50 protein-coding genes (1 of these 50 only partly in view) are annotated in these 57,671 nt (G+C 59.0%); 31 read left to right on the top strand and 19 right to left on the bottom strand.

Annotation, left to right across the window (positions count from 1 at the left end):
* Positions 1-153: 153 nt before the first annotated feature.
* The 5 genes from BLT77_RS13830 to acsA are packed head-to-tail and all read right to left on the bottom strand — an operon-like array spanning position 154 to position 5,333.
* A complete protein-coding gene (locus tag BLT77_RS13830; protein ID WP_090366353.1) occupies positions 154-411 on the bottom strand; it encodes an acyl carrier protein in 258 nt (85 codons plus the stop codon).
* Positions 408-1,610 (bottom strand): dihydrolipoamide acetyltransferase family protein, encoded by a 1,203-nt coding sequence (locus tag BLT77_RS13825; protein WP_245709953.1) that lies wholly within the window; start codon positions 1,608-1,610, stop codon positions 408-410. Before BLT77_RS13825 ends, BLT77_RS13830 begins: the two co-directional genes overlap by 4 nt.
* A complete protein-coding gene (locus BLT77_RS13820; RefSeq protein WP_090366351.1) occupies positions 1,607-2,590 on the bottom strand; it encodes an alpha-ketoacid dehydrogenase subunit beta in 984 nt (327 codons plus the stop codon). Before BLT77_RS13820 ends, BLT77_RS13825 begins: the two co-directional genes overlap by 4 nt.
* Positions 2,591-2,592: 2 nt before the next feature.
* Positions 2,593-3,591 carry a pyruvate dehydrogenase (acetyl-transferring) E1 component subunit alpha gene (gene pdhA, locus BLT77_RS13815; protein ID WP_090366348.1) on the bottom strand — a complete coding sequence of 333 codons (999 nt, stop codon included), beginning with the start codon at positions 3,589-3,591 and terminating at the stop codon, positions 2,593-2,595.
* The gene (gene acsA, locus BLT77_RS13810) at positions 3,588-5,333 is read right to left on the bottom strand and encodes an acetate--CoA ligase (RefSeq protein WP_090366345.1); all 1,746 of its coding nucleotides are present in this window, start codon (positions 5,331-5,333) and stop codon (positions 3,588-3,590) included. Before acsA ends, pdhA begins: the two co-directional genes overlap by 4 nt.
* Positions 5,334-5,791: 458 nt before the next feature.
* On the opposite strand from acsA, the gene BLT77_RS13805 reads away from it, so the two are divergent.
* The gene (locus BLT77_RS13805) at positions 5,792-8,512 is read left to right on the top strand and encodes a cation-translocating P-type ATPase (protein ID WP_090366342.1); all 2,721 of its coding nucleotides are present in this window, start codon (positions 5,792-5,794) and stop codon (positions 8,510-8,512) included.
* A 54-nt stretch (positions 8,513-8,566) separates the two neighbouring features.
* Here BLT77_RS13805 and ubiG (BLT77_RS13800) read toward each other — a convergent pair whose 3' ends face one another.
* Together ubiG (BLT77_RS13800) and BLT77_RS13795 are read right to left on the bottom strand one after the other, a co-directional pair.
* Entirely contained in the window at positions 8,567-9,334 is a 768-nt protein-coding gene (ubiG, locus tag BLT77_RS13800) for a bifunctional 2-polyprenyl-6-hydroxyphenol methylase/3-demethylubiquinol 3-O-methyltransferase UbiG (RefSeq protein WP_090366339.1), read from the bottom strand.
* Between the two features lie 96 nt (positions 9,335-9,430).
* Positions 9,431-9,697: an acyl-CoA-binding protein gene (locus tag BLT77_RS13795; RefSeq protein WP_090366336.1), complete on the bottom strand. Its 267-nt coding sequence runs from the start codon at positions 9,695-9,697 to the stop codon at positions 9,431-9,433.
* 228 nt (positions 9,698-9,925) lie between these two features.
* Between BLT77_RS13795 and BLT77_RS13790 the strand changes: the two genes are divergently transcribed.
* From BLT77_RS13790 to BLT77_RS13765, 6 genes are all read left to right on the top strand, one after another.
* A complete protein-coding gene (locus BLT77_RS13790) occupies positions 9,926-11,131 on the top strand; it encodes an OmpP1/FadL family transporter (protein WP_090366334.1) in 1,206 nt (401 codons plus the stop codon).
* A gap of 145 nt (positions 11,132-11,276) precedes the next feature.
* Positions 11,277-11,786, top strand: coding sequence for a hypothetical protein (locus tag BLT77_RS13785; RefSeq protein ID WP_090366332.1), 510 nt, complete (start codon positions 11,277-11,279; stop codon positions 11,784-11,786).
* Between the two features lie 73 nt (positions 11,787-11,859).
* Positions 11,860-13,161, top strand: coding sequence for an alkaline phosphatase (locus tag BLT77_RS13780; RefSeq protein ID WP_090366329.1), 1,302 nt, complete (start codon positions 11,860-11,862; stop codon positions 13,159-13,161).
* Positions 13,162-13,455: 294 nt separating this feature from the next.
* Entirely contained in the window at positions 13,456-15,423 is a 1,968-nt protein-coding gene (locus BLT77_RS13775; protein WP_245709952.1) for an alkyl/aryl-sulfatase, read from the top strand.
* Between the two features lie 292 nt (positions 15,424-15,715).
* Positions 15,716-16,141 carry a hypothetical protein gene (locus BLT77_RS13770; protein WP_090366326.1) on the top strand — a complete coding sequence of 142 codons (426 nt, stop codon included), beginning with the start codon at positions 15,716-15,718 and terminating at the stop codon, positions 16,139-16,141.
* Between the two features lie 331 nt (positions 16,142-16,472).
* Entirely contained in the window at positions 16,473-17,291 is an 819-nt protein-coding gene (locus BLT77_RS13765) for an MBL fold metallo-hydrolase (RefSeq protein ID WP_090366323.1), read from the top strand.
* Between the two features lie 3 nt (positions 17,292-17,294).
* Here the strand turns inward: BLT77_RS13765 and nrdG are convergent, their stop codons facing one another.
* The 3 genes from nrdG to pepF all read right to left on the bottom strand — a co-directional run bounded on the left by nrdG (position 17,295) and on the right by pepF (position 22,321).
* Positions 17,295-17,795 (bottom strand): anaerobic ribonucleoside-triphosphate reductase-activating protein, encoded by a 501-nt coding sequence (gene nrdG / locus BLT77_RS13760; RefSeq protein ID WP_090366321.1) that lies wholly within the window; start codon positions 17,793-17,795, stop codon positions 17,295-17,297.
* A gap of 55 nt (positions 17,796-17,850) precedes the next feature.
* Complete coding sequence (nrdD, locus tag BLT77_RS13755; protein WP_090366318.1) at positions 17,851-19,968, bottom strand: anaerobic ribonucleoside-triphosphate reductase; 2,118 nt, start codon at positions 19,966-19,968, stop codon at positions 17,851-17,853.
* A gap of 496 nt (positions 19,969-20,464) precedes the next feature.
* A complete protein-coding gene (gene pepF, locus BLT77_RS13750; RefSeq protein WP_090366315.1) occupies positions 20,465-22,321 on the bottom strand; it encodes an oligoendopeptidase F in 1,857 nt (618 codons plus the stop codon).
* A gap of 122 nt (positions 22,322-22,443) precedes the next feature.
* Here pepF and BLT77_RS13745 point away from each other — a divergent pair, with 122 nt between their 5' ends.
* The 6 genes from BLT77_RS13745 to BLT77_RS13720 all read left to right on the top strand — a co-directional run bounded on the left by BLT77_RS13745 (position 22,444) and on the right by BLT77_RS13720 (position 27,794).
* Complete coding sequence (locus tag BLT77_RS13745) at positions 22,444-23,673, top strand: integrase arm-type DNA-binding domain-containing protein (protein WP_090366313.1); 1,230 nt, start codon at positions 22,444-22,446, stop codon at positions 23,671-23,673.
* A gap of 539 nt (positions 23,674-24,212) precedes the next feature.
* On the top strand, positions 24,213-24,488 hold the full coding sequence (locus tag BLT77_RS13740) for a polyhydroxyalkanoic acid system family protein (protein ID WP_176819316.1): 276 nt from the start codon (positions 24,213-24,215) through the stop codon (positions 24,486-24,488).
* Between the two features lie 109 nt (positions 24,489-24,597).
* A complete protein-coding gene (locus BLT77_RS13735; protein WP_090366307.1) occupies positions 24,598-25,074 on the top strand; it encodes a phasin family protein in 477 nt (158 codons plus the stop codon).
* Positions 25,075-25,098: 24 nt separating this feature from the next.
* Complete coding sequence (locus tag BLT77_RS13730) at positions 25,099-25,449, top strand: phasin family protein (RefSeq protein WP_051252613.1); 351 nt, start codon at positions 25,099-25,101, stop codon at positions 25,447-25,449.
* A gap of 23 nt (positions 25,450-25,472) precedes the next feature.
* Positions 25,473-26,876: a wax ester/triacylglycerol synthase domain-containing protein gene (locus BLT77_RS13725; protein WP_090366304.1), complete on the top strand. Its 1,404-nt coding sequence runs from the start codon at positions 25,473-25,475 to the stop codon at positions 26,874-26,876.
* Between the two features lie 9 nt (positions 26,877-26,885).
* Positions 26,886-27,794, top strand: coding sequence for an alpha/beta hydrolase (locus BLT77_RS13720; protein WP_090366300.1), 909 nt, complete (start codon positions 26,886-26,888; stop codon positions 27,792-27,794).
* On the opposite strand, the gene BLT77_RS13715 is transcribed toward BLT77_RS13720, so the two are convergent.
* Genes BLT77_RS13715 through BLT77_RS13705 form a run of 3 tightly spaced genes read right to left on the bottom strand, consistent with a single transcriptional unit; the run spans position 27,769 to position 30,858 of the window.
* Positions 27,769-28,371, bottom strand: a complete 603-nt coding sequence (locus BLT77_RS13715) for a TetR/AcrR family transcriptional regulator (RefSeq protein ID WP_090366297.1) — start codon at positions 28,369-28,371, stop codon at positions 27,769-27,771. The two genes, BLT77_RS13720 and BLT77_RS13715, sit on opposite strands and share 26 nt — an antisense overlap.
* A 1-nt stretch (position 28,372) precedes the next feature.
* Positions 28,373-28,870 (bottom strand): DUF2505 domain-containing protein, encoded by a 498-nt coding sequence (locus tag BLT77_RS13710; RefSeq protein ID WP_090366295.1) that lies wholly within the window; start codon positions 28,868-28,870, stop codon positions 28,373-28,375.
* Between the two features lie 8 nt (positions 28,871-28,878).
* Entirely contained in the window at positions 28,879-30,858 is a 1,980-nt protein-coding gene (locus BLT77_RS13705; RefSeq protein WP_090366293.1) for an SDR family oxidoreductase, read from the bottom strand.
* Between the two features lie 278 nt (positions 30,859-31,136).
* On the opposite strand from BLT77_RS13705, the gene folD reads away from it, so the two are divergent.
* The 4 genes from folD (at position 31,137) to BLT77_RS13685 (ending at position 34,191) form a co-directional block, all read left to right on the top strand.
* Positions 31,137-32,018, top strand: a complete 882-nt coding sequence (folD, locus tag BLT77_RS13700) for a bifunctional methylenetetrahydrofolate dehydrogenase/methenyltetrahydrofolate cyclohydrolase FolD (protein WP_090366291.1) — start codon at positions 31,137-31,139, stop codon at positions 32,016-32,018.
* 73 nt (positions 32,019-32,091) lie between these two features.
* Positions 32,092-32,400 (top strand): hypothetical protein, encoded by a 309-nt coding sequence (locus BLT77_RS13695; RefSeq protein WP_090366289.1) that lies wholly within the window; start codon positions 32,092-32,094, stop codon positions 32,398-32,400.
* Between the two features lie 40 nt (positions 32,401-32,440).
* Positions 32,441-33,298 (top strand): patatin-like phospholipase family protein, encoded by an 858-nt coding sequence (locus BLT77_RS13690; RefSeq protein ID WP_245709951.1) that lies wholly within the window; start codon positions 32,441-32,443, stop codon positions 33,296-33,298.
* A complete protein-coding gene (locus BLT77_RS13685) occupies positions 33,295-34,191 on the top strand; it encodes a fructosamine kinase family protein (protein WP_090366285.1) in 897 nt (298 codons plus the stop codon). Before BLT77_RS13690 ends, BLT77_RS13685 begins: the two co-directional genes overlap by 4 nt.
* Positions 34,192-34,245: 54 nt before the next feature.
* Here the strand turns inward: BLT77_RS13685 and BLT77_RS13680 are convergent, their stop codons facing one another.
* Positions 34,246-34,749 (bottom strand): hypothetical protein, encoded by a 504-nt coding sequence (locus BLT77_RS13680; protein ID WP_090366283.1) that lies wholly within the window; start codon positions 34,747-34,749, stop codon positions 34,246-34,248.
* Positions 34,750-35,048: 299 nt separating this feature from the next.
* Here BLT77_RS13680 and BLT77_RS13675 point away from each other — a divergent pair, with 299 nt between their 5' ends.
* Positions 35,049-35,321, top strand: coding sequence for a hypothetical protein (locus BLT77_RS13675; protein ID WP_090366280.1), 273 nt, complete (start codon positions 35,049-35,051; stop codon positions 35,319-35,321).
* On the opposite strand, the gene yfaE is transcribed toward BLT77_RS13675, so the two are convergent.
* From yfaE to ubiG (BLT77_RS13650), 5 genes are all read right to left on the bottom strand, one after another.
* Positions 35,308-35,562 carry a class I ribonucleotide reductase maintenance protein YfaE gene (gene yfaE / locus BLT77_RS13670; protein ID WP_425431737.1) on the bottom strand — a complete coding sequence of 85 codons (255 nt, stop codon included), beginning with the start codon at positions 35,560-35,562 and terminating at the stop codon, positions 35,308-35,310. The two genes, BLT77_RS13675 and yfaE, sit on opposite strands and share 14 nt — an antisense overlap.
* A gap of 12 nt (positions 35,563-35,574) precedes the next feature.
* Positions 35,575-36,711, bottom strand: coding sequence for a class Ia ribonucleoside-diphosphate reductase subunit beta (nrdB, locus tag BLT77_RS13665; RefSeq protein WP_090366277.1), 1,137 nt, complete (start codon positions 36,709-36,711; stop codon positions 35,575-35,577).
* Positions 36,712-36,760: 49 nt separating this feature from the next.
* A complete protein-coding gene (nrdA, locus tag BLT77_RS13660; protein WP_090366275.1) occupies positions 36,761-39,037 on the bottom strand; it encodes a class 1a ribonucleoside-diphosphate reductase subunit alpha in 2,277 nt (758 codons plus the stop codon).
* Positions 39,038-39,400: 363 nt separating this feature from the next.
* Positions 39,401-40,081: an HAD family hydrolase gene (locus tag BLT77_RS13655; protein WP_090366273.1), complete on the bottom strand. Its 681-nt coding sequence runs from the start codon at positions 40,079-40,081 to the stop codon at positions 39,401-39,403.
* Positions 40,047-40,784 (bottom strand): bifunctional 2-polyprenyl-6-hydroxyphenol methylase/3-demethylubiquinol 3-O-methyltransferase UbiG, encoded by a 738-nt coding sequence (gene ubiG / locus BLT77_RS13650; RefSeq protein ID WP_090366269.1) that lies wholly within the window; start codon positions 40,782-40,784, stop codon positions 40,047-40,049. The genes BLT77_RS13655 and ubiG (BLT77_RS13650) overlap by 35 nt, the downstream gene beginning before the upstream one ends.
* A gap of 357 nt (positions 40,785-41,141) precedes the next feature.
* On the opposite strand from ubiG (BLT77_RS13650), the gene gyrA reads away from it, so the two are divergent.
* The 13 genes from gyrA to BLT77_RS13585 form a co-directional block, all read left to right on the top strand.
* The gene (gene gyrA / locus BLT77_RS13645; protein WP_090366267.1) at positions 41,142-43,790 is read left to right on the top strand and encodes a DNA gyrase subunit A; all 2,649 of its coding nucleotides are present in this window, start codon (positions 41,142-41,144) and stop codon (positions 43,788-43,790) included.
* A gap of 175 nt (positions 43,791-43,965) precedes the next feature.
* On the top strand, positions 43,966-45,030 hold the full coding sequence (gene serC, locus BLT77_RS13640; protein WP_090366264.1) for a 3-phosphoserine/phosphohydroxythreonine transaminase: 1,065 nt from the start codon (positions 43,966-43,968) through the stop codon (positions 45,028-45,030).
* 38 nt (positions 45,031-45,068) lie between these two features.
* Positions 45,069-46,145, top strand: coding sequence for a histidinol-phosphate transaminase (hisC, locus tag BLT77_RS13635; RefSeq protein ID WP_218126937.1), 1,077 nt, complete (start codon positions 45,069-45,071; stop codon positions 46,143-46,145).
* A gap of 61 nt (positions 46,146-46,206) precedes the next feature.
* A complete protein-coding gene (gene aroA, locus BLT77_RS13630; RefSeq protein WP_090366259.1) occupies positions 46,207-47,487 on the top strand; it encodes a 3-phosphoshikimate 1-carboxyvinyltransferase in 1,281 nt (426 codons plus the stop codon).
* A gap of 273 nt (positions 47,488-47,760) precedes the next feature.
* Entirely contained in the window at positions 47,761-48,444 is a 684-nt protein-coding gene (gene cmk, locus BLT77_RS13625) for a (d)CMP kinase (RefSeq protein ID WP_028112738.1), read from the top strand.
* A gap of 120 nt (positions 48,445-48,564) precedes the next feature.
* Complete coding sequence (gene rpsA, locus BLT77_RS13620) at positions 48,565-50,232, top strand: 30S ribosomal protein S1 (protein ID WP_035415754.1); 1,668 nt, start codon at positions 48,565-48,567, stop codon at positions 50,230-50,232.
* A 66-nt stretch (positions 50,233-50,298) separates the two neighbouring features.
* Positions 50,299-50,586, top strand: a complete 288-nt coding sequence (gene ihfB, locus BLT77_RS13615; RefSeq protein ID WP_028112740.1) for an integration host factor subunit beta — start codon at positions 50,299-50,301, stop codon at positions 50,584-50,586.
* A 140-nt stretch (positions 50,587-50,726) separates the two neighbouring features.
* Positions 50,727-51,014: a LapA family protein gene (locus tag BLT77_RS13610; protein ID WP_090366256.1), complete on the top strand. Its 288-nt coding sequence runs from the start codon at positions 50,727-50,729 to the stop codon at positions 51,012-51,014.
* The gene (gene lapB / locus BLT77_RS13605) at positions 51,007-52,164 is read left to right on the top strand and encodes a lipopolysaccharide assembly protein LapB (RefSeq protein WP_090366254.1); all 1,158 of its coding nucleotides are present in this window, start codon (positions 51,007-51,009) and stop codon (positions 52,162-52,164) included. The genes BLT77_RS13610 and lapB overlap by 8 nt, the downstream gene beginning before the upstream one ends.
* Before the next feature lie 532 nt (positions 52,165-52,696).
* Positions 52,697-53,395, top strand: a complete 699-nt coding sequence (gene pyrF / locus BLT77_RS13600) for an orotidine-5'-phosphate decarboxylase (protein ID WP_090366252.1) — start codon at positions 52,697-52,699, stop codon at positions 53,393-53,395.
* Positions 53,396-53,781: 386 nt separating this feature from the next.
* Entirely contained in the window at positions 53,782-54,636 is an 855-nt protein-coding gene (locus BLT77_RS13595; RefSeq protein ID WP_090366249.1) for a beta-keto acid cleavage family enzyme, read from the top strand.
* Positions 54,637-54,951: 315 nt separating this feature from the next.
* Entirely contained in the window at positions 54,952-56,514 is a 1,563-nt protein-coding gene (locus BLT77_RS13590; RefSeq protein WP_090366247.1) for a long-chain-fatty-acid--CoA ligase, read from the top strand.
* 327 nt (positions 56,515-56,841) lie between these two features.
* On the top strand, positions 56,842-57,671 hold the start of the coding sequence (locus tag BLT77_RS13585; protein ID WP_245709950.1) for an AMP-dependent synthetase/ligase. Its footprint extends 982 nt past the window's final position; the window shows 830 of its 1,812 coding nt (coding positions 1-830); the start codon lies at positions 56,842-56,844; the stop codon falls past the right edge of the window.

Here is a 57,671-nt window from a genome sequence, read left to right as displayed (position 1 = left end):
TTCTCTGATTCCCTTCGCCAGCCACTCTGGCGGTTGGTGCCATCTTCCTCTTTGCAGTTCTGTATCCTGCCTTTGTTCCGTTACGGCCTTTGTTCTTTTACACCCTTTGTCCCAGCCGGTTCGGCCCTGAGGCCAGAGCCAGTGAAACGGCAGTTAACCGCCGTTTTGCGCCAGTTTGGCATCCAGATAGCGCTGTAATTTGTCGAAGGTATCGACCAAGGGATAGTCCCGCTCCGGAATGCTGACGCCGGAACGGTTCTTCAACAGGGTCAGGAAGGTCAGGAAGTCCATCGAGTCCATGTCGCACTCCTCCCTGATGTCCTCTAGGGGATCGATCGCTTCCCGCTCTATCTCAGGCGCAATCTCCTGAATTGCTTCGATGATCAGGGTCTGAATCTGTTCCCGGTTCATAGTGACTCCGGCTGTTGCAGTTGTTGGGACAGGGCATGCAGAAATTTGGCTCCGAGGATGCCGTCGCTGACTCTGTGATCGGCGCTCAGGGTCGCGGTGAGCACGTCGGATGCCTTCACCCTTGCTTCCTGCACGACCGGAATGCTCCTGGGCCTGCCGAAACCAATAATCGCCACCTGGGGCGGGTAGATAACGCCGAACACCGCATCACTGCCGCGCTCGCCCATGCTGGTCACCGTGATCGTGGCCTCGGTCAGTTCCGAGCTGCGCAGGTGGCCGCTGCGGCTGCGTTCGGCCTGATCCCGCAACAGCGCCATGATCTCATCCAGGGGTAACTGGTCGACGCCCTGGATCGAGGGTACCACCAGGCCGCCCTGACGCAGGCTGATGGCATTGCCAATGTTGACCTCAGGCCTGGGTTGAAACGCCTGATCCAGGTAGTAGCCATTAAGCTGGGGATAGCGGATCAGCGTCATCGCGACCGCTTTCAGCAACAACGCCAGCAGCAGTATCCGCTGCTCCGGTTCCCTCGATGCGTTACTGTCTTTCAGCCACTGCAGGCTGTGGCCGATGTCGATGTCGAGACTCAGGTAGTAATGGGGGATCTCGCGTTTGGAACGCGCCATGGCCGCGGCAATGGCGGCCCGCATGGGCGGTGGTTCCTTGGCTGCGGGTGCCGGTTGCGATGGCCGTTCGCTGCCGGAGCCGGGCAAGCCGATGGCGCCGACAATGTCCCGCCGTAGCAGCGCTCCGCCGGGACCGCTGCCTGTGAGGGTGGCGAGATCCAGCTTATGTTCCATCGCCAGCCGACGCACCAGCGGTGAGGCCTTAACGCCGGGGCGGCTCGCGCAGGGGGCCGCAGTAAGCGGTGTATCCTGCCGGGCTTGTCGCGGAGGTGTCGGGGCCTCGGGTACAGGCGGCTCGGGGGCTTGTGGCTGAGATGCGCCGGCTTCGGTGTGCAGCCTGGCCAATACGGTTCCCACCGGCAGGGTGACCACCGGCTGCTGCAGCAGTTCGGTGATGCGCCCGGAGTGGTACACCTCCATGTCGATGGCACCTTTTTGGGTCTCGATGACCGCGATGATGTCACCCTTGTGCACCGACTCGCCGCTGTCCACCAGCCACTCCACCAGGGTTCCCTCGGTCATGTCCGCCCCAAGGGAGGGCATGATGATGTCGATTATCCGGTTTGCCATCATTGACCTTCCATGATCGTCCGGGCCGCCTCGATGATCTGCTCGATCTGGGGCAGGCACGCCTGTTCGAGGTGGCTGGGGTAGGGGATGGGCACCTCGGCGGAGCAGATCCGTTTTACCGGGGCATCCAGCTGCCAGAATCCCTCCTCCATGATGATGGCGCTGATCTCGGCGGCGAGGCTGCCGGTGTACCAGCCCTCATCGATGATGATGGCGCGATGGGTTTTGGCCACGCTCTGTAATATCGTGGCCTTGTCCAGCGGCCGCAGGCAACGCAGGTCGATGACTTCGGCCTCGATCCCTTCGGACGACAACTGTTCGGCCGCAGTCAGGGCCTTGTTCAGGCAACCCCCATAGGTGATCAGGCTGACATCGTTTCCGGCCCGGCGCACCAAAGCCTGCTCAAACGGGGCTTCGGGCAGCGGCAACACCTCTGCGGTTTCGTTGAGCAGCATCACATGTTCGAACAGCAGCACCGGGTCCGGATCGGCCAGCGCCTGGGCCAGCATGTGCCTGGCATCGGTATGGGTGGCCGGGCTCAGAACCTTCAAACCCGGGACGTGGGCATAGAGGTTTTCCCAGCTGTGGGAGTGCTGCGCGGCCAGTTGTCGGCCCGCGCCGCAAGCCATTCGAATCACGATGGGAACATGGAACTGACCGCCGGACATGTGCCTCAGGGTGGAGGCGTTATTGACGATCTGATCCATGGCTAACAGACTGAAGTTGACGGTCATCACTTCGACGATGGGGCGCAGGCCGCCGAGGGCGGCGCCGATGCCGACCCCGACGAAGCCCGATTCACACAGGGGAGTGTCGATGATCCTGTCGGGGCCGTAACGATCCAGCAGCCCCTTGCTGACGGCAAAGCAGCCGCCATAGTGGCCGACATCCTCGCCCATCAGGAACACCCGGTCATCGCTCTGCAACGCCTCTTCGATGCCCGCCCTCAGGGCTTCCCGGTAGGTCAATTTCTGCTTGGTCATGACTAAGTTCCTTGTGACTTCACGCCGGTGGGGCCATACACGTCCTTGTAGAGGTCGGAAACGGGCTCCCATTCACCGGCTTCGGCAAAGCGGATGGCGGTCTCTATCTCCACGCGGATCTCGGCTTCAATGTCGTCCAGCTCAGAATCCTGGAAATGGTTGTTGTCCCTCAGCCACTTGATCAGCCGCATCACCGGGCCCTTCTGTTCCCAGCGGGCGACCTCCTCCTTATCGCGGTACAGCTGGCCATCGAAACTGGAGTGGCCGCGGAACCGGTAGGTTTGGCACTCCATGAAATAGGGTTGGTTATGCTCACGAATGTGTTCGATGGCGGTTTGTGCGGCGGTTTCGACATCGACCACGTTCATGCCGTCGACCTGGACCGCCTCCATGCCGTAGCTTGCGGCTTTTTTGGCGATGTTCATCTCTGATTCCGACAAACTCAGTGCCGTCCCCATGGCGTAGCGGTTGTTTTCACAGATGAACAGCACCGGCAGTTGCCACAGTACCGCCAGGTTCATGCTTTCATGAAACTCGCCCTCGGCCACGGCACCCTCGCCGAAAAAGCAGACGGTCACTGCTTCACTGTTTTGCTTTTTGTTGGCCATCGCCAGGCCGTTTGCCATCGGCAGTCCCCCGGCCACAATGGCGTTGCCACCGTAAAAGTTTCGCTCCCGGTGGAACAGGTGCATCGACCCGCCGCGGCCGCGACTGCAGCCGTTGGTGCGGCCATACATCTCGGCCAGGACACTGCCCATGGACAGGCCCCGGGCCAGGGCGTGGCCGTGTTCACGGTAGGTAGACACAATTTGGTCCTGCGGCAGCAGCGTCGACATCACGCCGACGGCAATGGCCTCCTCGCCAATATAGAGGTGTAGGAAACCCCGAATCTTCTCCTGCCCATAGAGCTCGGCGCACTTCTCTTCGAAGCGGCGTATGCGCAACATCCGCTTGAGTTGCTGGATCAGGTGGTCCCGGTTGATGTGCAGTTTGTTGGTCATTGCTCGTCGCTCTCCAAGGTTGAGGTGTCGCCCTCGGGCAGCCCCAGCTCCCGGTTCTTTAACAGGCGCCGCATGATCTTGCCGCTGCGGGTTTTTGGCAGGGCGTTCCGGAACTCGATCTCCTTGGGGGCGACCGCGGCTCCCAGCCGTTTACGGCCATGTCCCAGCAGCAGTTTGCGCAACTCATCGGTGGGTTCGACGCCGGGTTTTAGGGCGACAAAGGCCTTAACGAGCTCCCCGGCGATGGGATCCGGCTTGCCGATGACTCCGGCTTCGGCCACCGCCTGGTGTTCCATCAGGGCACTCTCTACTTCGAATGGACCGATAAGATGGCCGGAGGATTTGATCAGGTCGTCGGCCCGTCCCACAAACCAGTAGTAACCCTGATCATCCCGGGTCGCCAGATCGCCGCTGAGATACCACCCCTGGCGGAAACAGTGGCGGTATTTCTCCTCCTGGTGCAGGTAGCCGCGAAACATCGACGGCCACCCGGTTTTCAGTGCCAGTTCACCGACCTGGTCGGGTTCACAAATGGTCTCAACCTGGTTCGAGTCCAGGCTGCGAACGAGGGCGACGGTGATGCCCGGCAGCGGCAACCCCATGGAGCCGGGTTTGATCGCTTGGCTGGCATAGTTGGCGATCATGATGGCGCCAGTTTCGGTCTGCCACCAGTTATCGTGGAAGGGGATGCCGAAGGTGCGCTCCCCCCAGATCACCGCTTCTGGGTTAAGGGGTTCGCCAACACTGGCCAGGAATCGCAGTGCAGACAGATCGTAGTCGGCACAGAGATCGGCGCCGGCCTTCATCAACATGCGGATCGCCGTCGGGGCGGTGTACCAGACGGTCACTTTTTGCTGCTGCAAGAGGCGGTACCAGCGTTCAACGTTAAACTCGGCCTCATCGACGATCATGGTGACGCCGAGGCACAGTGGGGCGATGATGCCGTAGGAGGTGCCAGTGACCCAACCGGGATCGGCGGTACACCAGTAGATATCGGTCTCATGCAGATCCAGGGCGTAATACGCCGACAACTTGTGTAACTGCACCGCCTGATGCACGTGAACCACGCCCTTGGGTTTGCCCGTAGTGCCGCTGGTAAAGTGCAGCAGCGCCATATCTTCGGCCCGGGTCGGATAGCAGGGGAAGTCCGGATCCGCCTTATCCATCAGTGCCGCCATCGGGTGGCAACCGGGTTCATCGCAGCTATCGGCGTCGATCAGCAGGATGGCGCGCAGGTTGGGCAACTCACGCCACCAGGTGCGAACCTTCTTGCGGTACAGGCTTTGAGTGGTCAGCAGGAGATTGGCTTCGCCCAGCTCCAGGCGGGAGCGGATGGGCTCCGGGCCAAAAGCGGAAAACAGCGGAGTAAAGACAGATCCGGCCTTCAGGGTGCCCAGGGCGGCGATATACAGCTCCGGCAAGCGACCGGCCAGGCTGAAGACCCGGCTGCCGGGGGGGCACCCCAGCTGGGCCAGCACGCTGGCAAAGCGGCTGCTCTGCCGGATCAGGTCTCGATAACTGTAATCCACCACCCGATCCTGTTTGCTGATCCAGCGCAGGGCCAGCTTATCGGCGCGGCCTTGGTCAAGGTGGCTGTCCAGTGCTTCGTGGGCGATGTTGATGCCACCGCAGGGCAGACCATGGAGCGGGCAGGGGGCCTGCTGCCACTGGAATTCACTGTAGGCGCGGGAGTAGTCCAGCAGGTTGGGGGGTGTCTCTCCAGGCAGTGATTTTTCGATCATCCGTGCACACATACACAGCGTCCCGGTTGTTGAGCGGCCCAGGCGCCCTCTGCGGCGTCCGGGCCTTGAAATAGCAACAAATATCCACCGTCGGGCAAGGAAGCCTTCCCGCAGGGGCACCTGAAGCCTTGGTGAGGCCCTATGTGCTTGGGATCACCGCGGGTTCCTGCCGCTATCGATGGCCTGTTCAAAAGCATAGTCGCTGGTACTCAAAACAGGCGTGTAAAACAGAATTTTTTTAATATATTTCAGGCTGTATGGCGTCAGACGGGGTGAGTCAAAAAAGGCCGTAAACCCGCGACAGCGCGAAGGTTGCCGCGATCTGGTTGAGCCCGGGGCATCGGCCCCAGCCTCGCGAATGACGGCAGCTGTTTTTCGACAATCCGATCAAGAATCTATACTCATCACCATGGGCTATAAACCGAACCGTCGACAGAGGGAGTTGTGGTGTGGCAAAAATGGATGCAAGCCCCGATGCTGGCAAGGTTCGGGATAACGACAGGTTCCTGGTCCAGCCCCACAGCGTTGCCATCGAACAGGTGCTGGCATTGCTGCATAGCTCGCGCCAGGGTCTGTCGGAGTCGCAAGCCTCCGAGCGCCTCGCCCTTTACGGCCCAAATCAATTACCCAGTGGCAAGCCGCCGAGCATGCTGGTCATCTTTTTGCGGCAGTTTAAGAGCCCGCTTATCTATATCCTGCTCGCTGCGGCCCTGCTGTCTGCGGTGACGACCGCCTGGTCCGATGCGGCGTTCATTACCGCCATCCTGATCCTTAACGCCATCATCGGCTCGGTTCAGGAGTACTCGGCCCAACGAGCCACCGAGGCGCTGCAGAAGATTGTGACCGCCCGGACGCGGGTCCTTCGAGACGGGGAACTGTATGACAAGGACGCGAGTGTGTTGGTCCCCGGTGACGTGGTGGCACTGGAGTCCGGCGACCGCGTTCCCGCGGATCTGCGTCTGTTCAGTGCCCATGACACCGTCATCGACGAATCGCTGTTGACCGGCGAGTCTCTGGCGGTGAGCAAGAAACCGGATCTGGTGCTCGATCCCCTGACGCCGCCGGGGGATCGCTGCAACATGGCCTTTGCCGGCACCATGGTCGAGCGGGGCCGGGCCCTGGGCGTGGTGGTCAATACCGCATTGGCCACCGAGATCGGCCGGATTGCCACCCATGTGCTGCTGCGGCCGGTCACCAAATCCCCGCTGTTACTGCGGATGGAGCGATTCACCCGCCGGGTGGCCCTGTTTGTTGGCGTGGCGGCCATGGTGGTGGCATCCATCTCCTTCGCCCGGGGCACCGAGTTGGCAGAGATCTTCTTCCTGGCGGTGGCACTGGCGGTATCTGCCATTCCCGAAGGGTTGCCGGTGGCGTTGACCGTTGCCCTGGCTATCGGGCTGAGACGGATGGCCGACCGTAACGTCATCGTCAGACGGCTGATCTCCGTCGAGGCGCTGGGGTCTTGCACCTGTATTGCAACCGATAAGACCGGCACCTTGACCGTAAACCGGATCACGGTGAAGCGGGTTGAATTGGCGGATGGCAGCCAGCTTGAGGTGGCGGGCGAGGGGATCATCCCCAGCGGCAAGATAACCATGGACGGTGGTGACCCTGACGAGGCGCAGCGTTCGCCCTTGAACCGGCTGGCTCGCGCCGCGGTACTCAGTAATGAGGCCCACCTCGTGGTTCGTGAGGGGCGCTGGACCGCACAGGGGGACGCCGTCGATGTTGCCCTGCTGGTGATGGCGCGCAAGGTGGGCCTGGTCAAGGAGAAACTGGTTTCGGATTGTCCAGAGCTCGAGACCATCCCGTTCGAGTCCGAGCGCATGTTTTCAGCCAGCGTTAACCGGGTTGATGGAACCACACTGCTGTCGGTGAAGGGAGCACCGGAGAAGATCCTCTCCATGTGCAGTTCCATGGCGGTGGGGGACGAGGATCTGGCGATAGAGAGCGTGTCCATTCAACGGCGGGCAGAGGCGCTGGCGGCACAGGGGTACCGCATGCTGGCGGTGGCAGAGGGAGAGATTGAGATGGCGCCGGAGACGGTGATCTCCGAGCGGCAGCTAAGCGGCCTGACCTTCCTGGGGTTGTTGGGAATGGTGGATCCACTGAGGCCGGAGTCGGCACAGGCGGTCGCCTCCTGCCAGGAGGCGGGCATCCGGGTGGTCATGGTGACCGGGGATCACCCCATTACCGCCCTGGCCGTTGCCAAGCAACTGCGTCTGGCGGACGATGAGCGCGCCATCGTCACCGGGGCGGATCTGAAGCTGGCCGACAGCGATCATGGCCTGGATCGGCTTACGGACTCGGCGCGGGTTTATGCCCGGGCCGAACCGGTGCAGAAGCTGGAGATCGTCAAATCCTTGCAGCGTCATGGTCATTTTGTTGCCGTCAGCGGTGACGGTGCCAACGATGCGCCGGCTCTGAAGGCAGCCCAGGTCGGGGTGGCGATGGGCGCCACCGGCACCGAGGTCGCCATGGAGACTGCCGATCTGATCATCACCGACGACAATTTCAGCTCCATCCTGGCCGGGGTCGAGGAGGGGCGCGTGGCCTACTCCAATGTGCGCAAGGTGATCTTCCTGCTGATCTCGACCGGCGCGGCGGAACTGGTGCTGTTTACCCTTGCGCTGATTACCGGCACACCGCTGCCGCTGGTGGCGGTTCAACTGCTGTGGCTGAACCTGGTCACCAATGGCATCCAGGACATCGCCCTGGCCTTTGAACCGGCCGAGGGAGACGAACTCTCCCGGCCGCCGCGACCGCCCAATGAGGCGATTTTTAACCGGGTGATGATCGAGCGGGTGTTGGTGTCGGCACTGACCATAGGCTGTATCGCCTTTGCTCTGTTCCAGTGGTTGCTGATGCAGGGGTACAGCATCGAGGAGGCTCGAAACGGCACCCTGCTACTGATGGTGTTGTTTGAAAATGTCCAGGTTTTCAACAGTCGCTCGGAAACGCTGTCGGTGTTCCGCCACAACCCGGTCAGGAACCCGTTGTTGCTGTTTGGCACCCTGGCGGCCCAGCTGATCCACATCGGTTCCATGTATACGCCCGGGCTGAGCGCGGTGCTGCAGGTGCAGCCAGTCTCCTTCCAGCACTGGCTGCAGCTGCTGTTGTTGGCACTGCTTCTGCTGGTGGTGATGGAGATCCACAAGGCCTTCTGGGGCCGACGCTGATGCAGGGAAAAACCGCCTTCATTAAGCGGCACGGGCAGCGGCCGGTTGCGCGGGTTACAGCTTGCGGGCACTCAGCAGGTAGTTAACGTCGGCGCTGTGGCTCAGGCGCCAGCGGCGGCTAAAGGGGTTGTAACTCATGCCGGTCAGATCATTGATCTCAAAGCCCAGCGGCGCAATGGCCCGAATGATCTCGGTGGGGGTGACGAACGCGTTCCAGTCGTGAGTGCCACGGGGAAGGGCGCGCAGCACGTACTCGGCACCAATAATGCCCACCAGATAACTCTTTATGGTCCGATTGAGCGTGGCGACAATCAGCAAGCCGCCGGGCTTGAGCAGATGGGCGCACTCGGTCAGCAGTGCCCTGGGGTCTGGTACGTGCTCCACCACCTCGGTGTTCAGCACCACATCAAATTGGCGCCGTTCCTGAAGCAGGGCACCGGCCAGGCAGTGGCGGTAGGTCACCCGGGTGCCGGAGCGGTGGGCGTGACGACGGGCGACCTCGATGTTGTGGGCACTGGCGTCGATGGCGGTTACCTGGTGGCCGCGGCGGGCCAGCGGCTCGGCCAGCAGTCCGGCGCCGCAGCCGAGATCCAGCACCGTCAGTGGCTGCCCGGAGACGGCGTCGGTGGCGCCAATGGGGGCTGAAAAATGGGCGTCGATGGTGTTTTCGATGTACTGCAGGCGCACGGCGTTGAAGGCCAGCACGGTCTTAAACGGGCCGTCGGGATCCCACCAGGCCTCGGCCAGGGCATCAAACTTTCGAATCTCCTGCTCAGACAGGTTGGCGCCCAGTGCCGGGCTAAGCTTGTCTCGATGCAGCATGGTATCGGCTCAAATAAACGCAATACTGACAGGTACGCAGGGAGCAGGGAAGGGGATCATCAACGGGCCTGGAGTCAGGCCCGTTTACAGTGTGGATTAGCCGTGCTTTTTCAGCAGCGAGTCCACCAGTTCGACGTAGCGGCGTTTGCATTCGGCCGCGTCCAGTCCGGACAGCGCTTTCCAGGCCTGGTACTTGGCGTGCTCTGCCATCTTAAACATGGAAGGGGCGGAGCCGGTCACGTCACCGGAAACCGCTTGCTTGTACAGCCCGTACAGAGACAACAGATGCTCATTGGCCGGGCGCTGGGTCAGGGTTTTGACTTGCTGTTGGGATTGTTCAAATCGTTGGTTCAGTTCTTCCATGTTGCGTTCTCCTTGGTAAGCAGTCTAAAAATTAGCGTGTATCCGCACCGAGTGAAAGGAGCCAGATCAAATTAGCGGTGAATAGTGTCGCTCGTGTTTATGACACCATTGCTGCTGCGCCATAATTTTGCAGGTTGCTCATTTTTCTAATTTTTTGATTGGGTTTGCCGCGCAGCGCCGCCCGGCTTGAACTACCCTTGTGGCTATCAGGGATGAGAGGAGCAACCGATGAAACGGATACTGGGTGTGGTGGTCTGCATGGCGATGCCGTGCTGGGCCGCAGGGCCGCTGTTTGCTGAGATGGGCAGCATGAGCGTGTCCACCGCCGGCGCCGGCTCGGCGGCCATTGCCGAAGGAGCCGAAACCGCGTTTTCCAACCCGGCGGGGATGGTGCGGTTTTCGCGCCCGGCCTGGGCGGTGCAGTCGCAGATGGTGTCCTCCAGCATTCACTACCAAGACAACGGCTCCAGTGGCCTGTTTGCCCAGGGCAGTGATGGCGGCGATGCCGGCACCACGGCCCTGGCTGCCGGGCTGTACTGGGTTCAGCCGCTGAACCGGGAGTGGGCCTTCGGCCTGTCGCTGGCGTCCCGGGGGGGCTCGGCGCTGGACTATGGCTCCGATTTTCGTGGCGCCCTGCTGGTGACCGAGTTTGATCTGCTGTCGCTGCAGGTGAACCCAAGCATCGCCTATGCCATCACCCCGAACTGGTCGCTGGCCCTGGGGGTGGCGCTGGAGTACGCCAGGCTGGAGGAGACCCTGGGCATTCCCGAGACCCAGCGGCAGCTGTTCGTCGAGGGCGACAGCTGGAACATGGGCATCAACCTGGGGCTGATGTACCAGTTCAACCACGACCATCGACTCGGAGTCAGTTTTCGCATGAAAGCCGATCACCAGTTTGAAGGCCGCGCCAGCCTGAACGGCCGTGACGGCGAGGTGGCCGACAGCGTGAATTTCCCCTTTCCCGCCACCGCCGTACTCAGCGGCGTACATGAGTTCCATTATCTGTCCGTGCTGTGGAACTTCGGTTACACCTGGTTGGATGTGCTTGATACCACCACTTATGAGCTGAACGAACGCCCGGTGCGGGAGATCGACCGGCAGTGGCAGGATACCTGGAATGGCGCACTGGGCGTTCACGTGCCGCTGAACCGGTACTGGCGGCTGGAGTTCGGGATTGGCTACGAGCAGTCGCCCCAGGACGACCCCGCCTATCAATATCCGGACCTGCCGGTGGACACCTTCATCCGCTACGGCTTGGGTGCCAGCTACCGTTTTGATGACCACTGGCGGGCGCAGCTGTTTTACGAGTATCTGGATGCCGGCGAACCGCTGATTGACCGGGCATTTGGGGACCAGGGGCAGTTGGGCCGGTTCAGCGGACAATGGAATAATGCTATCGAATTCATTGGCTTGGCTGTCAATTTCCGTTATTGAGGTCTTACCAGTTGGTGTAAACCCGCCATTAGAGAGGGTGGCTATGCCTATATAGGGGTAAATCACAGTTTTCATGGTGTCAGGTCAATAAACCGCACGATGCGGGGGGTAGTATGGAGGCATAAGCAAGCTTCAAGGAGGAGTTATGCGCCAATTTGCCCATCGCGAGTCTGCTGCAGTCGCGCCCGCCATCAGCCATGCCGATACCTGGCGATACCTGAAGCAGGGGTGGCGGCACTGGGTTCCGGATCAGGCCCGCACTCTGGCCTGGGGCGTCGAGCCCGAGCTGGCGGAGTGCCTGGCCAAGCTCGGCTACCGGGTCGGGTATGTGGTGCCGCATAAGCCTGAGGATGCGGATGACAGCATCATGGAGTGGCACGTTGGGAGCTTGAGTGACGTGCCAGACTCGGCGGATGTCGAGTTGATGGTGGTGAAAACCTCCGAGTGCACGCCGTCCCGTTCGGCGGGGTTGTTTGCCGAGGCCAAACGTCTGCTGCGCTGCTCCGGCGTACTGGTGCAGATCTGCGGCCGCAGTGGCAAAGAGTCCGCCGGTCGCAACATCGTCCAGGGCTTTAAGGCGGGCTGGTCGCTGCGTGCCCGTTACGATGCCGGCCCGGCCGAGGGATCCGTTACCCTGGTATGGCAAAAGCTGTAACAGTTACACTGTGGAAATAATTGGTAAATCAGGGCAGTATCTTCAATCTTGATGATTTTAGGATCCTGTTACCATGTTGCGCACCTCTGCACTGGCACTGGCGATGCTGTCCGCGTCTGCCTCGGCGGCCTCCACCCTGCCCAAAAACGTCATCTTCTTTATTGGTGATGGCATGGGCCCTGCGTACACCACCGCCTACCGTTATTACCAAGCCGACAGCGAGGTGGGACAGGTGACGCCGACAGTGTTCGATCGGCTGATGCTGGGCAGCGCCAGTACCTTTCCCCATGACGACACCGTGGTCACCGACTCCGCCGCTTCGGCCACCGCCCTGGCCACCGGCGTCAAAAGCTACAACGGCGCCATCGGCGTCGACGAGCACAAGCAGCCCCTGGACTCCATGTTGGTGGAGGCCAAGCGTCTGGGCTGGCAAACCGGCATTGTTTCCACCTCCCAGGTTAACCACGCCACACCGGCCAGCTTCGTGGCCCACGCCGAATTGCGCAGCCAGTACGACGTCATTGCCGAGCAGTACTACAGCCGCCGGCTGCAGGAGAACCAACCGCTGGTGGACGTGATCCTCGGCGGCGGCCAGCGGTATTTTCCGATGCAACACGACGGCCTGGGGCAGTCGATGGTGGCGTGGGGCTACCAGTACACCGATTCTCTGGCGCAACTGGACAGCTTGACCCGAACGCCGGCCATGGGCCTGTTTGCCGATAAGGGGCTGGAGTACGCCATCGATTCGGAGCATCCCCATCGCCTCAGCGCCATGGTCTCAACCGCACTGCGCTTGTTTGAGGGCTCAAAGCAGCCGTTCTTTATGCTGGTGGAGGGCAGTGAGATCGATTGGTGTGGCCATGGCAACGACATCGCCTGCGCCATGAAAGAGATGGACGATTTTGCCAAGGCCCTGGAGGTGGCGGAAGCCTACGCCAAGCGCCATGGCGATACCCTGGTGGTGTTCACCGCCGATCACTCCACCGGCGGCCTGACCCTGGGCAGCAACGGCGAGTATCAGTGGGATGCCAAGGTGGTAAAGCAGGTGAGTGCCTCGCTGCCCACCATCCAGAAGGCGATCTTAAACCAGCCCGCCGCCGAGATGGCCAAGACTCTGACCCGGTACGTGGAATTTGCCTTTACTGAGCCGGAGCTGGCTCGTCTGGCGTCGGTGAATCAGGATAAAGAGGCGCTGTATTGGGCCCTGTCCGAGATCATCAGCGATCGCAGTTACACCGGTTGGACCACCAGTGGTCATGATGCCATCGACGTGCCGGTGGGGGCCATGGGGCCACAATCGCAGCGGTTTGTCGGTCACCACGACAACATCGACCTGTCCAAACAGCTGACTGAGATCATTCAGGCTCAGCGTTAATCGCCAGCCTCTGCCCGGCGCCGGTCGGGCAGAGCCTGAACGACATTCCAGTCTTTGTCCGTCCAGGGTGTGTCACTGCTTCATTTTTACTTTCCAGCGGTTGCCGCGAGCATTGGCCGAAGTTGTGGCCATTCATGCTGGCTCACCGGGTCAATGCCACCGGATACTCTGGTGATATACGTCCGGTTTGTCCACTTTTCCTGAACCAGAGCGAAACCAAGTTGCTGAAATGTAGTCTTAAATGGACAATTGCGTGATAAGTTGGCGTTTTAGGATAAGGGGAAGGGACTGACGGTGAATAGACTGAAAATAACAACGACTCTCCTGGCCGTCGGGGTGCTGTTGTCCGGCTGCATGGATGCCTCCGTACCGCTTTCTGAGCTGGAAGCGTCGGATTTTACCCGTACTCACCAGTATATGGTGAAAGACACCCTGCAACTGGACGACCGCACCGACTTTGATCGCGCGACCAAAGGCCTGATCGCCAGCGATGACAGCCTGATCATCCACAACGCTGACGGCGAGCCGATCTGGAATATGGATCAGTACCGCTTTTTGCAAGGGCCGGCGCCCCATACCGTTAACCCCAGCTTGTGGCGCCAGGCCAAACTCAATGCAATTCATGGCTTGTTTGAAGTGGCCCCGGGCCTGTACCAGCTGCGTGGCTATGATCTGGCTAACATGACGGTGATCAAGGGCGAGCGTGGCTGGGTCATCGTCGATCCACTGACCACCACCGAGACTGCGGCCCGGGCGATGAAGATGGTCAATCAACAGCTGGGCAAACGACCGGTTACGGCGGTGATTTTTACCCATTCCCACGCCGATCACTTCGGGGGCGTAGACGGGGTGCTGGCGGACCAGGATCGTGACCGCGTCGAGGTGATCGCCCCGGCCGGATTCATGAAGGAGGCCACCAGCGAAAACCTGCTGGCGGGGCCGGCCATGGTGCGCCGCGCCGGCTACCAGTACGGTAAGACCCTGACCGCATCGCCCAAAGGCCATGTGGATCTGGGGCTGGGGAAATCGGTGGCCATGGGCAGCATCGGCGTCGAGGTACCCACCCGGGAGATCAATAAGACCGGCGAGGTGGTCGAGGTCGACGGCGTAACCCTGGAGTTTCAGATGGTGCCCGGCTCCGAGGCACCGGCGGAGTTCACCTTCTACCTGCCACAATGGAATGCGTTCTGCGGTGCCGAACTGGTGTCGCAGACCATGCACAACATCTACACCCTGCGCGGCGCCAAGGTGCGCGATGCCCTGCAGTGGAGCCGTTACATCGACGAGGCGCGGGTGCGCTTTGCCGAGGCCGAGATCTATTTTGGCAGCCACCACTGGCCGGTGTGGGGCCAGCAGAGTGTGCAGCAGTTCCTGACCAAGCAGCGGGACCTGTACAAGTTCATCCACGATCAGACCCTGAGGTTTGCCAACCAGGGCTACAGTGCCGATGAGATTGCCGAGCGGGTGCGCCTGCCGGATGGGCTGAAGCAGACGTTCTCGGCCCGGGGCTATTACGGTACCCTCAAGCACAACATTCGCGGTGTCTATCAGTACTACTTCGGCTGGTACGATGCCAATCCGGCCCACCTGGATCCACTGCCGCGCTCCACCGTGGCCCGGCGTTACGTCGAGTTGGCCGGCGGCGCCCAGGCGATGCGGGAAAAGGCGCAGGTGGCATTGGATCTCGGCGAGTACCGTTGGGCAGCAGAGCTATTGAACCACCTGGTGTTTTTTGACTCCTCTGATCAACGCTCGCGTCAGATGCTGGCTCAGGCCTATCGGCAGATGGGCTACCAGTCCGAGTCCGGTCCCTGGCGCGATGTCTACCTGAGCGGTGCCCAGGAGCTGATCGAGGGGGTGAAACGCGATGGTCCGAGTATGGAGAAAAACATGGCCGAGGTGCTGGCCAAAACGCCAATGGTGCATTTCCTGGATGTGTGGGCGACCCGCCTGGACTACGAAGCCGCCGGCGATAAGCGCTATCAGTTTGTGCTGGGCCTGACCGACAAGCAGCAGTATTACCTGCTGGAAGTGGCCAATGGTGTGATGACCTATCGGCAGATCGCCGGTTCGGTTCCGGAAGGAGTACCGGCGCTGGTGCTGACCCATTCGCTGTTCATCGACATCGCCACCCGCCGCATAGAGCTGCGCTCGCTGCTGGGTCACGACGAACTGGAGGTGTCCGGCGATGTGATCGACATCGTCAGCTTCTTCCGTTTGTTTGACAATCCCGAGCCCGGTTTCGCCATCATCGAGCCCTAGAGAGGCGGGTAGGGTTGCCACTTTTTTGCCGATCCGGTAATGGCACCGGATCGGTGCCTTCGTGCCTGCGTGTCGCAGTCTTTGCCGCAGTAATCTTCCGGGCCAATCGCCGCCGTTCGTCCATGCAGAATGATGCCGGCGCTTCAGTCGCTGCCGGTTACGGTCGTTGTGTTGTTAAGCCTGACGGCCAACATCAATTCGTCAGACTGTAAATTATGGCTTTTGACTCTGTTGTATGGGAACTCCGACACCGGTAGTCGCTCTAACTGGCAGCGGAATTTTGGGAGTGTCTATGGTGAAGTTTAAGTCCTTGCTGCAGGGCGGGGCGCTTGCGGTGTTTCTCTTTCCGCTTTTCGCCCTGGTGATGGATCTGCCGCTGGTGTTTGAAACTCATAACCGGGGCACCGAGATCATTACGGCCAGCAATGAATTGCAGCATTTTGCCTTGATCAGTTACTGGTTGCCCGCCAGCTGGTTAAGTGCCGCGCTGTTGCTGATTGCCTATGGGTTGGATCAGGGAACCGGCTTGCTGCGGGTCGGGGCGTTGTTACTGGTGGGCTTTCCCCTGGTGCATTATGGCATCGCCCGCCTGATCGCCGAATTGACTGTCGCCTGTGGCGAGTGTGTGGTGCTCAGTTACTGGGAGTTGGCCTTTGATGGCCTGTGTCTGGTGACGGGAATCATTACTCTGGTGTACGCCTGGCGCCGGGCAAGCTAACCCCCCGGTGAGTAACCCTCAGAGTTTGAAGACCGCCAACCGGCGGTCTTTGTCGTTATGGCGGCCGGAACGGGGGCTGTGTGGTTGCGGCTGGCCGGGGGAGTCTCGGCATCGAATCACTGCGACACTCATCCAGGCCGTCTCGTCCCGGCAAATTGGCCAAGCGCTTGCTTGTTTTTGACCCCTTTGTTAGCTTGCACAGTGACTGACACGGATTCAATGTTCCGGCAACGGCATCAGGATGATCACCGTTACACCGGCTGTGGCGGCGTCCATCAGGCGCCGCAGCCGGTGATGGAGCGGAACAACAGCCAATTTGGACCGAGGGGCTATGCCAATACGACAACAGGTTGAGTATCAGGGCGTCGAAGGGGCCAGGGTGGGGCGGCTCAATCGCGGCATCAACACCACGTTTGTGGTCTATCGCATTGGCGACACCGTCATCGATACCGGCCCCAGCAACCAGTGGTCGTCGGTGCGCCGCTTCCTCGATACCCGTCCGCCGCGGCAGCTGCTGCTGACCCATCATCATGAAGACCACAGCGGTAATGCCGCCCGCATCGCTCACCGCTTCGGTTTAACCCCCCAGGCGCCGGAGTTGGGTCGGGCCAAGCTGGCGTCGGGTTATCGCACCCCGCCGATTCAGCGTTTTATCTGGGGCCGGCCCTATCCGGTGCAGACCGAGCCGTTGCCGCTGCGGGTGCCTCTGGTGGGGGGCGGCATCCTGACCGCGGTAGCGACTCCGGGCCATGCCAAGGATCTCACCTGCTTTCACTGGCGTGAGCGGGGCTGGTTGTTCAGCGGCGATCTCTACATCTCCAGATCACTGCGTTACCTGCGTGCCGATGAGGATCTGCAGTTGTTGATGCACAGCATTTACAATGTGTTGCAGCTGGAGTTTGAGGTGGTGTTTTGCCCCCACCGAGGCATCGTCGAGCAGGGACATCGGGCACTGGCGGACAAGCTGGAGAATCTCAAGCAGTTGTGTACCCATGCGCGGCATCTGCGTCAACAGGGACTGGATGAGCAGGAGATGGTCCGGCGTCTGCTGGGGCCGGAAGATTGGTTGGCGAAGGTGAGTTTCTACAACATCAGTAAAGCAAACCTGGTGCGCCAGGCCGCCCGGGTGTCTCTGGGCGGCCTGGGCTAGGGTTCAGTCGTTGATGCGGGGGACGCTGGCCTTGGCCCGTTCAGACAGGCGGTGTACCACCTGGTTGCTGCTGCCCCGGTACCGCAGTGACGGATCGGCCAGTTCCTGTTCGAAGCGGCCGTCCACCAGTACGTCCAGATAGGGCAACAGTTGTTGTTGATGGGGAGTGAGCTCATCCAGCCGATAGCCGGTCCAGCACCAGATGTCTTTGTCCGGGCACTCAGTATGGACCCGGGTCACCAGCGCCAGCACATCCTCGACGTTGGCCGGGTGCAGCGGGTCGCCACCGGACAGGGTCAGTCCGCGCCGTGGAATGCGGCTGTCGGACAGATCCTCGATGATGCGATCCGCCAGCGCCTCGGGAAAGGGGTGGCCGGAGTCCAGACGCTGGGTGCTCTGGTTGTAGCAGCCCTTGCATTGGTGCTCACACCCGGACACAAACAGGGTGCAGCGGGTGCCCGGCCCGTTGACGACGTCGACGCTGTGGTACTTGTGATAATTCATGCTTGCCTCACTAAAAAAGGGGCCGCAGCCCCTTTTTGTTACTGCTGCGTAACGATTACAGGTGTTTGACCCGGCGTTTTACCTCTTCCTGCTTCCCTTCGTTGAAAGGACGCGCGTCCGGGCTACCCAGGTAACCGCAGACCCGACGGGTCACCGACACCTTGGACGGATCGTGGTTGCCGCATTTCGGGCAGGTAAAGCCTTTGGAGGTGCACTCGAACTCACCGGTAAAGCCGCACTCGTAGCACTCGTCGATGGGGGTGTTGGTACCGTAGTAAGGCACATGCTGGTAGGCATAGTCCCAAACGTCTTCCAGCGCTTCGACGTTGTGCTGCATGTTGGGGTACTCGCCATAGCAGATGAAGCCGCCGTTGGCGATGGACGGGTAGGGCTTCTCGAAGTCAATCTTGTCGTAGGGGTTGACGTTCTTCTCCACATCCAGGTGGAAGCTGTTGGTGTAGTAGCCCTTGTCGTTGACCCCTTCCACCACGCCGTAATAGCGCTGGTCAATCTTACAGAAGCGGGTGCACAGGTTCTCACTGGGCGTGCTGTAGAGGCTGAAGCCGTAACCGGTTTGGGCCTTCCAGGCGTCGGTGGCGGCGCGCAGACGCTCGACGATGGTCAGGGCACGGGCACGCAGTTCCTTGGAGTCGTACAGGTGCTCTTCGGTGCCGTACAGGGCGTTCACGGTTTCGTGCAGGCCGATGTAACCCAGAGAGATGGAGGCTCGGCCGTTCTTAAAGATCTCGCTGATGTCGTCGTCAGGCTGTAGACGCACGCCACAGGCGCCTTCCATATACAGGATCGGTGCCACCCGGGCCTTGACCCCTTCGAGGCGGTCGATGCGGGTCATCAGGGCCTTCTTGGCGATGGCCAGGCGATCATCCAGCAGTTCGAAGAAGCGGGTTTCTGATCCCTTGGCTTCGATGGCGATGCGCGGCAGGTTCAGGCTGACCACGCCCAGGTTGTTGCGGCCTTCGTGGATCAGTTCGCCATTCTCTTCGTAGGCGGACAGGAAGCTGCGACAGCCCATGGGGGTCTTGAAGGAGCCGGTGACCTCGACCACTTTGTCGTAGTTGAGAATGTCCGGGTACATCCGCTTGGTGGAACACTCCAGCGCCAGTTGTTTGATGTCGTAGTTGGCGTCGCCGGACTTGTGGTTGAGGCCATCTTTAATGGCGAACACCAGCTTGGGGAACACCGGCGTCTTACGGTTCTTGCCCAGGCCGACCATCCGTACTTTGAGGATCGACTGCTGAATCAGGCGACACTGCCAGCTGGTGCCCAGGCCAAAGCCGAAGGTCACGAACGGGGTCTGGCCGTTGGCGGTGTGCAGGGTGTTGACCTCGTACTCCAGGCTCTGGAATGCGTCGTAACACTCCTTCTCGGTGCGGGCTCGGGCGTAGGCTTCGGCATCGGCCACCTGCCACTCTTCACCTACCTCAAGGTGCTTCTCGTAGCTCTTGGTGACGTAGGGGGCCAGAATCTCATCGATGCGGTTGATGGTGGTGCCACCGTAGATGTGGCTGGCCACCTGGGCGATGATCTGGGCGGTGACGGCGGTCGCGGTGGAGATGGACTTTGGCACGTCGATCTCGGCGTTACCCATCTTGAAGCCACCGGTCAGCATGCCTTGCAGATCGATCAGCATGCAGTTGAACATCGGGAAGAACGGCGCGTAGTCGAGATCGTGGTAGTGGATCTCGCCACTCTCGTGGGCCTTGACCACGTCACGGGGCAGAATGTGGCGGGTGGCGTAGTGCTTGGCGACGATGCCGGCCAACAGGTCGCGTTGGGTCGGAATCACCTTGGAGTCTTTGTTGGCGTTCTCATGCAGCAGCGCCGCGTTGCTCTGATCCACCAGGCCGCGAATCTCGCGATTCAGGCGGCTGTTGGTCTCCCGGGCGATGTCGCGATCGTGGCGGTACTCGATGTAGGCTCGGGCCACGGCCTTATAGGGGCCCGCCATCAGATGGTTTTCCACCATCTGCTGAATTTCGTCAATGTTGACCTGTTGCAACTCCGCCAGCTCGAGTTCAATGGTTTGGGCTACCCGCCCTGCGTAATCGTCGTCTTTGACGTCGGCAGCCAGCGCAGCCCGGCTGATAGCTTCGCAAATCCTTGCGCTATCAAAAGGGACATGGCAACCGTCTCGCTTAATCACAACTGGCATGACAAAATTTCCTTAAATTTGTGTTTTCGGTCTTGACAGGCACAACATCTTGGTGTGTCGATTCAATTATGACCTATATGTAGGATGGACGTCGCATATTAGGCGCTAAATTCGTGGCCATTAAATTGATCCTGATCAAAAAGTTCCCCAAGCGGAATTTGGCAAGCGTTGGTTTTTTGTGATCCATTGGCGAAGATCAGGTTTTGGTTAAGTAACGAGTTTGTGTCTCTTGTGTTTCTCGTTTGTGTGTGTTGGATAGAGAGTCAGCGACCGCTGCTGTTTCTTTGTAATAAAAAAGTGATTGACTCTGACGCCGGTTAGTCACCGCCATTTTAGTGGACGGAGTTCAGCTTGTGGAAAACCCAATTCACCCCTAGGGCTGCCGCGCTCTGGGGCTGTGGTTAGATCTTTGTGAACATTCTGATCCAATAATCGCGATTCTGATAACAAAAAAAGGGAGCGTTTGCTCCCTTTTTGACCAGTCAAAAAGTTGACGTTATGGCTGGCGGTTGAGAATGATTTCCATCTCATCCATCAGGCGGTTCATGCGGGCAAATATCGCTTCATAGGGTGCCGCGGTGGCCAGGTCGACACCGGCGCGCTTCACCAGATCGTAAGGGTAATCACTACCACCGGATTTCAGCAGGGCCAGGTAGCGATCGTAGGCGGCGCGGTCGCCACTGAGCACTTCATCGGCAAAGGCCGCCGAGGCAGCGATGGAGGTGGCGTACTGGTAGACGTAGAAGTTGTAGTAGAAGTGCGGCACGTAGGCCCACTCAATGCCGTAGTCTTCGTCGATGGTCATCACCCCCTGGTCATGGCCATGGTAGCGGCGCAGCAGGTCGAGAAACAGCGCTGAGGCTTTGGTGTCACTCAGGGGCTCACCGGACTCGACGGTTTCGTGAATGGCCCGCTCGAACTCGGCGAACATGGTCTGCCGGAAGAAGGTGCCGCGGAAGGTCTCCAGAGTCTGGCCCAGGAAGTACAGCTTTTCGGCGTCGTCCTTGGCGTTGGCCAGGGCATAGTCGGTCAGCAGGTGCTCCTGGAAGGTGGAGGCGATCTCGGCGGTGAAGGTGGCGTAGGCGGCAGTGGAGTAAGGCTGGGCGCCGTTGGCGAACACCGAGTGGTTAGCGTGGCCCCACTCGTGGGTCAGGGTCGACACCGATGAGTAGTCGTCGTTGTAGTTCATCAGTACATATGGATGAACGTCGTAGGCGCTGCCACTCATGTAGGCACCGGAGCGCTTGCCGGTTTTAGGATAGGTATCCATCCAGCGCTGCTTCAGGCCGATGCGAATGTTGTTGACGTAGCTTTCGCCCATCGGCGCCAGCGAGTCCAGCATCATCTGAATGCCGGTGTCGATGGGGTAGCTGCGGGTGGCTTTGACCACCGGGGTGTAGATGTCGAAATACTGCTGGTCTTCCAGCTTCAGCAGGCGGGCCCGCAGTTTCAGGTAACGCTGCAGGGTATCGAGGTTGGCGTTGGTGGTGTCCACCAGGGCGTTGTAGACCTCGACCGGAATGTTGTCCTGTGCCAGAGCCGACTCCAGGGCGCTGTCATAATGGCGGCTCTGGGCATTGAACACGTCCGCTTTGACGTTGGCGTCCAGCATTGAGGCGATGGTACGGCGGTACTGGCTGAGGGTACCAAAGAACTGATCAAACGCCTGCTGGCGTACTGCCCGATCACCATGGCTGCGGTACTTGGCGTAGTTGGCCTGGTTCAGGGTGACGCTGTCACCGTCGAGCTCCACCTGTGGCCAGGGCAGTTCGGCGTTGGTAAAGGTGGCGTAGCTGGAGTACGGGCTGCCGGTCAGGGCACCGGTGGCCGCCATGATCTGCTCGGTTTGCGGGCTCAGGGTGTGATCCTTGGCCCTGAGGATGTCCTGCAACGGGAAGCGGTAAGGCTGCAGCCGCGGTTCCTGTTTGATCATCGCTTCGACGCTGGCGTCGCCAAGCGCGATAAGCTCCGGCTTGATGAACGCGCTGACCTGATCGAACTGATTGGATAACATGTTCATCGACTGGCGTTTTGCGCCGTTGTCGGAGTTACGGAGATCGGTGTCGGCATTAAGGTTGGCATACACCGACAGTTGGGATAGGGTTTTGGCCAGGTCATAATAGAGATCCAATGCGTCGGCCAGTTGACCGGCACCGCTGCCCAGTTGACCTTTAAACTGGGCCAGCTGCTGCATGTCCCGGGTCAGAGTCTCTTTCTGTTGCTGCCACTGCTGCCAATCTGTATACAAAGGCGTCAGATCCCAGTTTTGCTGGGAATCGCTGCTGGCGACCGCGGTGGTGCCACCGGCGCACGCAACCAAAAAGGTTGCGCAAATTAATGATTTTTTAAACATTCTTTGTCCATATTATCGTTATGGTTACTGGAATGCTGAGATTACCACGGTCGGTGTGCGGCCACCACTGAGTCCCGCCCAGGCTGTGACTGGCATGGGCAATAATTGCATAAGGAACAGCGATGAGCATCAAGATGTCGCCTAAGCAACAGGTTCTGGCGTTGCTGGATCAATGCCTGGCCACCGGCGTTCGCGGCCGGGTACAGGCGGTGATCAAGCAGGCGATAGCCGACATCGAAGGCCAGAGCAGCCAGCGAGGCTATCAACACGCCGACAGCGACATCAACGAGGCGGATTACCCTGGCCTGATCTTTAAAGTGGGCAAGCACACCCGTCGCTGGGTGTACCGATACACTCCCGAGGGGGCCCGCAGTACCCGCCAAATGACTCTGGGCTACTACCCGCAGATGGATCGGGCCGCCGCGATTGCCGCCTGGGAGGCACAACGCCTCGCCCTGACGGAGCCGCCGCAGTCCGAGCCGTCGCTGACCCTCAATCAGGCCATTACTCGGTACATCGACCACTATGGGCGCCAGCACCGGCCCCAGTGGCGGCGGGAGCGTCAGCAGCTGGAGCGTTGGCTTGGCGATGAACTGGGAGAGCTGGCGGCGGACAGCCTGAGTCCGGATCAGGCTCTGCAGGTGGTTCGGCCACAGGAGAGCGGTGCCCGACAACGGCTGGCGTTGATGCGCCGCTTCTACCGGGTGGGGCGGGGCTTGTGTGACGAAGTGGAGCAGGGCTGGTTACCGCCGACCCTGGCCTGTCCCTTTGAGCAGATTCAGGTGGCCCGGAGTGAGCGTCATACCGCTCAGATTGGCTGGCCCCACGTGGGTCGATACCTGCGACAGGTCAATGCCCTTGACGATAACGATCCGCTCAAGCTGATTCTGCAGCTGCAGTTAACCAACCTCGGCAGCTTTGCATTTTGGTGTCAGCTGAAATGGGAGGGCATCGACTGGCAGGCCGGATGGGCTCAGGTGGGCCAGGGTAAGGAGATGAAAGTGATGCCGCTATCGGCGCCGACCCTGGAGCTGTTAAAGCGTCGTCAGCGCAGTGCCGGACCCAGCGCCTGGGTGTTCCCCAGCCACAGCGATGGCGACAAAGCCGTGCCACACCATTACCCAGCAAAACTAATGCAAAAGATGAGGTCCAGCCTGGGCCTTCCGGACCAGTTTACTGCCAGTGGCCTGGAGCGGCTAAGCCGCCACTGGCTGGCAGAGCAGGGTAAGGTGGTCGACTCGCCGCGCTGGCCGCAGTCTTCCGGCAGGCCGGTCAAGGCGGTTTTGGAACAGCACAATGACTGTTTGATGCTGTGGGTCAAAAGGCTACACATCCAAAGGCGAAGTGATTGATTACCGGGGCTTAAGGGCGCTTTTTTAAGGTTTTACCAAAATTACGCCATGTAATCGATATTGTAACCATGTTCTTACTTGTTGGGTTTTTGGTTGATTTAAGGTGAGCGCTCAGGTTTAACGCGGTGAGAGCTGATCGTGACACAGAAACGGCTATAACCGGGTTTGCACGGGCAGATGTTCGAATCTGCTGAGCATAGACAAGCGGCGAGTACCACTCTCACCCGCCTGCCTGACTGTCCCGGCTGGCACCTTTGCCGGTGACGATGACGGTGATCATTGTTGGGCGACCTGGCTCGGTGTCGACCCGGGGATGCCGGCGCCTGGACAACGGCCGGTTGGCCGGACTGTGAGATGCTCCATTTATTTCCATTCAATACGAATTAAAAAGGCTAATGCTTTGGTTGGGGGAGGTTGTTGGCCGGCGGGTGGGATTCGATGAAATGACCATTGGTGTTTTTACCGGCATTTGTTACCGTGGTGTGTATTGCCGAAAAGCTAATATAATAATTATTAGATGTTTAATGGATCGCCTTTTTATGACCGCAATTTTCATCCAACGATCGCATCAACTCGGACACCAGGGGATTCGGGATCTCAGTGAGAAGATGGCTCATGATCTGCAACGCCAGTATCAGATTCGCTGGCAGTGGCAGGGAGAGCGGATGACCTTTCGCCGCATGGGCGCCAGGGGCATCCTGGTTCCCGAAGCGCAACTGGTGACACTGGATATGAAACTGGGACTGGTGCTGATCCCGGTAGCGCCGATGATCCGCCAGGGGATTGAAGAGACCCTGGATGGTCTGCTTATTTAGATGCCTAGTTTGATTCTGCTCAATTTCCAAAGACTGATTAGAATGCTCCTTCTAATAACTTCGCTTACGGTAGAGGTGAAAAGACAATTTAAACCGTAGTGGAGGCACCATGTTAAAAAAACTGTTTGGTTCAAAAGCAACCGCTGATGTAGACGCTCAGGAAGCGCTGTATCGCAAAATCTGGTTGGCCGGTCTGGGCGCGTACTCTAAGGGCGCCGAAGAGATTGGTCAGTTGTCTGAACGCGGCTTTGGCTTGTTTGACGAGCTGATGGAACGCGGTAAGGAGTTGGAATCTTCGACTGTCGAGAAGGTGTCCGAAGCCTCAACCCAGACCAAAGAGGCGTTTGAGTCTCAGTTGCACAGCCAGGTTCAGAAGGTAACCGGGTTGGAGGTGGAACAGCTGGATGAGCTGGAAACCAAGATTGATCGTCTGACCGCGCTGGTGGATAAGATGGCTGCTGAAAAAGCCGCTGCCGCCAAGGCCGCCAAACCCGCACCCGCCAAGGCAGCCCCGAAAGCGGCCCCAAAGGTAGCCGCTAAGCCTGCGGCCAAGACGACCCGTCGTACCACCACCAAATCTGCTTGATAACCGGCGAATAAGGAGCACAGTATGAACAATGAACTTCATGGAATCCCCCCTGTAGAAGGCGTAGATAACGAACAGCTGGCACGCAACATCTGGTTGGCCGGACTGGGCGTATACAGCCGCAGTGTGGAAGAAGCGAAAGATCTGGAAGGCAAGTCCAGCGATCTGTTTGAGCGTCTGGTAGAGCGCGGTCGCGAGATCGAGTCCAACACCAAGCAGCGCGTTGAAGACAACCTGGATCGCGCTAATGAAGAGGTAGAAGCCCGGGTCCACAACCTGTTCTATCGCCTCAGTGGTATTCACCCACGCCAAATCGACGAGCTGAATGCGAAAGTAGACAAGCTTGCCGAGGCAATTGAAAAGCTGGCCAAGTAGGTGTCAGCTCCGAGGAGGGCCTAATGGCGTCACTGTCTTTATCTGAACTGGTGTTCCTGCTTTTTGAAAGTGACTCGACACCGCTTCATGTGTCAGGACTGATGCTGTTTCGTCCTCCTGTCGATCAACCGGACTTTGCCACCACCCTGCACCAGCAGATGGTTCACGCCGGCCCGGTTGCCCCGCCTTTTGATCGCGTGATCACCAGCAACCGCTTCGGACTGCCTAAATGGCGCAACGCCGAAGAGGTGGAACTGGGTTATCACGTGCGTCTGTCCAAGTTACCCAAACCCGGTGATAACGATCAGTTGCTGGAACTGGCAGCGCGAATTCACAGTTATTGCCTCGACCGCAGCCGGCCGTTATGGGAGCTGTGGATCATTGATGGTCTGGCCAGCGGTGAAGTGGCCATCGTGGTTAAGTTCCACCATGCCCTGACCGACGGCATGCGCGCGGTGCAACTGCTGGAACGCAGTTTTGCCGTCAGTGAGCAGCGGGGTCACCTGGTGCCGTTCTGGCAACTGGGCGATACCATCAGTGATGACAATGAAGAAGAGTTCTCCAGCGTGATGTCGGTGCTGCAGCCGTCATTCTGGCGCAGACAGCTGAAAGTGGGCTTTGACAGTGCCCGCCTGTTGGCGATGGCCAGCGCCGGTCGGCTGAATCTGATTGATACTCCGATCAAACTGCCGTTCAGCGCGCCCAGAACCCCCTTTAATCACCTGGCGCCCGGTCGGGCCAAGCAGGTGACCCTGGCCAGTCTCAGTGACGCCAGAGTGAACCGGTTGGCGCTGCTGACCGGTGCACAGAGTGACGATGTGATTCTGACTCTGTGCGACATGTCACTGCACCGCTATCTGCAGCAACACAATTGGCAGGAGAGTGACCCTTTGGTCGCCATGGTGCCGCTGCGGGATCACGACACCGGCGCGCGATTGCATATGATCTCCGTCGGTCTGGTGGAACTCGGGGGCGCCTGGATTGATCCGCTGGAACGCCTTGCCCAGATTCAACGCACTCACCAGGGGATTCGCCGCCAGACTAACCGTACCAGCCTGAAAGCCTATAATCGTTATTCGGCGGTCATTAACGTGCTGTCGCTGATGGTGGCCCGGTTTGATGATCAGCAGTATCTGCCGCCGGCGGCTAACATGCTGATCACCGAGGTGGATGCCAGCCACACCTCACTGACGTTTCAGGGCGCCGAACTGGTGGCAACCTACCCGTTGTCGTTGTTGATGCCCGGCCAGACCCTTAACATGACGCTGCTGCGCTACGGCGGCCAGCTGCACTTCGGTCTGGTCTGCTGCCGCCATTCGCTGCCGGGGTTTGAAGCCTTTGGCGACTACCTCGAACAAAGCCTGGATGAGCTGGAAGCGACGGTGATTGGAAACCTTTCCCGGCGCCTGAACTCCTTGGCCAGTTAAGGGAACTGAATGTCTAGTTGGCGGGCTAAAGCACTGAATAAGGTGTTGTACCGGGCGATTCGAAGTCGCCTTGAACGGTGCAACGACATCCTCTCTATGCGAGGCGTCATTGCCGGCCTGGATAATCTCAACGCCTACATCGGCAGCCCCACCAATCTGGAGTTTATCGACGATCAGCTTAACGGTGTCCCTTGCCAGTGGATCGTCAAAGGTCGGCCCGCCGGCGACAAGGTGTTGCTCTATTTTCACGGCGGCGGTTTCTGCTTCCGCTCTCCCAAGGTGCACAACGCCATGTTGTACCACCTGACCCGCACAACCGGCTCCCGTGGGGTGATGGTTAACTACCGCCTGGCACCGGAGTTTCCTTTTCCAGCAGCGACATCGGATTGCTTTAACGCCTACAAGGCGTTGCTGGATCAAGGCATTGCCCCGAATAAGATCATCATTGGCGGCGACTCTGCCGGCGGCAATCTGGCGCTGACGACCATGCTCAAGGCCAAGGAGAAGGGGGTGGCGCAACCTCTGGCGGCGCTGCTGTTTTCTCCGGCGCTGGATCTGACCATGAACACCCAGTCCGGCTTTGTGATGCGCAACGAAGACCCGTTTTTTGATTTGGGCAGCCTGATGCTGCTGCGCAACAGTTACCTCAATGGTCACACCCCCTGCGACCCCATGGCATCGCCCCTGGCGGCGGATCTGACTGATCTGGCCCCGATCATGGTGCACGTGGGCAGTGTAGAGATTCTTTTGGACGACTCGGTGCGGCTGGCCAGTAAGGTCCGTCGCCTGGGGGGGGAGGCAGACCTGACCATCTGGCCGGGTCTGCCTCATGTGTTTACCCTGTTCTACCAGCTTCCGGAGGCCAAAGAGGCGATCGATCGCTGTGGCCGTTTCATTGAGCGCTGTCAGCAAAATTAAGCTGGCGCTTTAGGTAGGGGCTGACCAGAGACATCAACCGGTTGGCGCCGGTTCGTACCATCTCCTCCTCCTCCTTCTCCGGCCCCAGGGTGGTTTCAAAGCACAGCCAGGACAACCCCAGCAGAAACAGGTTGTCGGCCAGTTCAAACCGTTGTTGGGCGCTCATCTCCACCAGGTTTTTTTTCTGCAGGGCAGAGAGGCTGTGGGCGGTAAAGTTACGCAGCTGTTTAATCAGCCTCTGGTTGCCCCGGTGGCCAACGGCGCTCTGCTCGATGGCCTGAAAGTCGAGGAACAGGAATCGATAGTGCAGACACACCCGCAGCAGCGAGTTGAGAAATACCCAATACTCCTGTTCGCTGATCGCCTCCAGATCCAGGCGGGCCAGCAACTTACCCACCGCCAGTTCACACTCCTTGAACAGCTGGGCAATGACCTCCTCTTTGCCTTTGTAGTGGTAATAGAGGTTGCCGGGACTGATCTCCAGCTCGGCAGCGATGTCCAGACTGGTGACGTTGCCAGAGCCCTGGTGGTTAAACAGGGCCAGGCTGGCCTCCAGTATCCGCTCCCGGGTGCCCATATCAGGCGGTTTCCCTGGTCAGTTGTTGTTGTTGAAGGTAATCACGCTCGGAGTTAGCCATCCTCTCAATCTCATCGCAGACAAAACGGGTCAGCTTGTTGCCGATAAAGGGCAGGGCACTCTTTAGCTGCAACTCGACGTAATTGGCGCAGCCACTGTCGGTAGGAGCGAAGTGCTGGGTGCCGGTGATCTTGATGGGCACCCCGACCAACTCCACCGTCATCTGGCAACGGTAGTGGTCACCGTCGAAGCGCCACTCCTCGGCTTGTTTGGCCACGTTGCGGGCGCCGAGCAGGCGCTTGAGTACTGCAGGGACGTTACTCTCCACTTCCCGTTTTGTGGACAGCTTCAGGCCGCCGTCATCCGGCGTCAGGGCGGTGACCCGCACGTTATCACAGTCGATGTCGCTGTACTTCTGGGTTATCAGGTCCGGCTCGCTGAAGAAACGAAACAGTTCCGCGGTGGTGCAGCTGTACAAATGGGTCATTGCAAGTTTCATTGTATCTCCTAAAAGTGGATGCCTCTGAGCATCGCAGCCAAACCAATCATCTGTTGTTGCTCGGTGTAATTCAGTCTGTCTTCGTGAACCTCCCCGGATTCCGGGAACATGCGATAGAGCATGTTCATGCTGATCTCTGCCAGGCGTGGCGACAGTGCGTGCAGCACGGCGCCAAAAATGCCCAGTTTGGTGGCGATGCGTTTGGGCCGGTGCACCACCGCCTGGGCGATGAGTTCGGCGGCCTGCTCTGAGCTGAGTGTGGGCACCGCTTGATACAGCTGGGTGGGGGCACTCATGGGCGTGTCCACCAGCGGCATGTTGATGGTGGTGAAGCGTACGCCGCTGTCGGAATACTCGGCGGCGGCGCAGCGACAGAAGGACTCCAGGGCGGCATTGGAGGCCACATAAGCGCTGAAACGCGGCGCGTTGGTGAGTACGCCGATGGAGGAGACATTGATGATGTGCCCCTGCTGCTGCTCGGCCATCGGCCCTATCAGCCCGAGAATCATCCTCAGGGCACCAAAGTAGTTGATCGCCATGGTACGGTGATAGTCGTGAATCCGATCCACCGATGCCGCCACCGACCGCCGTATGGAGCGCCCGGCGCAATTGATCAGCACATCGACCTTGCCGTGGCGGGACAAGATGGTTTGCAGAAGGGTGTCGGTCTGTGCCTCGTCGGTGAGATCGCACAGGTAGCACTGGGCTTTGCCCCCCAGCTTTTTCACTTTCTTCTGTACCTGCTGCAGTCGCTGTTTGTCGCGCCCGATCAGCAGCAGCTGGGCGCCGGAGGGGGCCAGTCGCTCGGCGCTGGCTTCGCCAATTCCTGAGCTGGCACCGGTGATGACGACGGTTTGGTGCTGCAACCGGTGCTTGAGCTCGTCGTCGAGAAACAGATCCGGATCCAGTTCCCGTTCCCAGTAGTCCCACAATCGGTTGGCGTAGCTGGCCAGATCCGGGCAGCGGATCTGGTGGGCATCGAGCAGACTGCGGGTCTTCTGGTTGTCAAACCGGGTTGGGTAGTTCAGCAGGGCCATCAGATCCGGTGGAATGCCATAATCGGACAGAATGCGCTGACCGAGCTTCACCAGTGGCGGGTATTGCGATGCCAGTTGCAGCCAGGGCTGTGGCAGCAAGCTGGTGAGGTTCATGTTCATCTTCAGGGTCATGGTGGGACCGCGACCGGCCTGGGAGATGAGGTTGAGCACTTCGCCGGCGTGGTAGGGCCGGGGATCGGTCAGGTGGAAACATTCGCCATCCTGATCCGGCAGGTGCATCAGGCAGTCGAGGGCATCGGCGACGTAGTCCACCGGCACAATGTTGATCGGTCCGCCCTCGAACCCGGCCAGCGGGAACCAGCGGGGCAGGGCATCACGCACCTTTTGCAGCAGCTTAAAGAAAAAATACGGCCCCTGAACCCGATTGGCTTCGCCGGTTTCGCTGTCGCCAATGACAATACCGGGCCGGTAGATGCGATGGGGCAGTCCGGTGTGCTCGCGCACCACTTTTTCGCTCAGGTGACGAGACAGGAAATAGGGGTGGGTCAACTGCTCCGCTTCGGCAAACATCTGCTCGTCAAAGCAGCCCCGGTACAGGCCGGCAGCGGCGATGGAACTCAGATGGTGAAAGCACTCCACCTGCAGGGCTTCGGCACAGGCCAGGGCGTGCTCGGTGGCGCTGACATTGGCCTTAACCCGTTCATGGCTATTGTGGCGAAAGTCAGATTGGCTGGCCAGGTGCACAAAATGCACGACCTGTCCCTTCAGGGACTTGGTGTCGCGAGGGCTCAGGCCCAGCGCCGGATCCTTTAGGTTGCCACGAATGGGCAGCACCCGTTCCGTGCCACCCAGTCGGGTTGCGCTCTCTCTCAGTCGATGTTCGGCCTCGTCGTCTTTCACCAGGCAATACACGTTGCCTTCACGGGCCAGCAGGCGTCGCAATAGCTGTTGTCCCACCATGCCGGTGGCACCGGTAACAAAGTAGCTCATCTGGATTGCTCCTTCCTTGACGCAAGAGTGCCCAGGCACTCTCAGATGGCTGTCTAACTTTTCACCTAATTTAACTCTCAGAGTAAATAAGTGCTTGACCAGAATCAATAAAGATCTTGGAAATCGACTATAACCGTTATGAATTACTGATTAACCAACGTTTCTTTTGAGTTGTTGCGGTGTTGCATATTCCAGCGATTAAGTGATTAGCCCGTTGGCCCCGGTATGGGGATGATCTAAGATGGTTCGCTTTTTTTATTTCAGTCTCGAGGAACCACATGGAAACCGCAGCTATCATCAATGGAAAAGAGGTCGCCGATTCTCTGGTCGCCTCCATTGCCACTCAGGTGGCACAACTGGAAGCCGAAGGTAAGCGATTACCGGGGTTGGCTGTGGTGATGGTGGGCGACAACCCCGCCAGCGATGTGTACGTGCGCAACAAAACCCGTCGTTGCCAGCAAGCGGGGATTCTCGGTCAGGAGTTTCGTCTCGATGAGGCCACCACCGAGGCGGATCTGCTGGGGCTGGTGGATCGCCTCAACGACGATCCCGGTGTTGACGGCATTTTGGTGCAGCTGCCATTGCCGGCGCACCTGGATGAGCAGCGGGTGCTCAATCGCATCGCCGTGGCCAAGGACGTGGACGGATTTCACCCTAACAACGTTGGCAAGCTCAGCCTGGGGGACGCCACGGCGCTGGTGCCCTGCACGCCGCAAGGGTGCGTGACCCTGGCCCAGAGTGAGCTCGGAGCGGATCTGTCCGGCAAGCACGTGGTGATTGTCGGTCGCTCCAACATCGTCGGTAAACCGGCGGCGCAGCTGTTCCTGGCTCAGCACTGTTCAGTAACCGTGGTGCACTCCCGTTCGGCCAACGGCGCCGAACTGGCCCGCCAGGCCGACATCCTGGTGGTCGCCGTGGGGCGCCCGGAGATGGTAGGGCCGGATTGGGTCAAGCCTGGAGCGGTGGTGATCGATGTGGGCATCAACCGTACCGAACGCGACGGCAAGGCCAAACTGGTGGGGGATGTGGCATTTGGCCCGGTGGCGCAGCTGGCGGCCGCCATAACACCGGTTCCCGGTGGCGTGGGACCGATGACCATCGCTTACCTGCTTGAAAATACAATGAAAGCCTATGCTATGAATCAGGGTCAACAGGTGTAATTTAGGTTGCCAAGGCGCGCTTTAGTGGCGATCATTGGCGGTAAAACCCCCTTAGGACAACACGGAACAGGTTATGGTTATTCCCGGTTTTGAAGGTCAAGAAGCGACCGAGTTTGCGTTGATTCGGCTGCAGGTTTCATTTGCGGTCGAGCCGGCGCAGGTGCCGTCGCTGGAGCGGTTGCTGGAGAATTACATGGAATCGGCCACGTCGGAGTCCAGTGTGATGTCCAGCCAGTACATCGGCCGCGAGATGCAGCTGGAGCTGAGCTTCTTCGGTGCCGGTCAGAGTACGGTGAAAAGTGAATTGGCCCGGCTGCACAAGGTGGTGCAAAGCCTGCTTAATCCTACGCCGGTATTCACTGTTACCGTAGAAAAGGACTGAATCCCGGCCACCGGCCGGAGAGTCTCAAAGGGAGATGAGCATGAAGCGGGCACTGGTGGTTGAAGGGGGGGCGATGCGCGGCATCTTTGCCGCCGGCGTGCTGGATGCCTTTATCGAGCGCCAGCACTACCCCTTTGATGCCTGTTTCGGCGTGTCGGCCGGATCCACGGCGCTGGCCGCCTACCTGTCTGGCCAGCGGGGCCGGACCCGGGCGATCATCGCCGACTACTCCTGCCGTCCCGAATTCATCAATTTTCGGCGCTTCTTCAGAGGGGGTCACCTGCTGGACCTGGATTGGCTCTGGCCCATCACCCTGAATGAGCTGCCGTTCGATTTCGACGCTTTTGAACGCCGGGCCATCCCGTTGTTGATTGGGGTCACCGAGGTCAGCAGCGGTCGGGGTCGCTACCTGCCCGCCGGACGCGACAATCTGGCGATGCTGATGAAAGCCTCCTGCTCGGTGCCGGTGGGGTACCGCGGCTTTGTGTGTCTCAATGGTCAGGCGTATACCGATGGCGGGGTGGCGGACTCGATTCCGGTGCGCCAGGCCTACCAACAGGGTTATCGGGATCTCACCGTGGTGTTGTCCCAGCCTCTGGGTTATCGCAAACGGCCAAGCCGCTTTCCCTGGTTGCTGAGGTGGGCGCTCAGGGAGCACCCGCAACTGTTGGCGGCCATGGAGCACCGTCATCGGCAGTACAACCAGACACTGGCGTTCATTGCCCAGCCTCCGAAGGACTGCCGCATTCAGGTGCTGGTGCCGCCGCCGGCGTTTGCGGTTGGCCGCCTGACTCGCCAGGCCGAGGCTTTGGCTGCCGGTTATGAGCTGGGCCGTGAGTGTGGTCTGGCCCATCTTCAACGACTGGCCGCCATCGAACCAGTGGCGGCCGGGGCATGACGCCCGCCGGGCCCGAGGTCCTGACCCGCTCCCCCTGGCCGGCGGTGATAGAGGCGATCGGGCAGGCCAGTGGCAGACGCTTTTGCCCTTCAGGGCTGACGCCGGTGGCGGGCGGCTGCATCAACCAATGTTATCGCCTGACCGACGGTCACCACAGCTGGTTTGTGAAACTGAACCACAGCGAGCGCCTGAGTCTGTTTGAGGCGGAGGCCGATGGTCTTAATGCCCTCGGGCGTTTCTCCATACCGTCCCTGACTCTGGGACGGGCGGGGCAACATGCGTTTCTGGTGTTGCCGTTTCTGACGCTGGCGTCCCGGGGCAATGGTTTTGAGGCGGGGCGGACCATCGCCAAGTTGCACCAGGCCGATACCGGACATTTCAATGCTCAGGGCTATGGCTGGCACCGGCACAACTTTATTGGCGATACAGTGCAGTACAACCACTGGCAGCGCAGTTGGGCGCAGTTCTGGTGGCAGTGCCGGCTGCAACCGCAACTGGAATTGGCTGGACAGCGGGGCTTTGGCAGGGCGCTGGCTCCCTATCTGGACGGGCTCGAGGCCGCCAGCGGGACGTTATTGGCCCACCACCAACCGGTGGCAAGCCTGCTTCACGGCGACCTGTGGCAGGGTAATCTGGGCTTCGTCGAAGGCCAGGCGCGGGTGTTTGACCCGGCGTGTTACCTGGGGGATCGGGAGTCGGATCTGGCCATGACCGAATTGTTTGGCGGTTTTGACCCGGCGTTTTATCGCGGTTACGAGGCAACATGGCCGTTGTCACCGGGCTATGAGCAGCGCCGGCCGCTGTACCAGCTGTACCATCTGCTCAATCATCTGAATCTGTTTGGTGACGGTTACCTGGACTCGGTACACTCCGTGCTGCGTCGCCTGCGCTAACGGCCATCAAAAAAAAGGCACCCGAGGGTGCCTTTAGCATTTGAGTCGGCTGACTTACAGAGCCGCCAGCTCCCGCTGCTGCACCAGCTGCAGAAACTCGCTCATCTCAATCTTATACAGCTCGGACAGTTGGCCGATAAACTCCTGATGAGTCCACTCCCGGCTACGCTGGTCGGCTACGGCATCCATCAGCACCTGGGTGTTGTCGGCGTGCAGGGCCACCTCGGTGGATTCCAGCAGGGTGCCGTTTTCGGCATCGAACACCTGCAGGGTCAGTGGCAGCTGGCCGTCGTTCAGTTCCGGGGCAACGAAATGCTCACCCAACCCTTTGGCTTCAAAGGGGCAATCCATCACCAGGCCGTTGCCAAAGTCAAAGGAGAGCAGGATGGCGGGAGCGCGATAGACCACACCCGCCTTGATGCGGTGTTGGCCTTTGCCCAGGACCTGCTCCACTTCGGGGTGGCTCGGTGCTGGAATGGCGATCATGATGCGGTTGATGTCACCGTTGAACAGCTCGGCGGAAGCGCCTTCGGGTGGAATCTTGTTTGGCTCTGTCATTATCGGTCTCGTTGCCCGGTTATCAATGCCGCAAGTGTACCAAAGCCTGAATTCGATAACAGGGAAAATGGTGCCCGGGCAGTGAAGGTTTCTGTTTCTGGATCAACGAATGTGTGATCCGGGCGAATTAATGACCGCTTTGAGTAACTTGGGTGGAGGATGGACTATGCTTAATGCAATTCGACGGAGGGCAGGTCATGCATCAACCGATGAAGTGGGTTAGGGTGTTGGTAGTGATAGGGTCAGTCGGATGGCTTAGTGGCTGCAGTGAAGCCAATCAGGAAAGAGTAGACAGAGCCATGGACAACGCTCAGGCGGCGGCTCGGGTCATTCTGGACAGTACCATTGAGATGGCTCAGGTGTTGTGGCTGGAGGCGCAGTACCTGGGTGAAGATTCGTTGCAGCAGAGCCAGGCGATGACACAAGAGGCTCAACTGGCGTTGGAGCGGTGGCGGCCGCCGCAGTCGCCGGTGGATAAGTACGCCGAGCATGAAGTCGCCCTGGCGAAGACCCAGATCAAGGCCGATGTTACCATCGACCCTGAGTCAGAGCCGGCCCTCAGCCAAGATTAAGCTCCAGGTCAGTTTCCGGCGTGCAGCAGCAGGGCAGAATCTCACCGGGTTTAAGAAAGGCCATGGGAGTGGTCAGATAGCGGACGCTGCCACTCACCAGAGTGGCCTTACAGGCGCCGCAGAAGCCACTGCGGCACTCGCTGTAATGACCGACAGATTCCAGGGCATGGAGCAGGGTGGTGTGGTGATTGCCATGCTCCAGTTCCCGGCCGCCGCCAAGGCGGATTTTCCACAGTTTCAATCGGCTGAACCGTTACAGTTCAAACGAGGAGAACTCGTCCTGGTGGACTTCGTTCTTGATCTGGTTGGTCAGATAGCTGCTGACCTCCACCTCCTGGGGTGCCACCTGTACCGCATCACTCTCCAGCCACTTACTCATCCACGGTAGCGGATTGGAGCGCTTGTCAAAGATCGGTGCAAACCCGAGCGCGCTCATGCGCTGGTTGGTGATGAACTCCACGTAATCTTCGATGATCTTCTTATTCAGACCCAGCATGGAGCCGTCTTTAAACAGGTAGGAGGCCCAATCTTTCTCCTGCTCGGCGGCGCGGCGGAAGATCTCCACCGCTTCGCTGTGACACTCGATGGCGATCTCGGCCATTTCGTTGTCGTCCTGGTTGGTGGCCATCAGGTTAAGCATGTGCTGGGTGCCCACCAGGTGCAGTTGTTCATCGCGGGCGATAAAGCGGATGATCTTGGCGTTGCCTTCCATCACTTCCCGCTCGGCAAAGGCAAAGGAGCAGGCAAAGCTGACGTAGAAGCGCACCGCCTCCAGTACGTTGATGGACATCAGGCACAGGTACAGCTTTTTCTTCAGTTCACGGCGGCTGAGGGTGAACTGCTCGCTGCCTACCTGATGGTTGCCTTCACCAAACTGCTGATAACGCTGGGTATAGTCGATCAGGGCATCGTAATATTTGGAGATGTCGTTGGCGCGTTTCTGAATTTCGCTGTTGGCGACGATGTCGTCGAACACCACTCCGGGATCATTGACGATGTTGCGAATGATGTGGGTGTAGGAGCGCGAGTGAATGGTCTCATAGAACGACCAGGTCTCAATCCAGGTTTCCAGTTCAGGCAGGGACACCAGCGGCAGCAGCGCCACGTTGGGGCTACGGCCCTGAATGGAGTCCAGCAGGGTCTGGTACTTCAGGTTCGACAGGAAGATGTGTTTTTCATGATCAGGCAGGTCGTTGAAGTCGATGCGATCTTGGGTGACGTCCACCTCTTCGGGGCGCCAGAAGAACGACAGCTGCTTTTCGATCAGCTCTTCAAAAATCGGGTGCTTCTGTTGATCGTAACGGGCCACGTTCACCGGATTGCCGAGGAACATCGGCTCTTTCAGCGCGTTGTTGGCTTCCCGTGAAAATGTGCTGTATCTGTGGGTCATAATTTTGTCCTATCCGTGGCAGTGCCCCGCGTTTGCGGGGCACTGGCGGTTAAATCTTACAGGCGCCACCGGCGCAATCGTCGTCGCTGTCCGCTTTGCTCTGGGCGTCGGACTGGCCGTCACGGGTGTTCTGGTAGTACAGCGTCTTCAGACCGTACTTGTACGCCAGCATCAGATCCTTCAGCAGCATGCCCATGGGCATCTTGTTGTCCTCATAGCGGGACGGATCGTAGTTGGTGTTGGCGGAGATGGCCTGGTCGATGAACTTCTGCATGATGCCCACCAACTGCAGGTAGCCGGTGTTGCTGGGAATGTCCCACAGCAACTCGTAGCTGCCCTTGAGGCTGTCGATGCCCGGCACCACCTGCTTCATGATGCCATCTTTGGACCCCTTAACGCTCACCAGCCCTCGTGGTGGCTCAATGCCGTTGGTGGCATTGGAGATCTGCGAGCTGGTCTCTGACGGCATCAGTGCCGACAGGGTGGAGTTGCGCAGGCCGTGCTCAACGATGCTGGCGCGCAGGCCGTCCCAGTCCAGGTGCAGGGGTTCGTCACAGATCTCATCGATGGCGGTTTTGTAGCTGTCGATGGGCAGGATTCCCTGGGAGTAGGTGGTCTCGTTAAAGCCCGGGCAGGCGCCTTGCTCCTTCGCCAGCTCGTTCGAGGCTTTCAGCAGGTAGTACTGAATCGCCTCAAAGGTTTTGTGAGTCAGGTTGTTGCCGCTGCCATCGGAGTAGCGGACACCGTTCTTGGCCAGGTAGTAGGCGTAGTTGATGACGCCGATCCCCAGGGTACGGCGCTTCATGGAGCCGAGCTCGGCCGCCGGCACCGGGTAGTCCTGGTAGTCCAGCAAACTGTCCAGCGCCCGCACCGCCAGTGCCGCCAGCTCTTCGAGCTCGTCGAGGCTGTCGATGGCACCCAGGTTGAACGCCGACAGCGTGCACAGGGCAATCTCGCCCTCGGTGTCGTTAAGGTGTTTCAGCGGTTTGGTGGGCAGGGCAATCTCCAGGCACAGGTTGGATTGCTTCACCGGTGCCACTTTAGGATCGAAGGGGCTGTGGGTGTTGCAGTGATCCACGTGCTGAATGTAGATACGGCCGGTGGAGGCGCGCTCCTGCATCAGCAGGCTGAACAGCGCCACCGCCTTAACGGTTTTGCGGCGAATGCTGCTGTCGGCTTCGTACTGACAATAGAGCCGCTCAAACTCCTCCTGATCGGCAAAGAAGGCGTCGTACAGGCCGGGCACATCCGAAGGCGAGAACAGGCTGATGTTGCCACCGTCCAGCAGGCGCTGGTACAGGGTGCGGTTGATCTGAACGCCGTAGTCCAGATGACGGATGCGGTTGGCGTCGGTGCCGCGGTTGTTTTTCAGTACCAGCAGCTCTTCCGCTTCCAGGTGCCACAAGGGGTAGAACAGGGTGGCCGCGCCACCGCGAACGCCGCCCTGTGAACAGGACTTCACTGCGGTCTGGAAGTGCTTATAGAACGGCAAGCAACCGGTGTGGAAGGCTTCGCCGCCGCGAATCGGACTGCCCAGGGCGCGAATGTTGCCGCCGTTGATGCCGATGCCGGCCCGCTGGCTGACGTAGTTAACGATGGCCGCGGAGGTGGCGTTGATGGAGTCGAGGCTGTCGCCACACTCGATCAGCACACAAGAGCTGAACTGTCGGGTCGGGGTGCGCACGCCGGACATGATGGGCGTGGGCAGGGAGATCTTGAACTTGGAGGTGGCGTCGTAGAACCGCTTGACGTAGTCCAGGCGCGTCGCCTTCGGGTAGTTGGCAAACAGGCAGGCGGCCACCAGCATGTACAGGAACTGGGCGCTCTCAAACACCTCGCCGGTTACCCGGTTCTGCACCAGGTATTTGCCTTCCAGCTGCTTGACGGCGGCGTAGGAGAAGTCCATGTCGCGCCAGTGATCGAGGTGCTCATTCAGCTCATTGAGTTCGTCGCGGCTGTAATCCTGAAGAATGTGCTGGTCATAACGGCCCAGCTCCACCATCTTGCTTACGTGATCAAACAGGTGCGGCGGCTCGAACTGACCGTAGGCCTTCTTACGCAGGTGGAAGACCGCCAGGCGCGCGGCCAGGTACTGGTAGTCCGGGGTCTCTTCACTGATGAGGTCGGCTGCGGCTTTGATGATGGTTTCGTGAATCGCTTCGGTCTCAATGCCATCAAAGAAGTGGATGTGGCTGGCCAGCTCTACCTGAGAGACCGAGACGTTATCCAGATCCTGGGCTGCCCAATAGATCACCCGATGGATCTTATCGAGATCGAGGGGCTCCTTTTTGCCGCTGCGTTTGGTAATGAGCAGATTTTTATTCATCGTTGAGTATCGACGTGCGAATAACACAGTCGCCATGGACTGAAGGCACGTCTCATGTCCTTAATCTAAGTACGTGAGATGTTAATCCCCGGTCAGACCGGTGATCCCCGACGGTAGTGTTCTTTTTTATTATCGGACACTACATGTAGTAGCGCCAATGGGATGATCTACAAGATAAGCTGGTATGGGGGATTTCGCAAGGGTCCAGAATGTGGGCAGATTGTGGGTAACTGTGTGAATAACCGCGCTCGGCAAAAGGGCAGCTTCGTGGAACCTGCACCACCATTGCGCTGACAGAAAATCAACCCCTTTTTTGATAAAAAAAAGGCGCCGGAAAAAAATTTCCAGCGCCGGTTTGTATGGCTAATTTTGAGCCAGATCACGGACCAGATTAAAAAGATCGTCGGGTTGATCGCAACGATGGCTTGCGGGCCACTCCTCCGCCTTGTCTTCAGGGCTAATGTAGCCCCACAGGGCGGCGACGCTGATCATGCCGGCGTGGTTGGCGGCTACCATGTCCCGTTCGGCATCCCCGACATACAGGATCTGCTCCGGGATCACGCCCATCTCGTCGGCGGCCTTTAGCAGCGGCGCCGGGTGCGGCTTGGATACCGGCAGGGTATCGCCGCCCACCAGGCTGACGCTGGCGGCCATGCTGGGCTGGTGTTGCAGCAGCTGCCGGGCCAGGCCTTCCGGCTTGTTGGTAACGATGCCCCAGGGCAGTTGCAATTGCGCCAGCAGCGCCAGCATCCGTTCAATGCCGTCGTAGGGGCGGGTGTGTTCACTGATGTTGTCGGCATAGGCGGCTAACAGCAGTGAGCGCATCGGCGAGATATCGGTACGCTCGAAAGTCTCTTCCCCCAGTGCCGCCTTCAGCAGGCCACGACTGCCGTGACTGGTGTACAGGTAGGCTTGCTCCCGGCTCAGGCCAGGGTAGCCAAACTGGGCCAGGGCGACGTTGGCGGCCTGGCCGAGATCCAGAGCGGTATCCAGCAAGGTGCCGTCTAGATCAAAGAGTAGGGCTTTCACTTCCATGGGTTTCATCTGGTTTCACCGCGTGAATCATGTAGTTGATGTCCATCCGGTTGGACAGTTTGAAGGTTTCCGTAAGCGGGTTATAGAGCACGCCATCGGCATGGGCGACTCGAAGACCGGCCTGTTCGCACCAACGGATCAGCTGGGACGGCCGCAGGAACTTCTTGTAGTCGTGGGTGCCTTTAGGCAGCACTTTGACGATCTGTTCGGCGCCGACGATGGTGGTCAGGTAGGCCAGCGGTGTCTTATTGATGGTGGACAGGTACAGGTGGCCTCCTGGCTTGACCATGGCGGCACAGGCGCGGATCACCGACTCGGGATCCGGAACGTGCTCCAGCATCTCCATACAGGTCACCACATCATAGTGGCCGCCTTTGTGCTCGGCATGGGCCTCGGCAGTGCACAGTTGGTAATTGATCTCCAGTTCGCTTTCCAGCGCATGCAGGCGAGCCACCTCTACCGGCTCTTCGCCCATGTCCAGGCCCGTGGCCCGGGCGCCGGCCTTGGCCATGGCCTCGGTCAGCAGGCCGCCGCCGCAACCGACATCCAACACCTGTTTGCCAAACAGGCCATCGGCATGACGTTCGATGTAACCGGCGCGCAGGGGGTTGAGTTGATGCAGGGGTTTGGAGTGACCTAGTGGATCCCACCAGGTGGTCGCCAGTTTTTCAAATTTGCCGACTTCAACGGGATCAACGTTCGACTGCTGCATTCTCTGTCCTTTTTATCTTGCCTGCAGGGGTTCCGGTGAGATTTTGTGCCGATGCACTAAGCTGCAACCTCAGAACCGATTGAGTGTTGCCAGTATACGCCGACAGGGGTTGAAGAGAAAACCACTAAAGCGGGCGGTAAAAATCAAAATATCTGCTCAAAATTGCATCAGATGCTCTGTCGGATTGGTGAGTTTGGGTGAAAATTGGTCACTTATAAGTTGTTGTTTATCAGGATAAGAAACGCCACTTTCCAATCGCTTTGACTGTGTTAAAATGTCCAATCACCGTTTTTACCGGCTTGGCCGGGGCGACTGGAACCGAGGTTTCAGGGCGCTATTTAGGGACAACATCTGTCTATGACTGATCTGGCTAACGAAATCACGCCGATTAATATCGAAGAGGAACTGAAAAGCTCCTATCTCGATTATGCCATGAGCGTGATCGTCGGGCGTGCATTGCCCGACGTCCGGGATGGTCTTAAGCCTGTACACCGTCGCACCCTGTTTGCGATGAACGGTTTGAGCAACGACTGGAACAAACCCTATAAAAAATCCGCCCGTATCGTGGGCGACGTGATCGGTAAGTACCACCCTCATGGTGACAGTGCCGTGTACGACACCATCGTACGTATGGCGCAGCCGTTCTCCTTACGTTATACCCTGGTCGATGGCCAGGGTAACTTCGGTTCCGTCGACGGCGACTCCGCCGCGGCGATGCGTTATACCGAAATCCGCATGGCCAAAGTGGCCCACGAACTGCTGGCGGATCTGGATAAGGAAACCGTCGACTACGTGCCCAACTACGACGGCACCGAGCAGATTCCTGAAGTGATGCCGACCCGGGTGCCGAACCTGCTGGTCAACGGCTCAAGCGGCATCGCCGTGGGCATGGCCACCAACATTCCTCCCCACAACCTGACCGAAGTGATCAACGGCTGTCTGGCGTACATCGACAACAGCGACGTGACCTTCGAAGAGTTGCTGGAGCTGATCCCCGGTCCGGATTTCCCTACCGGCGGCATCATCAATGGTCGCAAGGGCATCATCGATGCCTACAAGACCGGTCGCGGCAAGATCTACGTTCGCGCCAAGACCAATGTCGAGACCAGCAGCACCGGTAAAGAGTCCATCATTGTCGATGAACTGCCGTACCAGGTGAACAAGGCCCGCTTGATCGAGAAGATCGCCGAGCTGGTTAAGGATAAGAAGCTGGAAGGGATCAGCGGCCTGCGTGATGAGTCTGATAAAGACGGCATGCGGGTGGTGATCGAGCTGAAGCGCGGTGAAGTGCCGGAAGTGGTGCTGAACAACCTGTACGCTCAGACCCAGATGCAGACGGTGTTCGGCATCAACATGGTGGCACTGGGCAACAACCAGCCTAAAGTGTTTAACCTGAAAGAGACACTGGAAGCCTTCGTGACCCACCGTCGCGAAGTGGTAACCCGTCGGACTGTGTTCGAACTGCGTAAAGCCCGCGAGCGGGCCCACATCCTCGAAGGCCTGGCCATCTCCCTGGCCAATATCGATCCGGTCATTGAGCTGATCCGTAACTCGCCTACTCCTGCAGAAGCCCGCGAAGCGTTGCTGTCCCGTGGTTGGGATCTGGGCAATGTGGCATCGATGCTGGAGAAAGCCGGTGATGACGCCGCCCGTCCGGACTGGCTGACCCCCGAGTTCGGTATCCGTGATGGCCAGTACTACCTGACCGAGCAGCAGGCCCGGGCGATTCTGGACCTGCGTCTGCAGAAGCTGACCGGCCTGGAACACGAGAACATTCTCGATGAGTACCGCCAGCTGCTGGAAGAGATCGCCGAGCTGATGCTGATTCTGGCCAGCCCGGAGCGTCTGATGGAAGTGATTCGCGAAGAGCTGGAGGCGATCAGGGCCGAGTACGGCGACGAGCGTCGCACCGAGATCTCCGCCGCGTCCGCCGACATCTCCCTGGAAGACCTGATCACCGAAGAAGACGTGGTGGTGACCCTGTCCCATGCCGGTTACGTGAAGTATCAGCCGTTGAGCGAATACGAAGCCCAGCGCCGGGGTGGTAAAGGCAAGGCCGCTGCCAAGATGAAGGATGAAGATTTCATCGAACGTCTGCTGGTGGCCAACACCCACGACACCATCTTGTGCTTCTCCAACGCCGGTAAGGTGTACTGGATGCGGGTGTTCCAGTTGCCGCTGGCCAGCCGTACCGCCCGGGGTAAGCCAATCGTTAACCTGCTGCCGCTGGATGACGGTGAAGTGATTCAGGCGATTCTGCCGGTTCGTGAGTACGATCCGAGCAAGTTCATCGCCTTCGCCACCGCCAAGGGCATCATCAAGAAGACCGCTCTGGACGCATACAGCCGTCCGCTGTCTTCCGGTATTCGTGCCATCAACCTCAACGACGGCGATGAGCTGATCGGTGTTGACATCACCAACGGTGACGACGAGATCATGCTGTTCTCCGACGCCGGTAAGGTAGTGCGCTTCAACGAGACCAATGTGCGTTCCGTGGGCCGTAACTCCATCGGTGTCCGCGGCATCAGCCTGGATGATGTCGATCGGGTGGTGTCGATGATCGTCCCTCGTGGCGACGGTGCCATCCTGACCGTGACTCAGAACGGTTATGGTAAGCGTACCGACGAAGTCGAGTATCCGGTGAAAGGCCGGGCCACCAAGGGCGTAATCTCCATTAAGGTGAGTGAGCGTAACGGCCCGGTGGTTGGCGCGGTTCAGGTAACGGAAAACGACGAGATCATGCTGATCACCGACGGCGGCACCCTGGTGCGGACCCGGGTGCATGAGGTGTCTCAGGTTGGCCGTAATACCCAGGGCGTGACCATCATCCGAACCCAGGAGGGTGAACAGGTGGTGGGTCTGCAGCGCATCGACGAGATCGAGGAAGGCGAGAGTCTGGTCGACGCGTCCGCCGTGGACGGCGAAGGCAACGACGTTGCCGCCGATGCCGAGGCCCAGCCTCAGGCTGACGCCGACAATGCGGCTGAGGACGCCGGCGAGGAGTAAATTCCTGGCACGGCTTCGACCTGATAACGGACGCTTCGGCGTCCGTTTTTTTATGTCCGCGGCACGGTAAAGGCGGCCCTGTGGCTGGCGGTTATGGGGTTATCTATTATTTTTCATCGCGCTGGCGCCCATGTTGGTGTTAAATGGCTGTTTTAGCAGTTAGGGATTGAGAACAATGACCGTATACAACTTCTGCGCCGGTCCGGCGATGTTACCCACTGATGTGATGGCCAAGGCCCAGGCCGAGTTGCTGGATTTTCAGGGGTTGGGGGTATCGGTTATGGAGCTCAGTCATCGTTCGAAGTCCTTTATGGCGGTGGCCGAGGCCGCCGAAGCCAACCTGCGTCAACTGATGAACATCGGTGACGACTACGCGGTGCTGTTCACCCACGGCGGCGCCCGGGCCCATTTCTCCGCCATTCCTCAGAACCTGGTGGCCGCCGGTGCCAAGGTGGATTACCTCATCAGCGGCCAGTGGTCAGCCGGAGCGGCCAAGGAGGCGGCCAAGTACGCCACGGTCAACGCCATCGACCTGCGCGACGGCGGTGGCCTGGATCTCAGTCGCCTCAACCAGGCGGGCGAGGGTGAGTATCTGCATTATTGCCCCAATGAAACCGTGGACGGGGTGGCGATGTTCGAGGAGCCGGTCACCGACAAGCCGCTGATCGCCGATTACTCCTCCTGCATTCTTGGACGGCACATCGACATCAATAAGTACGGCCTGATCTACGCCGGCGCCCAGAAAAACATCGGTCCGGCCGGGCTGGCGATTGTGATCGTGCGCCGGGACCTGCTGGGCGAAGGTCAGCCGCAGCTGCCGTCGATCCTCAACTACCGGTTGCTGGATGACAACGGCTCCATGTACAACACCCCGCCGACGTTTGCCTGGTACCTGGCCGGTGAGGTGTTCAAGTGGCTGCAGCAACAGGGCGGGGTAGAGGCGATGGCCGGGGTGAACCGGGCCAAGGCGGCCCTGCTGTATGATTTTATTGACAGCAGCACCTTCTACCAAAACCGGGTTCAGCCGAGCCATCGCAGCGAGATGAATGTACCTTTCCAGTTGACCAATGCCAGCCTGGACGGTGCGTTTCTTGCCCAGGCGGAGCAGGCCGGATTAATGGCGCTGAAGGGGCACCGCAGTGTGGGCGGTATGCGGGCCAGCATCTACAACGCCATGCCATTGGAGGGCGTCCGGGCCCTGGTCGACTTTATGAAGCAGTTTGAAAGCGACAACCGATAACTACAAGGGAGAACGTTTTGTCACTTGATCTATTATCTATGGCCAACCCCGGTGTGGATGGCCTGATGCCCTATCAGCCAGGTAAGCCCACCGAGGAGCTGGAGCGGGAGCTGGGGATTAGCGATATCGTAAAGCTGGCGTCAAACGAGAATCCGCTGGGCCTGAGTCCCAGGGCGCGTCAGGCCATCGAGGCCGCCACCGCCGAACTGTGCCGCTACCCGGATGCCAACGGCTACTACCTGAAACAGAAGCTGGCGCAAAAACTCAACTGCGACAGCGATCAGATCACCCTGGGTAACGGTTCCAACGAGGTACTGGAGATCCTGTTCCGCACCTTCGTCGGCATCGGCGATGAAGTGATCTTCGATGCCCATGCCTTTATTGTCTACCAGTTGCTGACCCAGTCCTGCGGCGCCACCGCAGTGAAGACCGCCGCCAAAGAGTGGGGCCATGATCTGGACGCCATGCTGGCCGCGGTCACCGAACGCACCAAGCTGATCTGCATCGCCAACCCCAACAACCCCACCGGCACCTTCCTGGCGCCGCGGCAGCTGGCCGAGTTTATGGCCCGGGTGCCGGAGCGGGTATTGGTGGTATTGGATGAGGCCTACTACGAGTACCTGAAGGCCGACCAGCGTGCCGACAGCATCGGCTGGCTGACCCAGTACCCGAATCTGATGGTCAGTCGTACCTTCTCCAAGGCCTACGGCCTGGCGGGGCTTCGGGTCGGCTATCTGGTGGCCTCTACCGACATCACCGATCTGCTGAACCGGGTGCGGGAGCCGTTCAATAACAACTCGCTGGCCCTGGCGGCCGCCGAGGCGGTGCTGGACGACGCCGACTACCTGGCCGAAGGGATCGCCCTCAACGAGCGCGAGATGGCGCGGTTGCTAGCCTATTTTGACCAGCGCGGCATCCGTTACATCCCCAGTGTGGCCAACTTCATCACCATCGAAGTCGGCGCCGCCGGGGAGATTTATGACGCTCTGCTGAAAAAAGGGGTGATAGTGCGCCCCATTGCGGGGTATGGTATGCCTTCTCACCTGCGTGTCAGCATCGGTCTGGAGTCGGAAAACTCCCGATTTATGGACGCGTTGGACGAGATACTGGCCTAAATGAATTGAACGTTTGAAAAGGGGCCGCGAAGGCCCCTTTTTATTGTGGGGAATAAGAGTCATGGAGCAGTTACGCCTAGAGCCAATTTCACATGTCGGGGGAGTGATTCAGCTGCCCGGGTCCAAGAGCATCTCAAACCGGGCCCTGTTGCTGGCTACCATCGCCAGCGGCCGTACCCGGTTAACCAACCTGCTGGACTCCGACGACATCCGTCATATGTTGACCGCCCTGGATCAACTGGGCGTGAGCTATGACTATCGCAAGGACCAGGCCACCATCGAGGTGGAGGGGCTGGGAGGCCGGTTGGCCCGAGGGCAGGTGGCGGAGTTGTATCTGGGCAATGCCGGTACGGCGATGCGGCCATTGGCGGCAGCGCTGGCCATCGGCAGCGGCGAGTTTGTGCTGACCGGCGAACCGCGAATGAAGGAGCGCCCCATCGGCCACCTTATTGACGCGCTGCAGCCTTTGGGTGCCCGCATCGACTATCTCGAGAATCCCGGTTATCCGCCGCTGAAGATTCACGCCGGCGATCTGGCCGGCGGCCGGGTCAGCATCGATGGCTCCATCTCCTCGCAGTTTCTGACTGCGCTGTTGATGGTGGCGCCACTGCTCGGCAGTGAGCTGACCATCGAAGTGAAGGGTGAACTGGTGTCCAAGCCCTACATCGATATCACACTGGGGATGATGGCCCGCTTCGGGGTGACGGTGGAGAATCGCGACTACCGCGAGTTTGTGGTTGCCGCCGGCCAGCAGTACCTCAGCCCCGGCGAGTTTCTGGTGGAAGGGGATGCCAGCTCGGCGTCTTACTTCCTGGCGGCGGCGGCCATCGGTGGCGGCACCATCGAGGTCCGCGGTGTCGGCACCGACAGCCTGCAGGGCGATAAGCATTTTGCCGATGTGCTGGAGGCCATGGGCGCCAAGGTGGAGTGGGGCAAAGACTTCATTCGCTGCAGTAAAGGCGACCTGAACGGGGTGGACATGGACATGAACGCCATCCCGGATGCGGCCATGACCATCGCCACCACGGCGCTGTTTGCCAACGGTCCCACCACCATCCGCAATATCTACAACTGGCGGGTGAAGGAGACCGACCGCCTGGCGGCCATGGCCACCGAACTGCGCAAAGTGGGCGCGGTGGTGGAGGAGGGCGAAGACTACATCCGTATCGAGCCGGTTCCTGAGCTGCGCCATGCCGAGATCGAGACCTACAACGATCACCGCATCGCCATGTGCTTCTCGATGCTGGCCGTCGGCGGCCAGAGCGTGACCATCCTGGATCCCGGCTGTACCGCCAAAACCTTCCCGGATTATTTCGACCGGCTGGCGTCCGTGAGTCGCTAGTTATCTCCAATGGGGGTGCCGCAGTCGCCGGCTCCCTTGACTACACTCTATAACCTGCCGTCAATGCTGTCCCGGCCGCGGTGTCGGGAGCAGCCGGCACCGATTGGCTTTTGGGGTAACGCCAACCCGGATCACTGTTCTGCGATTGCTGTGGCCGAGGGTCAGATCCCTTTTGTATAAAGGCTTACTTTAGCTGGGGAATCTGTATAATAGGCGCGCTTTCACGGAACCGGTTCCGTGAGCGATCGAAGAGAAACACAATTGGAGAGTACCATGCCTGGACAGGCCCCTGTGATTACCATTGATGGACCGAGTGGCGTAGGTAAAGGCACGGTGTGCCACCTTCTGGCAGAGAAGCTGGGTTGGCACTTGCTGGACTCCGGTGCCATCTACCGGGTGCTGGCGCTGGCCGCACTGCATCACAATATTGAACTCGACAATGAAGAGGGCCTGGCCCTGACCGCAGCGCATCTGGACGTGGTGTTCAGCCCGGACGATAACGGTGGCATCAAGGTGGTGCTGGAAGGTGAAGTCGTCAGCCGCGAGATCCGCACTCAGGAGTGCGCCAACGCCGCCTCTAAAGTGGCGGCGTTCCCCCGGGTTCGGGAGGCGTTATTGCGCCGCCAACGCGCGTTTCGGGTGGCTCCGGGACTGATTGCCGATGGCCGTGACATGGGAACAGTGGTGTTCCCCGATGCAGACGCTAAGCTTTATATGACTGCCAGTGCCGAAGAGCGTGCGCGCCGTAGGTACTTACAGTTGAAGGAGAAAGGCTTAGGTGGTAGTATTGACCGCCTTTTGGCGGAGATACGTGAGCGCGATGAGCGCGATGCCAACCGTAAGGTGGCACCCATGAAGCCCGCCGAAGATGCGTTACTAATTGACACGACAGAGCTGACAATTGATCAAGTTGTTGATCATGCATTACGCTTTGTGGTTGAAAAACTTGGCCAATAATGGCTTTGAAACACTTAGCTAATTCTGGCTAAGAGGTGCCAGCTTCAAGGATGAGGCAGGCTTTAGACAACTACCCCATGTCCAGGATGGCCATGGATGACTAATGAAATTAACTTAAACATGACTGAATCTTTTGCTCAACTGTTTGAAGAATCCCTAAAGGATCTGGAAACTCGTCCTGGTGCCATCGTTAAAGGTACCGTTGTTGCTATCGAGAACGGCATCGTTCTGGTTGACGCTGGCCTGAAATCTGAGTCCGCTATCCCAGCCGAGCAGTTCAAGAACGCCAAAGGCGAGCTGGAAATCAGCGTTGGCGAATCTGTTGACGTAGCTCTGGATGCCGTAGAAGACGGCTTCGGTGAAACTCAACTGTCTCGTGAGAAAGCGAAGCGTCACGAAGCTTGGCTGCGTCTTGAGAAGGCTTACGAAGACGAAGAAACTGTTACCGGTATCATTAACGGTAAAGTTAAAGGCGGCTTCACTGTTGAACTGGAAGGCATTCGTGCGTTCCTGCCAGGTTCTCTGGTTGACGTACGTCCAGTACGTGACACCACTCACCTGGAAGGCAAAGAGCTGGAATTCAAGGTAATCAAGCTGGACCAGAAGCGCAACAACGTTGTTGTTTCCCGTCGTGCAGTTATCGAATCTGAAAACAGCGTTGAGCGTGAACAGCTTCTGGCTAACCTGCAGGAAGGTCAAGAAGTTAAGGGTATCGTTAAGAACCTGACCGACTACGGCGCGTTCGTAGATCTGGGCGGCGTTGACGGCCTGCTGCACATCACCGATATGGCTTGGAAGCGCGTTAAGCACCCAAGTGAAATCGTAAACGTTGGTGACGAAATCAACGTTAAGGTTCTGAAGTTCGATCGTGAGCGTACTCGCGTATCTCTGGGCCTGAAGCAGCTGGGTGAAGATCCATGGGTTGCTATCGCTGGTCGCTACCCAGAAGGCACTAAGCTGACTGGTCGCGTAACCAACCTGACTGACTACGGCTGCTTCGTTGAAATCGAAGAGGGCGTTGAAGGTCTGGTACACGTTTCCGAAATGGATTGGACCAACAAGAACATCCACCCATCCAAGGTTGTTAGCCTGGGTGATAACGTGGAAGTTATGGTTCTGGACATCGACGAAGAGCGTCGCCGCATCTCCCTGGGTCTGAAGCAGTGTAAAGCTAACCCATGGGATGAGTTCGCAGCCAACTTCAACAAGAACGACAAAGTTACCGGTAAGATTAAGTCTATCACTGACTTCGGTATCTTCATCGGTCTGGAAGGCGGCATCGACGGTCTGGTTCACCTGTCCGACATCTCCTGGAACGTAGCTGGCGAAGAAGCTGTTCGCGACTACAAGAAAGGCGAAGAGATCTCCGCAGTTGTACTGTCTGTTGATCCTGAGCGTGAGCGCATCAGCCTGGGCGTTAAGCAGATCGAAGAAGATCCGTTTAACAAGTACCTGTCTGATAACAAAAAAGGTGCTATTGTTACTGGTACCATCACTGCAGTTGACGCCAAAGGCGCAACCGTAGAGCTGGGTGAGAGCGTTGAAGGTTACATCCGTGTAGCTGATATCTCTCGCGATCGCATCGAAGACGCTTCTACCGTGCTGAATGCCGGTGAAGAAGTTGAAGCCAAGTTCATGGGCGTTGACCGCAAGAACCGTACCGTTAGCCTGTCTATCCGCGCGAAAGACGAAGCTGACGAGAAGGAAGCGATTGACACTCTGAACCAGCGTGAAGAAGCTACCTTCTCCAGCGCTATGGCAGAAGCGTTCAAAGCTGCTAAACAATAATCGCCTGTTGTATGGGGAGCGCGTCTCCCCATTAGGCGACTGTAATTGGCTTGTAGGAGAGCGAGGATGACAAAATCCGAACTTATCGAAAGATTGGCCAGTAAACAGTCGCACCTATCCGGAAAAGAAGTGGAAGGTGCAATTAAAGAGATGCTGGAGCAGATGGCAACTACCCTGGAGCAAGGCGATCGCATTGAGATTCGCGGCTTCGGGAGCTTTTCTCTCCATTATCGGGCTCCACGGACTGGCCGTAACCCCAAAACCGGGGATGCGGTTGAGCTGACTGGCAAGTACGTACCTCATTTCAAACCGGGTAAGGAGTTACGCGAACGCGTAAACAGTAACCTAGGTTGATTGATTGAAAGCCCTCGCATCTGCGGGGGCTTTTTGTATCTGCCGTTATCGCCCTGTCGGGCGAGGCCAGATCGTGCTGGTCATATATTTCTTTTTATTAGATAATCTTTCTAATTCCATGACGCTCTAAAGGAGCCATTGTGAAAGCGTTGCTTATCACTGCCTTGGTGGCTGTTTTCTTTCTGGTTGCTATGGCCTTTGGCGCCCGCAACGATCAACTGGTGACACTGAACTATTTCATCGCCCGCGGTGAGTTTTCCCTGCCAATGGTACTGGCGGTGACCTTCTTCGGTGGCTTCCTGATCAGCTGGTTGATCACCATGTTGCTGATGGTGCGTCAACGCTTCAAGCTCAACCGAGTGACCGCCAAGAATCACCAGCTGGAAAAGCGTCTTGCTGAGCTAGAGTCTATCGATACTGATGCTTGAACTGGTATTTCTTCTGTTGCCCATTGCTGCCGCGTATGGTTGGTATATGGGCCAGCGCAGTGCTGGTCAGTCAGAGCGTAAAAAAGCTCAGGTATTTTCCAAAAACTACTTCGAAGGCCTGAATTTCCTGCTGTCGGATCAGCCCGACAAGGCGGTGGATCTCTTTATTGAGCTGCTGCAGGTGGACGAAGAGACCTTTGAAACCCATTTGTCCCTCGGTAACCTGTTCCGCAAGCGCGGAGAGGTAGACCGCTCCATCCGTATCCACCAGAACCTCATCGCCCGGCCACACCTGCTGCCGGAGCAGCGCGATGCCGCCATGATGGAGCTGGGTAAAGACTACCTGGCTGCCGGCCTGTACGATCGGGCCGAAGATCTGTTCCTGAAGCTGATCAAAGAGCCGGATCACAGCGAAGACGCCGAGCGGCAACTGCTGCACATCTATCAGGCCACCAAGGAGTGGTGGAAGGCGATCAAGGTGGCGCGCAAGTTTGGCCGCGTCAGCCGCAAGGAGCTCAAACCCATTGTCGCCCACTACTACTGTGAACTGGCGCAGCTGGCCACGGATCCAGTGGAGCAGAGTAAGTTGCTGGACAAGGCGCTGTCGACGGACAGCCGCTGCGTGCGGGCGATGATTGCCAAGGTGTCGCTGCTGCAGGAGCAGGACCGGGCCGGCGCGCTGAAGCTGGTGAACCAGATTGCCGCCACGGCGCCAGAGATGATGCCTGAAGTGTTGGATCAGGCCGAGGCGATCTACGCAGCCCTCAATCTGGACGACCAGTTTATTAATCTGCTGCACTCCATTTTGGAGCGCGATGGCAACGTCAGCTGCCTGTTGAAGCTGGTGGATCGCACCGCCGAGAACCTCGGTCCTCAGGAGGCGGAGTCGTTGCTGCTGGACCAGCTTAGGCGCCAGCCCACCATGCGCGGCTTCCATCACCTGATGAAGCTGCAGCTGGAGCAGTTGCAGCTGGGCCAGGGGCGGGAGCGGGTCGACCTGCTGTCAAAGCTGGTGGAAGCCCAGATTAAACTGCGACCCATCTATCGCTGTCACCGCTGCGGTTTTCCTTCACACAGCCTGTACTGGCAATGTCCCTCCTGCAAAAGCTGGGGTGAAGGCAAGCGCATTCGCGGTTTGGACGGCGAATGAACAGGGCGTGTTAAACTTTGCTGATTATTATTGCGCAGCATCTGACCATTGCTGTATCAGGATGTTGGGTGTTCGCTCCAAATGAGCTGGAAATTTAGTTGATAAGAGCGCCCTACGGGGCCGGACTGACGACAACCACTCGACGTCGTTCGATTTTGACGTAGAACCACTATGCCTACAATCGAACTTCTTGATTGGTTGCCGTCATCCTTGGCCAAATTCTAAACACCAAAGATAAATACGCCCCAGGGCCTGTTGAACGTTACTGAATATTTTTGCGCCAAGGTTTGCGTGCTGCAAAACCTAGGCGCTCAGAGATTGCTTAAGGTGAGAGTGTGTTAGAGGAGTTTCGTCGCGCCCTACGGGGCCGGCCTGACGACAACCAAACTGCGTTATTCGATCTTGACGTAGAGCCACTATGCCTACGATCGAACGCCTTGATTGGCTGCCGTCATCCTCGGCCAAATTCTCATCAGCAAAGCTCAACAGCCCCTAATACCAATAACTACTACCCTACAACCTGGAGACATTGATGCAAGTGAACCCTAAGGTACTCGTTGCTCTGGATTTTAATAACATCGACGACGCATTGGCGTTTGTAGACAGCATTGACGCCGATCAGTGCCGGTTAAAAGTGGGTAAAGAGCTGTTTACCTCCTTTGGTCCTCAGTTTGTCCGCCAGCTGGTTGAGCGCGGCTTCGACGTGTTTTTGGACCTTAAGTTTCACGATATCCCCAATACCGTAGCCAAAGCGGTAACCGCCGCGGCCGAACTGGGGGTGTGGATGGTGAACGTTCATGCCGCCGGTGGCAGTCGCATGATGCGTGCCGCGGCAGAGGCGCTGGCACCCTATGGCGACAAGGCACCGTTGTTGATTGCGGTGACCATGCTGACCAGCATGGAGGAGTCTGAGCTGGCCGAACTGGGGGTGACCCGCAGCGCCGAGGAGCATGTGCTGGCGCTGGCGCGGCTGGCTAAAGACTCTGGCCTGGATGGTGTGGTCTGCTCGGCTCGGGAAGCCAGCCGCCTCAAGGCAGAGCTGGGGCAGGCGTTTTGTCTGGTGACTCCGGGCATCCGCCCCGAGGGCAGCGACAAAGGCGATCAAAAGCGGGTCATGACACCGCCGCAGGCCGTGGCTGCCGGTAGCGATTACCTGGTAATTGGTCGCCCCATCACCCAATCGGCGGATCCGCGGCAGACGCTGCTGGCCATCAACGCGAGCCTGAATTAAGGGCCGCGTCAAGAATCATAAGGAGCCGTAGGGCTCCTTTTTTTATGCCGGCTGGCAAAAAAGAGGGTCACCGATAGAGATTGCGGTGGCCGGAGTAGGGCGACCGCATCAGCCGGCGCCACCGCCAGGCCGGTAGGGCCGCAGGTCAGTCGCCGTAGCCGGCCGATTTCGCGCACTCTCCCTCTATCTGATGCCCGGTCATCCGTCGTTGCCGTCGCGACAGTCTCGACGTCGAGCCGGCCAAAGCCTTTCCTCACTGTCATTGATGCCCCGCCAGCGACTCCGGTCGTCAGCGAGCCCTTGCCGGGATGCGCCGATCAGCGATCAGTACTTGCGCACCCAAGCAAGCGCTTGGTATCTTGAGGCATTCAACAAGGAGAAGTGTCATGTCCGACAAGGTAGTGATCACCTGTGCCCTGACCGGAGTGCTGACCGATCCCGGCCAGCACCCGGTGCCGGTGACGGTAACCCAGATGGCCCGGGAAGCGCGTCAGGCGTACGAGGCGGGCGCCAGCGTAATGCACATCCATTTTCGTCGTCAGGAACCGGGCAAGGGGCACCTGCCCAGCTGGGACCCGGAGGTGGCTTGTGCCATTGCCGACGCCATTCGCCAGGCTTGCCCCGGGGTGTTGTTGAACTTCTCCACCGGCACCATCAACCGGGATCAACAGGGACCACTGGCGTGCATTCGCGCCGGCCGGCCGGAGATCGCGGCCTGTAACGCCGGCAGCCTCAACTACCTTAAAACCCGTCGTGACGGTCGCTGGGCCTGGGCGCCGATGGTGTTTGAAAACCCGGTGGATAAAATTGAGGAACTGCTGGAGGTGTGTCGGCAGGTCAGGGTTCGGCCCGAATTTGAGTGTTTTGATCTTGGCATTGTGCGCTCGGTGGGAATGTTTGAAGACGTGGGGATGATCGACAAAGCCAACTACAACCTGGTGCTGGGGGTGGCCTCGGGGATGCCCGCCGATGCCGAGTTGCTGCCTCTGCTGCACAAGTACATGAAGCCCGGCGCCCTATGGCAGTCGACGGTGATTGGCCGTCAGGAGATCTGGGATGTTCACCGGGCCACGGCAGAGATGGGAGGCCAGCTTCGCACCGGTCTGGAGGACACCTTCTATCTGCCCAGTGGCGAGCGGGCCAGGGGCAACGGCGATCTGATAGCCGCCATGGCCGCGCTGGCGCAGGAGGCGGGCCGCCAGGTGGCGTCGCCAGACGAGGCCCGGGCGCTGTTCCTGTAAGCCAAAATACCCGGGGATTATCCGGGCGTGCCGAAATCGCAAGGGGTTGGGTTGCCCGCCGGACTGTTCGGCCCGGGGCCCGGGGCCCGTGGTTTCGTTGTGGCCAGGACCCGGCTGGTGAAGCCGGAGGGGAACCGCTTGAAGAGTAACGACAACATCTAAGGCTATGCTTACAGCGGTGGACGTGACCCGGCCATTCAATCCGGGCCTGTAACAGCAGTAACAAGCAGACATCGATGCCACAGCGGCATAAAACCGGCCTTGGCAGCACAGGCCGATTCCCCGACGCGGGGGCAATCGACAATGGAGACAAGGATGCAATTAACCCAAATGATCAAGCGCGCGGCCCAAATCCAGCCCAATGGGGTGGCCACCATCTGCGGCGAGCGCCAACACAGCTGGCAACAGCTGCGGCAACGGGTGGCCGGTCTGGCAGCGGTGCTGCAGGCCCATGGCGTGTCCCGGGGCGACAGGGTGGCGGTACTGGCGCTGAACAGCGATCGTTATTATGAGTACTTTTTTGCCGTCGCCTGGGCCGGTGCGGTACTGGTGCCACTGAATATTCGATGGTCGGTAAAGGAACACGTCTACTCCCTGGAAGACTCCGGTGCCGGCGTACTGGTGGTGGATGATGCTTTTGCCGCTGCGGCGGAACAGGTTCTGCCCCAGGTAGCCAGCCTGCATACCTGCCTGTATATCGGTGATAAAACCACGCCGGCGGGGATGGTCAACAGCGAGCAGGCGCTGGCTCATCAGCCGCCCATCGACGACCAGTGTGTGGGCAAAGATCAGCTGGCGGGGATCTACTACACCGGCGGCACCACCGGTTTTCCCAAGGGGGTGATGCTGTCCCACACCAATCTGTGGGTGTCGAGCGTGTCGGCGGCCCTGGGGATGGAGATGAACCAACCCGGGATGCGCTACCTGCATGCGGCGCCGATGTTTCATGCCGCGGACATCGCCATGTCTTACGCCAGTACCATCTGTGGGGCCACCCAGGTGTTTATTCCCGCCTTTGCCTGCCAGCCGTTGGTGGCGGCCATCGCTGCCCATCGAATTACGCACACCCTGCTGGTGCCAACGATGATCAACATGCTGCTGGGAAGCGGTGAGCTGGATTCCGCCGACATCAGCAGCCTGCAATCGGTGGTGTATGGGGCCTCACCCATGCCGGAGGGCACCCTGCGCCAGGCGATGGAGCAGATGCCCCGGGTGGCCTTTATGCAGGCCTATGGTCAGACTGAGCTGGCGCCCATCGCCACCATCCTGCCCTCGGAGTACCATGTTCTGGAGGGGCCCAAGTCGGGCAAAATTCGCTCCGCCGGCCGAGCCGGTGTCTGTGTAGAAGTGGAGGTGGTGGATCCCCTGCATCAGCCGTGTGCCGTGGGTACGGTGGGAGAGGTGCGGGTTCGGGGCGGTAACACCATGATGGGTTACTGGAAGAAGCCGAAAGAGAGCGAAGCGGTGATGATCGACGGCTGGATTCACACCGGCGATGCCGGATACCTCGATGAGGATGGCTTCCTGTTCCTGGTGGATCGGGTTAAAGACATGATCGTAACCGGGGGCGAAAATGTCTATTCGGCGGAGGTGGAAAGTGCCTTGTCCCGCCACGATGCCATCAGCGAAGTAGTGGTGATCGGCATCCCCAGTGAGCAGTGGGGCGAGCAGGTGCATGCAATTGTCCGTTTAAAGGAGGGTCAACGCCTGTCCCAGGACGAGCTGATTGGCTTCTGCCATCAGCAGATCGCCCATTACAAGTCCCCCCGTTCGGTGGAGTTTCGACGCGAACCGTTTCCCATTACCGGCGCCGGCAAACTTCGAAAAGCGGATCTGCGTGCGCCTTACTGGCAAGGGCACCGGCGCCGGGTTAACTGATTGGGGCGTGGCCGGGGACGGCAGTTAGCCGACTGGATAACGGGCATAGGTTCGGTGGCAAAGGGAGGCTTCACCACCACCCGATTGCCCCCGGATCGATCAACGAGCCTCCGGGTTTTTCAACTTGCGGCAAGCTTTGCCAGGTCGTTAAGCGCCGGTCAGCGCTTACGCCATTTGAGTACCACATCCGCTGAATGCGGCCACATTGTGTGCGATGGCAGCAATCGACCGATTCGAGTGTGATCCGGATCGGTTATCAGCCCTGACGGGGTGGGCTTCGGCTCGGACTTTACTTAGCATTCCTGTACTCACCAAATGGGACAGATTATGCCTACTTCATTGAATCCTTTTCACTTATCCCGCCTGATCCAGAAACAGATTGCCGAGCGCCCCAACGAGCCGGTACTCCAATACCAGCATCAGGCGCAGTGGCGGACCCTGACCTGGTCCGAACTGGCTAAACAGATCAACCAACTGGCGTGTTCGCTGCTGGAGCTGGGGGTGAAGGTTCAGGATCGGGTCGGTATCTTCAGTGCCAACAGCCTTGCCTGGGTGCAAACGGATCTGGCTCTGCTGCAACTGCGGGCGGTCAGTGTGCCGATCTACTCTACCAATACCGAGGAGCAGACCGGTTACATCGTCAACGATGCCGGCATCAGCATTCTGTTTGTCGGCGATCAGGAGCAGTACAACAAGGCGCTGGCAGTGGCTGCCGAGTGTCCGACCCTGACCACGGTGGTGGCCATGAGCGATGCCATCGACGTGGATGCTGCCAGTACCTCCCTGACGGTATTGACCCTGTCCGACCTGTTTACCGATGCCCACCTGCAGCACCTCAACACCCTGCGCACCTTGCAGCAGAGTCCGGATCTGGAAGAGTTATTCACCCTGATCTACACCTCGGGTACCACGGGTGAACCCAAGGGCGTGATGCTCAACCACCGCAACTTTGCCGCCCTGGTGCAGCAGCATCAACAGGTGGTACCGGTGAAACCGGGCACCCTGTCATTGTCATTCCTGCCACTGTCCCACGTCTATGAGCGTGGTTGGAGCCTGTACATGCTGTGCAGTGGTGGTTGTAACGCCTACCTCAATGATCCTGCTGCGGTGCAACAGGCGTTGGTGGAGGTCAAGCCTCAGGTGATGTGCGCGGTACC

Source organism: Ferrimonas sediminum (assembly GCF_900100175.1).
Classification (GTDB): Bacteria; Pseudomonadota; Gammaproteobacteria; order Enterobacterales; family Shewanellaceae; genus Ferrimonas; species Ferrimonas sediminum.
Note: the sequence above shows the minus strand (reverse complement) of the source record. Positions and strands in the feature narration are given on the sequence as shown.

Coding starts and splice junctions, on each gene's coding strand:
- BLT77_RS13830 (WP_090366353.1), bottom strand. CDS start 411: ATGAACCGGGAACAGATTCAGACCCTGATCATCGAAGCAATTCAGGAG.
- BLT77_RS13825 (WP_245709953.1), bottom strand. CDS start 1,610: ATGATGGCAAACCGGATAATCGACATCATCATGCCCTCCCTTGGGGCG.
- BLT77_RS13820 (WP_090366351.1), bottom strand. CDS start 2,590: ATGACCAAGCAGAAATTGACCTACCGGGAAGCCCTGAGGGCGGGCATC.
- pdhA (WP_090366348.1), bottom strand. CDS start 3,591: ATGACCAACAAACTGCACATCAACCGGGACCACCTGATCCAGCAACTC.
- acsA (WP_090366345.1), bottom strand. CDS start 5,333: ATGATCGAAAAATCACTGCCTGGAGAGACACCCCCCAACCTGCTGGAC.
- BLT77_RS13805 (WP_090366342.1), top strand. CDS start 5,792: ATGGATGCAAGCCCCGATGCTGGCAAGGTTCGGGATAACGACAGGTTC.
- ubiG (WP_090366339.1), bottom strand. CDS start 9,334: ATGCTGCATCGAGACAAGCTTAGCCCGGCACTGGGCGCCAACCTGTCT.
- BLT77_RS13795 (WP_090366336.1), bottom strand. CDS start 9,697: ATGGAAGAACTGAACCAACGATTTGAACAATCCCAACAGCAAGTCAAA.
- BLT77_RS13790 (WP_090366334.1), top strand. CDS start 9,926: ATGAAACGGATACTGGGTGTGGTGGTCTGCATGGCGATGCCGTGCTGG.
- BLT77_RS13785 (WP_090366332.1), top strand. CDS start 11,277: ATGCGCCAATTTGCCCATCGCGAGTCTGCTGCAGTCGCGCCCGCCATC.
- BLT77_RS13780 (WP_090366329.1), top strand. CDS start 11,860: ATGTTGCGCACCTCTGCACTGGCACTGGCGATGCTGTCCGCGTCTGCC.
- BLT77_RS13770 (WP_090366326.1), top strand. CDS start 15,716: ATGGTGAAGTTTAAGTCCTTGCTGCAGGGCGGGGCGCTTGCGGTGTTT.
- BLT77_RS13765 (WP_090366323.1), top strand. CDS start 16,473: ATGCCAATACGACAACAGGTTGAGTATCAGGGCGTCGAAGGGGCCAGG.
- nrdG (WP_090366321.1), bottom strand. CDS start 17,795: ATGAATTATCACAAGTACCACAGCGTCGACGTCGTCAACGGGCCGGGC.
- nrdD (WP_090366318.1), bottom strand. CDS start 19,968: ATGCCAGTTGTGATTAAGCGAGACGGTTGCCATGTCCCTTTTGATAGC.
- pepF (WP_090366315.1), bottom strand. CDS start 22,321: ATGTTTAAAAAATCATTAATTTGCGCAACCTTTTTGGTTGCGTGCGCC.
- BLT77_RS13745 (WP_090366313.1), top strand. CDS start 22,444: ATGAGCATCAAGATGTCGCCTAAGCAACAGGTTCTGGCGTTGCTGGAT.
- BLT77_RS13740 (WP_176819316.1), top strand. CDS start 24,213: ATGACCGCAATTTTCATCCAACGATCGCATCAACTCGGACACCAGGGG.
- BLT77_RS13735 (WP_090366307.1), top strand. CDS start 24,598: ATGTTAAAAAAACTGTTTGGTTCAAAAGCAACCGCTGATGTAGACGCT.
- BLT77_RS13730 (WP_051252613.1), top strand. CDS start 25,099: ATGAACAATGAACTTCATGGAATCCCCCCTGTAGAAGGCGTAGATAAC.
- BLT77_RS13725 (WP_090366304.1), top strand. CDS start 25,473: ATGGCGTCACTGTCTTTATCTGAACTGGTGTTCCTGCTTTTTGAAAGT.
- BLT77_RS13720 (WP_090366300.1), top strand. CDS start 26,886: ATGTCTAGTTGGCGGGCTAAAGCACTGAATAAGGTGTTGTACCGGGCG.
- BLT77_RS13715 (WP_090366297.1), bottom strand. CDS start 28,371: ATGGGCACCCGGGAGCGGATACTGGAGGCCAGCCTGGCCCTGTTTAAC.
- BLT77_RS13710 (WP_090366295.1), bottom strand. CDS start 28,870: ATGAAACTTGCAATGACCCATTTGTACAGCTGCACCACCGCGGAACTG.
- BLT77_RS13705 (WP_090366293.1), bottom strand. CDS start 30,858: ATGAGCTACTTTGTTACCGGTGCCACCGGCATGGTGGGACAACAGCTA.
- folD (WP_090366291.1), top strand. CDS start 31,137: ATGGAAACCGCAGCTATCATCAATGGAAAAGAGGTCGCCGATTCTCTG.
- BLT77_RS13695 (WP_090366289.1), top strand. CDS start 32,092: ATGGTTATTCCCGGTTTTGAAGGTCAAGAAGCGACCGAGTTTGCGTTG.
- BLT77_RS13690 (WP_245709951.1), top strand. CDS start 32,441: ATGAAGCGGGCACTGGTGGTTGAAGGGGGGGCGATGCGCGGCATCTTT.
- BLT77_RS13685 (WP_090366285.1), top strand. CDS start 33,295: ATGACGCCCGCCGGGCCCGAGGTCCTGACCCGCTCCCCCTGGCCGGCG.
- BLT77_RS13680 (WP_090366283.1), bottom strand. CDS start 34,749: ATGACAGAGCCAAACAAGATTCCACCCGAAGGCGCTTCCGCCGAGCTG.
- BLT77_RS13675 (WP_090366280.1), top strand. CDS start 35,049: ATGGACAACGCTCAGGCGGCGGCTCGGGTCATTCTGGACAGTACCATT.
- nrdB (WP_090366277.1), bottom strand. CDS start 36,711: ATGACCCACAGATACAGCACATTTTCACGGGAAGCCAACAACGCGCTG.
- nrdA (WP_090366275.1), bottom strand. CDS start 39,037: ATGAATAAAAATCTGCTCATTACCAAACGCAGCGGCAAAAAGGAGCCC.
- BLT77_RS13655 (WP_090366273.1), bottom strand. CDS start 40,081: ATGAAACCCATGGAAGTGAAAGCCCTACTCTTTGATCTAGACGGCACC.
- ubiG (WP_090366269.1), bottom strand. CDS start 40,784: ATGCAGCAGTCGAACGTTGATCCCGTTGAAGTCGGCAAATTTGAAAAA.
- gyrA (WP_090366267.1), top strand. CDS start 41,142: ATGACTGATCTGGCTAACGAAATCACGCCGATTAATATCGAAGAGGAA.
- serC (WP_090366264.1), top strand. CDS start 43,966: ATGACCGTATACAACTTCTGCGCCGGTCCGGCGATGTTACCCACTGAT.
- hisC (WP_218126937.1), top strand. CDS start 45,069: ATGGCCAACCCCGGTGTGGATGGCCTGATGCCCTATCAGCCAGGTAAG.
- aroA (WP_090366259.1), top strand. CDS start 46,207: ATGGAGCAGTTACGCCTAGAGCCAATTTCACATGTCGGGGGAGTGATT.
- cmk (WP_028112738.1), top strand. CDS start 47,761: ATGCCTGGACAGGCCCCTGTGATTACCATTGATGGACCGAGTGGCGTA.
- rpsA (WP_035415754.1), top strand. CDS start 48,565: ATGACTGAATCTTTTGCTCAACTGTTTGAAGAATCCCTAAAGGATCTG.
- ihfB (WP_028112740.1), top strand. CDS start 50,299: ATGACAAAATCCGAACTTATCGAAAGATTGGCCAGTAAACAGTCGCAC.
- lapB (WP_090366254.1), top strand. CDS start 51,007: ATGCTTGAACTGGTATTTCTTCTGTTGCCCATTGCTGCCGCGTATGGT.
- pyrF (WP_090366252.1), top strand. CDS start 52,697: ATGCAAGTGAACCCTAAGGTACTCGTTGCTCTGGATTTTAATAACATC.
- BLT77_RS13595 (WP_090366249.1), top strand. CDS start 53,782: ATGTCCGACAAGGTAGTGATCACCTGTGCCCTGACCGGAGTGCTGACC.
- BLT77_RS13590 (WP_090366247.1), top strand. CDS start 54,952: ATGCAATTAACCCAAATGATCAAGCGCGCGGCCCAAATCCAGCCCAAT.